The organism is Pseudomonas sp. Irchel 3H9 (genome assembly GCF_900187495.1).
GTDB classification, from domain to species: Bacteria; Pseudomonadota; Gammaproteobacteria; order Pseudomonadales; family Pseudomonadaceae; genus Aquipseudomonas; species Aquipseudomonas sivasensis.
The window spans coordinates 1-57,671 of the sequence record NZ_FYDK01000003.1; the positions used below are offsets into that span (position 1 = coordinate 1).

52 protein-coding genes, 1 tRNA gene and 1 pseudogene (1 of these 54 running past the window's edge) are annotated in these 57,671 nt (G+C 59.2%); 30 read left to right on the forward strand and 24 right to left on the reverse strand.

Translation table 11 applies throughout. The features are described from left to right. Positions 1-275: 275 nt before the first annotated feature. Complete coding sequence (gene tyrS, locus CKW32_RS11735; protein WP_017739632.1) at positions 276-1,475, reverse strand: tyrosine--tRNA ligase; 1,200 nt, start codon at positions 1,473-1,475, stop codon at positions 276-278. A 208-nt stretch (positions 1,476-1,683) separates the two neighbouring features. Here tyrS and CKW32_RS11740 point away from each other — a divergent pair, with 208 nt between their 5' ends. After that, a complete protein-coding gene (locus CKW32_RS11740) occupies positions 1,684-3,102 on the forward strand; it encodes a peptidoglycan DD-metalloendopeptidase family protein (protein WP_095185031.1) in 1,419 nt (472 codons plus the stop codon). Positions 3,103-3,105: 3 nt separating this feature from the next. Beyond that, positions 3,106-4,197: an anhydro-N-acetylmuramic acid kinase gene (locus tag CKW32_RS11745; RefSeq protein ID WP_095185032.1), complete on the forward strand. Its 1,092-nt coding sequence runs from the start codon at positions 3,106-3,108 to the stop codon at positions 4,195-4,197. 69 nt (positions 4,198-4,266) lie between these two features. On the opposite strand, the gene erpA is transcribed toward CKW32_RS11745, so the two are convergent. Beyond that, positions 4,267-4,617 carry an iron-sulfur cluster insertion protein ErpA gene (erpA, locus tag CKW32_RS11750; RefSeq protein ID WP_003176443.1) on the reverse strand — a complete coding sequence of 117 codons (351 nt, stop codon included), beginning with the start codon at positions 4,615-4,617 and terminating at the stop codon, positions 4,267-4,269. Between the two features lie 165 nt (positions 4,618-4,782). Further along, positions 4,783-5,817 carry an N-acetyl-gamma-glutamyl-phosphate reductase gene (argC, locus tag CKW32_RS11755; protein WP_010206935.1) on the reverse strand — a complete coding sequence of 345 codons (1,035 nt, stop codon included), beginning with the start codon at positions 5,815-5,817 and terminating at the stop codon, positions 4,783-4,785. Positions 5,818-5,951: 134 nt separating this feature from the next. On the opposite strand from argC, the gene hemJ reads away from it, so the two are divergent. From hemJ to coq7, 6 genes are all read left to right on the forward strand, one after another. Continuing rightward, a complete protein-coding gene (hemJ, locus tag CKW32_RS11760) occupies positions 5,952-6,380 on the forward strand; it encodes a protoporphyrinogen oxidase HemJ (protein ID WP_032883825.1) in 429 nt (142 codons plus the stop codon). A 24-nt stretch (positions 6,381-6,404) separates the two neighbouring features. Beyond that, entirely contained in the window at positions 6,405-7,367 is a 963-nt protein-coding gene (locus tag CKW32_RS11765) for a nitronate monooxygenase family protein (protein WP_095185033.1), read from the forward strand. Between the two features lie 68 nt (positions 7,368-7,435). Then, positions 7,436-8,401: a DUF805 domain-containing protein gene (locus CKW32_RS11770; RefSeq protein ID WP_032883827.1), complete on the forward strand. Its 966-nt coding sequence runs from the start codon at positions 7,436-7,438 to the stop codon at positions 8,399-8,401. 60 nt (positions 8,402-8,461) lie between these two features. Then, positions 8,462-9,250, forward strand: coding sequence for an SDR family oxidoreductase (locus tag CKW32_RS11775; protein WP_032883828.1), 789 nt, complete (start codon positions 8,462-8,464; stop codon positions 9,248-9,250). A gap of 47 nt (positions 9,251-9,297) precedes the next feature. Beyond that, positions 9,298-9,636, forward strand: coding sequence for a histidine triad nucleotide-binding protein (locus CKW32_RS11780; RefSeq protein WP_032883829.1), 339 nt, complete (start codon positions 9,298-9,300; stop codon positions 9,634-9,636). Positions 9,637-9,774: 138 nt separating this feature from the next. Continuing rightward, positions 9,775-10,422, forward strand: coding sequence for a 2-polyprenyl-3-methyl-6-methoxy-1,4-benzoquinone monooxygenase (gene coq7 / locus CKW32_RS11785; RefSeq protein WP_032883831.1), 648 nt, complete (start codon positions 9,775-9,777; stop codon positions 10,420-10,422). A 62-nt stretch (positions 10,423-10,484) separates the two neighbouring features. Here coq7 and CKW32_RS11790 read toward each other — a convergent pair whose 3' ends face one another. Further along, a complete protein-coding gene (locus tag CKW32_RS11790) occupies positions 10,485-10,907 on the reverse strand; it encodes an OsmC family protein (RefSeq protein WP_003176451.1) in 423 nt (140 codons plus the stop codon). A gap of 245 nt (positions 10,908-11,152) precedes the next feature. Here CKW32_RS11790 and crp point away from each other — a divergent pair, with 245 nt between their 5' ends. Next, the gene (gene crp, locus CKW32_RS11795; protein ID WP_095185034.1) at positions 11,153-11,797 is read left to right on the forward strand and encodes a cAMP-activated global transcriptional regulator CRP; all 645 of its coding nucleotides are present in this window, start codon (positions 11,153-11,155) and stop codon (positions 11,795-11,797) included. Here crp and CKW32_RS11800 read toward each other — a convergent pair. The 14 genes from CKW32_RS11800 to CKW32_RS11865 form a co-directional block, all read right to left on the reverse strand. Further along, a complete protein-coding gene (locus CKW32_RS11800; RefSeq protein ID WP_032883833.1) occupies positions 11,794-12,489 on the reverse strand; it encodes a lipoate--protein ligase family protein in 696 nt (231 codons plus the stop codon). The genes crp and CKW32_RS11800 overlap by 4 nt on opposite strands. A gap of 161 nt (positions 12,490-12,650) precedes the next feature. Continuing rightward, positions 12,651-13,487, reverse strand: coding sequence for an indole-3-glycerol phosphate synthase TrpC (trpC, locus tag CKW32_RS11805; protein WP_095185035.1), 837 nt, complete (start codon positions 13,485-13,487; stop codon positions 12,651-12,653). Next, positions 13,484-14,533, reverse strand: coding sequence for an anthranilate phosphoribosyltransferase (gene trpD / locus CKW32_RS11810; protein WP_032883837.1), 1,050 nt, complete (start codon positions 14,531-14,533; stop codon positions 13,484-13,486). The genes trpC and trpD overlap by 4 nt, the downstream gene beginning before the upstream one ends. A 9-nt stretch (positions 14,534-14,542) precedes the next feature. Further along, on the reverse strand, positions 14,543-15,136 hold the full coding sequence (locus tag CKW32_RS11815; protein WP_024077700.1) for an aminodeoxychorismate/anthranilate synthase component II: 594 nt from the start codon (positions 15,134-15,136) through the stop codon (positions 14,543-14,545). Between the two features lie 9 nt (positions 15,137-15,145). After that, positions 15,146-16,627, reverse strand: coding sequence for an anthranilate synthase component I (gene trpE, locus CKW32_RS11820; RefSeq protein WP_032883839.1), 1,482 nt, complete (start codon positions 16,625-16,627; stop codon positions 15,146-15,148). Positions 16,628-16,697: 70 nt separating this feature from the next. Beyond that, positions 16,698-17,516, reverse strand: a complete 819-nt coding sequence (locus CKW32_RS11825; RefSeq protein ID WP_095185036.1) for a phosphoglycolate phosphatase — start codon at positions 17,514-17,516, stop codon at positions 16,698-16,700. Then, positions 17,513-18,187 (reverse strand): ribulose-phosphate 3-epimerase, encoded by a 675-nt coding sequence (rpe, locus tag CKW32_RS11830; protein ID WP_032883842.1) that lies wholly within the window; start codon positions 18,185-18,187, stop codon positions 17,513-17,515. Before rpe ends, CKW32_RS11825 begins: the two co-directional genes overlap by 4 nt. Before the next feature lie 84 nt (positions 18,188-18,271). Then, positions 18,272-19,420: an iron-containing alcohol dehydrogenase gene (locus CKW32_RS11835; protein WP_032883843.1), complete on the reverse strand. Its 1,149-nt coding sequence runs from the start codon at positions 19,418-19,420 to the stop codon at positions 18,272-18,274. A 140-nt stretch (positions 19,421-19,560) separates the two neighbouring features. After that, positions 19,561-20,385, reverse strand: coding sequence for an ABC transporter permease (locus CKW32_RS11840; protein WP_017739612.1), 825 nt, complete (start codon positions 20,383-20,385; stop codon positions 19,561-19,563). Positions 20,386-20,397: 12 nt separating this feature from the next. Then, positions 20,398-21,645, reverse strand: a complete 1,248-nt coding sequence (locus CKW32_RS11845) for an ABC transporter permease (protein WP_032883844.1) — start codon at positions 21,643-21,645, stop codon at positions 20,398-20,400. 214 nt (positions 21,646-21,859) lie between these two features. Further along, positions 21,860-22,900 (reverse strand): ABC transporter substrate-binding protein, encoded by a 1,041-nt coding sequence (locus CKW32_RS11850; protein WP_032883845.1) that lies wholly within the window; start codon positions 22,898-22,900, stop codon positions 21,860-21,862. 43 nt (positions 22,901-22,943) lie between these two features. Beyond that, positions 22,944-24,056, reverse strand: a complete 1,113-nt coding sequence (locus CKW32_RS11855) for an ABC transporter ATP-binding protein (RefSeq protein ID WP_095185037.1) — start codon at positions 24,054-24,056, stop codon at positions 22,944-22,946. A 214-nt stretch (positions 24,057-24,270) separates the two neighbouring features. After that, a complete protein-coding gene (locus CKW32_RS11860; RefSeq protein ID WP_032883847.1) occupies positions 24,271-24,900 on the reverse strand; it encodes a response regulator transcription factor in 630 nt (209 codons plus the stop codon). An 18-nt stretch (positions 24,901-24,918) separates the two neighbouring features. Continuing rightward, positions 24,919-26,913, reverse strand: a complete 1,995-nt coding sequence (locus CKW32_RS11865) for a histidine kinase (RefSeq protein ID WP_032883848.1) — start codon at positions 26,911-26,913, stop codon at positions 24,919-24,921. 77 nt (positions 26,914-26,990) lie between these two features. Between CKW32_RS11865 and CKW32_RS11870 the strand changes: the two genes are divergently transcribed. Further along, entirely contained in the window at positions 26,991-27,965 is a 975-nt protein-coding gene (locus tag CKW32_RS11870; RefSeq protein WP_095185038.1) for an alpha/beta hydrolase family protein, read from the forward strand. A 78-nt stretch (positions 27,966-28,043) separates the two neighbouring features. Here CKW32_RS11870 and CKW32_RS11875 read toward each other — a convergent pair whose 3' ends face one another. The 3 genes from CKW32_RS11875 to CKW32_RS11885 are packed head-to-tail and all read right to left on the reverse strand — an operon-like array spanning position 28,044 to position 30,509. Beyond that, a complete protein-coding gene (locus CKW32_RS11875) occupies positions 28,044-28,811 on the reverse strand; it encodes a TerB family tellurite resistance protein (protein WP_032883850.1) in 768 nt (255 codons plus the stop codon). 1 nt (position 28,812) lies between these two features. Continuing rightward, the gene (gene murU / locus CKW32_RS11880) at positions 28,813-29,487 is read right to left on the reverse strand and encodes an N-acetylmuramate alpha-1-phosphate uridylyltransferase MurU (protein ID WP_032883851.1); all 675 of its coding nucleotides are present in this window, start codon (positions 29,485-29,487) and stop codon (positions 28,813-28,815) included. After that, positions 29,484-30,509 (reverse strand): aminoglycoside phosphotransferase family protein, encoded by a 1,026-nt coding sequence (locus tag CKW32_RS11885; protein WP_032883852.1) that lies wholly within the window; start codon positions 30,507-30,509, stop codon positions 29,484-29,486. The genes murU and CKW32_RS11885 overlap by 4 nt, the downstream gene beginning before the upstream one ends. Positions 30,510-30,639: 130 nt before the next feature. Here CKW32_RS11885 and CKW32_RS11890 point away from each other — a divergent pair, with 130 nt between their 5' ends. The 11 genes from CKW32_RS11890 (at position 30,640) to CKW32_RS11940 (ending at position 44,713) form a co-directional block, all read left to right on the forward strand. Then, entirely contained in the window at positions 30,640-33,453 is a 2,814-nt protein-coding gene (locus CKW32_RS11890) for an LPS-assembly protein LptD (protein WP_095185039.1), read from the forward strand. Beyond that, positions 33,428-34,768: a peptidylprolyl isomerase gene (locus CKW32_RS11895; RefSeq protein WP_032883854.1), complete on the forward strand. Its 1,341-nt coding sequence runs from the start codon at positions 33,428-33,430 to the stop codon at positions 34,766-34,768. The genes CKW32_RS11890 and CKW32_RS11895 overlap by 26 nt, the downstream gene beginning before the upstream one ends. Continuing rightward, positions 34,765-35,754: a 4-hydroxythreonine-4-phosphate dehydrogenase PdxA gene (pdxA, locus tag CKW32_RS11900; protein WP_095185040.1), complete on the forward strand. Its 990-nt coding sequence runs from the start codon at positions 34,765-34,767 to the stop codon at positions 35,752-35,754. The genes CKW32_RS11895 and pdxA overlap by 4 nt, the downstream gene beginning before the upstream one ends. After that, on the forward strand, positions 35,751-36,563 hold the full coding sequence (gene rsmA, locus CKW32_RS11905) for a 16S rRNA (adenine(1518)-N(6)/adenine(1519)-N(6))-dimethyltransferase RsmA (protein WP_095185041.1): 813 nt from the start codon (positions 35,751-35,753) through the stop codon (positions 36,561-36,563). Before pdxA ends, rsmA begins: the two co-directional genes overlap by 4 nt. A gap of 103 nt (positions 36,564-36,666) precedes the next feature. Continuing rightward, positions 36,667-37,047, forward strand: a complete 381-nt coding sequence (apaG, locus tag CKW32_RS11910; RefSeq protein WP_032883857.1) for a Co2+/Mg2+ efflux protein ApaG — start codon at positions 36,667-36,669, stop codon at positions 37,045-37,047. Beyond that, positions 37,047-37,898, forward strand: coding sequence for a symmetrical bis(5'-nucleosyl)-tetraphosphatase (locus CKW32_RS11915; RefSeq protein ID WP_095185042.1), 852 nt, complete (start codon positions 37,047-37,049; stop codon positions 37,896-37,898). The genes apaG and CKW32_RS11915 overlap by 1 nt, the downstream gene beginning before the upstream one ends. Before the next feature lie 32 nt (positions 37,899-37,930). Then, on the forward strand, positions 37,931-38,260 hold the full coding sequence (glpE, locus tag CKW32_RS11920) for a thiosulfate sulfurtransferase GlpE (protein WP_032883859.1): 330 nt from the start codon (positions 37,931-37,933) through the stop codon (positions 38,258-38,260). A gap of 284 nt (positions 38,261-38,544) precedes the next feature. Beyond that, positions 38,545-40,467: a PrkA family serine protein kinase gene (locus tag CKW32_RS11925; RefSeq protein WP_003194732.1), complete on the forward strand. Its 1,923-nt coding sequence runs from the start codon at positions 38,545-38,547 to the stop codon at positions 40,465-40,467. A 113-nt stretch (positions 40,468-40,580) separates the two neighbouring features. After that, positions 40,581-41,852 carry a YeaH/YhbH family protein gene (locus tag CKW32_RS11930; protein ID WP_016977872.1) on the forward strand — a complete coding sequence of 424 codons (1,272 nt, stop codon included), beginning with the start codon at positions 40,581-40,583 and terminating at the stop codon, positions 41,850-41,852. Next, a complete protein-coding gene (locus CKW32_RS11935) occupies positions 41,849-43,414 on the forward strand; it encodes a SpoVR family protein (protein ID WP_095185043.1) in 1,566 nt (521 codons plus the stop codon). The genes CKW32_RS11930 and CKW32_RS11935 overlap by 4 nt, the downstream gene beginning before the upstream one ends. Before the next feature lie 63 nt (positions 43,415-43,477). Then, positions 43,478-44,713 carry a multifunctional CCA addition/repair protein gene (locus CKW32_RS11940; RefSeq protein WP_095185044.1) on the forward strand — a complete coding sequence of 412 codons (1,236 nt, stop codon included), beginning with the start codon at positions 43,478-43,480 and terminating at the stop codon, positions 44,711-44,713. Here CKW32_RS11940 and folK read toward each other — a convergent pair. Continuing rightward, positions 44,702-45,226, reverse strand: a complete 525-nt coding sequence (folK, locus tag CKW32_RS11945) for a 2-amino-4-hydroxy-6-hydroxymethyldihydropteridine diphosphokinase (protein WP_095185045.1) — start codon at positions 45,224-45,226, stop codon at positions 44,702-44,704. The genes CKW32_RS11940 and folK overlap by 12 nt on opposite strands. Continuing rightward, positions 45,217-45,570 (reverse strand): dihydroneopterin aldolase, encoded by a 354-nt coding sequence (folB, locus tag CKW32_RS11950; RefSeq protein ID WP_032883867.1) that lies wholly within the window; start codon positions 45,568-45,570, stop codon positions 45,217-45,219. Before folB ends, folK begins: the two co-directional genes overlap by 10 nt. A gap of 72 nt (positions 45,571-45,642) precedes the next feature. Between folB and plsY the strand changes: the two genes are divergently transcribed. After that, the gene (gene plsY / locus CKW32_RS11955) at positions 45,643-46,212 is read left to right on the forward strand and encodes a glycerol-3-phosphate 1-O-acyltransferase PlsY (RefSeq protein ID WP_032883869.1); all 570 of its coding nucleotides are present in this window, start codon (positions 45,643-45,645) and stop codon (positions 46,210-46,212) included. Between the two features lie 43 nt (positions 46,213-46,255). On the opposite strand, the gene tsaD is transcribed toward plsY, so the two are convergent. Further along, positions 46,256-47,281, reverse strand: coding sequence for a tRNA (adenosine(37)-N6)-threonylcarbamoyltransferase complex transferase subunit TsaD (gene tsaD / locus CKW32_RS11960; RefSeq protein WP_095185046.1), 1,026 nt, complete (start codon positions 47,279-47,281; stop codon positions 46,256-46,258). 202 nt (positions 47,282-47,483) lie between these two features. Here tsaD and rpsU point away from each other — a divergent pair, with 202 nt between their 5' ends. The 8 genes and pseudogenes from rpsU to CKW32_RS12000 all read left to right on the forward strand — a co-directional run. After that, complete coding sequence (gene rpsU, locus CKW32_RS11965; protein ID WP_002551877.1) at positions 47,484-47,699, forward strand: 30S ribosomal protein S21; 216 nt, start codon at positions 47,484-47,486, stop codon at positions 47,697-47,699. A gap of 443 nt (positions 47,700-48,142) precedes the next feature. Next, on the forward strand, positions 48,143-50,110 hold the full coding sequence (gene dnaG, locus CKW32_RS11970) for a DNA primase (RefSeq protein ID WP_032883872.1): 1,968 nt from the start codon (positions 48,143-48,145) through the stop codon (positions 50,108-50,110). 67 nt (positions 50,111-50,177) lie between these two features. Then, complete coding sequence (rpoD, locus tag CKW32_RS11975) at positions 50,178-52,028, forward strand: RNA polymerase sigma factor RpoD (protein WP_095185047.1); 1,851 nt, start codon at positions 50,178-50,180, stop codon at positions 52,026-52,028. Between the two features lie 123 nt (positions 52,029-52,151). After that, positions 52,152-55,895 carry an EAL domain-containing protein gene (locus CKW32_RS11980; RefSeq protein ID WP_095185048.1) on the forward strand — a complete coding sequence of 1,248 codons (3,744 nt, stop codon included), beginning with the start codon at positions 52,152-52,154 and terminating at the stop codon, positions 55,893-55,895. Positions 55,896-55,910: 15 nt separating this feature from the next. Continuing rightward, positions 55,911-55,987, forward strand: a tRNA-Ile gene (locus tag CKW32_RS11985). 125 nt (positions 55,988-56,112) lie between these two features. Continuing rightward, positions 56,113-56,348, forward strand: a pseudogene (locus CKW32_RS28565) (site-specific integrase); the annotation flags it as partial. A 600-nt stretch (positions 56,349-56,948) separates the two neighbouring features. After that, positions 56,949-57,449, forward strand: coding sequence for a hypothetical protein (locus tag CKW32_RS11995; protein ID WP_177434271.1), 501 nt, complete (start codon positions 56,949-56,951; stop codon positions 57,447-57,449). A 10-nt stretch (positions 57,450-57,459) separates the two neighbouring features. Beyond that, a protein-coding gene (locus tag CKW32_RS12000; RefSeq protein ID WP_095185049.1) for a hypothetical protein crosses the window boundary here: on the forward strand, positions 57,460-57,671 show its 5' portion. The gene runs 31 nt beyond the window's last position; 212 of the gene's 243 nt are visible here — the first part of the coding sequence; it begins with the start codon at positions 57,460-57,462; its stop codon lies beyond the right edge, outside the window.

Here is a 57,671-nt window from a genome sequence, read left to right on the forward strand (position 1 = left end):
TCAAGTGATTATTTTCAGAAGCTTTCGAAGATTTCTTCAACAACTTCAACCACTTGCGCTTCTGATCTCTCATCAGCGGGAGGCGAATTCTACAGCGTTACACGCTGCTGTCAACACCTCTTTTTCAACTTCCTTCTGGCTTCGATGAACTGAAGCAACTTACTGCCGAAAACTGCGTAACTCATTGTTTACCAAGGAGTTTTCCGTTTCGACTGCGCCGGAAGTGGGGCGAATTATAGACAGATATAATTCGCCGTCAACACTTAATTTCAGCCTTATTCAGATTTCAGCGTAATGCGTGCAAAGGCCTTCTTCCCCGCCTGACAAACGTGGGTCGCTCCGAGCTCATATATAAAGGTGCGATCTACCACCTCGCCATCTATACGCACACCACCCGAACCCAGAAGGTCACGAGCCACGGCGGAGTTTTTCACCAAGCCCGCCTTATTAAGAACGGCCGCAATCGGCATCGCCTCAGCAGCAGTCAGCTCAACCTCAGGCAGATCATCCGGCAACTCGCCATCTTTCATGCGGTTGCCCGCCGCGCGGTGAGCACTGGCCGCAGCCTCTTCACCATGGAACCGAGCAACAATCTCTTCTGCCAGCTTGATTTTCACATCACGCGGGTTGGCACCCGCCTCGACATCAGCGCGCAACGCATTGATCTCGTCCATCGAGCGGAAGCTCAACAGCTCAAAGTAACGCCACATCAGCGCATCAGGAATGGAAACCAGCTTGCCGTACATCACGCCTGGCGCCTCTTGGATACCTACATAGTTACCCAGAGACTTGGACATCTTCTTGACGCCATCCAACCCTTCCAGCAATGGCATGGTCAGAATGCACTGAGCCTCTTGCCCATACGCACGCTGGAGCTCACGCCCCATCAGCAGGTTGAACTTCTGGTCGGTACCACCCAGCTCCACATCGGCACGCAGCGCCACCGAGTCATAACCCTGGACTAGCGGATACAGGAACTCATGAATAGCGATCGGCTGATTGGTGGAGTAGCGCTTATCGAAGTCGTCGCGCTCAAGCATTCGCGCAACGGTGTACTGAGATGTCAGACGAATAAAGTCGGCCGGCCCCATCTGATCCATCCAGGTGGAGTTGAACGCCACCTCGGTCTTAGCCGGATCAAGAATCTTGAATACTTGGGTCTTGTAGGTCTCGGCGTTGTCGAGAACCTGCTCGCGGGTTAGCGGCGGGCGCGTAGCGCTTTTGCCACTCGGGTCGCCGATCATCCCAGTGAAGTCACCTATAAGGAAGATGACCTGATGCCCCAGCTCCTGGAACTGACGTAGCTTATTAATAAGCACGGTGTGACCCAGGTGCAGGTCCGGCGCTGTCGGATCGAAACCAGCCTTAATACGCAGGGGTTGGCCACGCTTGAGCTTTTCGATCAGCTCGGCCTCAACCAACAGTTCTTCCGCACCACGTTTTATCAGCGCTAGCTGCTCTTCAACCGACTTCATAACAGACCCGCAAGGCTCAGATTCAAAAGGGAACCAACCATACAAGATCAGGGACTAATTACAAGTTTTGCCCTGCGCACGGACACCGTTCAGCAAGCCCAGCATTCGCGAGCTTGCGCCACAGATGATTTGGTTATATTTTATACAGTTATTTCATCTTCATCATGTCATTCATCTTTTCCATTTCATCTTCAAAGTCAAATTACCTATGACCACTGAACCGTCTAAAGCGCCGCCGCTTTACCCGAAGACCCACCTGCTCGCCGCAAGTGGTATCGCCGCCCTTCTTAGCCTGGCACTCCTGGTATTCCCTTCCAGTGACGTAGAAGCCAAACGAACATCCCTGAGCCTCGACTTGGAGAGTCCAGTTGAACAACTGACACAAGATCAAGACGCTTCCGACGCTCAACAAGCCACAAATGCCCCATCTGAATCGCCGTTTGCCCAGATAGAAAACACGCCCGAAGATACCCAGCAAGCGGCAAAGGAACTGCAAAAGCCAGTCGCAGACGCAGCTAAGAATCCTCAGCACCGCGAAGTGATCGTCGCAAAAGGCGATACGCTTTCGACCCTTTTCGAGAAGGTTGGCCTTCCTGCCGCCACCGTTAACGACGTGCTGGCCAGCGACAAACAAGCCAAGCAGTTCACCCAACTGAAACACGGCCAGAAGCTTGAGTTCGAATTGACGCCTGACGGCCAGTTGAACAACCTGCACAGCAACGTCAGCGACCTCGAAAGCATCTCCCTGACTAAGGGCGCTAAAGGTTTCGCGTTCAATCGCATCACCACCAAACCAGTGATGCGCTCCGCCTACGTTCACGGTGTGATCAACAGCTCGCTGTCGCAATCCGCTGCGCGCGCGGGGTTGTCGCATAGCATGACCATGGACATGGCCAGCGTATTTGGCTACGACATCGACTTCGCCCAAGACATCCGCCAAGGCGACGAATTCGACGTGATCTACGAGCAGAAAGTCGCCAACGGCAAAGTGGTCGGCACTGGCAATATTCTTTCTGCACGCTTCACCAACCGCGGCAAGACCTACACCGCTGTGCGCTACACCAACAAGCAAGGCAATAGCAGCTACTACACGGCTGATGGCAATAGCATGCGCAAAGCCTTCATCCGTACCCCAGTGGACTTCGCTCGCATCAGCTCGCGTTTCTCCATGGGGCGCAAGCATCCAATCCTGAACAAAATCCGCGCACACAAGGGCGTCGACTACGCAGCTCCTCGTGGTACGCCTATCAAGGCAGCGGGAGACGGCAAGGTCCTGCTGGCTGGCCGTCGCGGCGGTTACGGCAACACAGTGATCATTCAGCACGGCAACACCTACCGAACCTTGTATGGCCACATGCAAGGCTTCGCAAAGGGCGTGAAGACGGGCGGTAATGTGAAGCAGGGTCAGGTGATCGGCTATATCGGCACTACCGGCCTCTCCACCGGACCGCATTTGCACTACGAGTTCCAGGTCAATGGCGTACACGTTGATCCACTGGGCCAGAAACTGCCGATGGCCGACCCAATCGCCAAAGCAGAGCGCGCGCGCTTCATGCAACAAAGCCAGCCCCTGATGGCACGTATGGACCAGGAGCGTTCCACCCTTCTGGCTTCGGCGAAGCGTTAAGTCATGCCGCTCTATATAGGTGTGATGTCCGGAACCAGCCTCGACGGCCTGGATATCGCCCTGATCGAACAAAGTGCAGCGGTCAATCTGATCGCCACCCACTACACTCCGATGCCGGACACCCTGCGCGCAGAGCTGCTAAGCCTGTGCGCTAGCGGCCCGGATGAGATTGCCCGCTCGGCGATCGCCCAGCAGCATTGGGTTACCCTCGCCGCTCAAGGCATTCACACACTGCTCGACCAGCAAAACCTCAAGCCTCAAGATATCCGCGCGATCGGCAGCCATGGTCAGACTATCCGCCACGAACCCGCCCGAGGTTTTACGGTGCAGATCGGAAACCCGGCCTTGCTCACTGAGCTGACGGGCATCACCGTGGTCAGCGACTTTCGCAGCCGCGATGTAGCCGCCGGCGGCCAGGGTGCACCGCTCGTCCCTGCGTTTCATGAAGCATTGTTTGGCGAAAGCACCGGCAACCGTGCGGTGTTGAATATAGGCGGTTTCAGCAACCTCAGCCTGATTGAGACCGGCAAACCTGTAGCCGGCTTCGACTGCGGCCCGGGCAATGTCCTGTTGGATGCCTGGATTCATCTACAACGCGGCGAACACTTTGATCGCGACGGCCAGTGGGCAGCCAGCGGCAAAGTAGAACCTCAGTTGCTCAACGCTCTGCTCGGCGACCCGTTTTTCCTGACAAAAGGCCCAAAAAGCACCGGCCGAGAAGTGTTCAACCTGGGATGGTTGCAACAGCACCTTAGCCGCCTGCCAGCCTTCGAACCCCAGAACGTGCAGGCCAGCTTGCTGGAACTGACCGCACTGACCATCGCTGAGTCCCTGCAAACCGCACAATCGCAGACAGAAACGCTCTTGATCTGTGGCGGCGGCGCCCATAACACCGCAATGATGAAGCGACTGGCCGCCCTGCTGCCATCCACCCAGGTCAGCAGCACAGCCACTCACGGCGTAGACCCCGACTGGGTCGAAGCCATGGCCTTCGCCTGGCTGGCCCATTGCTGCCTGGAAGGCATTGCCGCCAACCGTCCCAGCGTCACTGGCGCGCGCGGACTGCGGTTACTGGGCGCAATCTACCCCGCCTGACTAATCCGCAGACAGCAAAACGCCGCTTGGCCCATGAAAGCCAAGCGGCGTTTTTGTATCCACTCTCGATCAGATCGAGAACGAAGACCCGCAACCACATGTAGTGGTGGCATTAGGGTTCTTGATCACGAAACGCGAACCCTCCAGACCTTCCTGATAATCCACCTCGGCGCCCGCCAAGTACTGGAAACTCATCGGGTCTACAACCAGGCTCACGCCCTCGCGCTCAACGATAGTGTCATCGTCAGCCACGTCTTCATCGAAGGTAAAGCCGTACTGAAACCCTGAACAACCGCCGCCCGTAACGAATACGCGCAGCTTCAAGCGATCATTACCCTCTTCATCGACCAGGCTCTTCACCTTGTGCGCAGCACCGTGGGTGAATTGCAAAGCCGTGGGGGTGAAGGATTCAACGCTCATGCTGATAATCTCCCGGCGTAGAGCCGCCATATGCGTAATGGCGGGCATTATCCGCTTCTCCTAGAAAATCGGTCAACTATTGTTACGGTATATCAATCTGCATCGCCGCCATTAGAAATACAAAAGGCCCGATCAACGGGCCTTTTGCGCAATCAACAAACCGCCTTAAGGCAGCATGCCGGCATGGGACAAGCCCAACTTCTCATCCAAGCCGAATAGGATGTTCATGTTCTGCACAGCCTGGCCCGACGCGCCCTTGACCAGGTTATCGATCACCGACAGCACGACCACCAGGTCACCGTCCTGCGGACGGTGCACAGCAATCCGGCACACGTTGGCGCCACGCACGCTACGGGTTTCCGGGTGGCTGCCCGCCGGCATTACGTCGACGAACGGCTCATTCGCGTAGCGCTTTTCAAACAACGCCTGCAGGTCTACCGAACGATCGACCACGGTTGCGTATAGCGTGGAGTGGATACCACGGATCATTGGCGTCAGGTGTGGCACAAAGGTCAAGCCCACATCCTTACCGGCAGCACGGCGCAGGCCCTGGCGGATTTCCGGCAGGTGGCGATGCCCTTTTACCGCATAGGCCTTCATGCTTTCCGAAGTCTCGGAGTACAGCGACCCTACCGCAGCACCACGGCCTGCACCGCTGACGCCAGACTTGCAGTCTGCAATCAAGCGCGACGCATCCGCCAACCCAGCTTCAAGCAACGGCAGAAAGCCCAACTGCGTAGCGGTTGGGTAGCAACCCGGCACCGCGATCAGGCGCGCCTGCTTGATTTGCTCACGATTGACTTCAGGCAGGCCATACACCGCCTCTTCCAACAACTCCGGCGCGCCGTGTGGCTGACCGTACCACTTGGCCCATTCATCGGCGTCCTGCAGACGGAAGTCCGCCGACAGATCAATGACCTTGGTGCCAGCTGCCAGCAACTCACCGGCCAGCGCATGGGCAACACCATGTGGCGTGGCGAAGAACACCACGTCGCAGGCGCCAAGGGTCTTGATGTCCGGAACGCTGAACGCCAAGCCGTCGTAGTGGCCTCGCAGGTTCGGATACATATCGGCCACGGCCAGGCCTGCCTCGGATCGAGAGGTGATGACCACCACCTCAGCTTGCGGATGCTGAGCCAACAGACGCAGCAATTCGACACCGGTGTAACCCGTGCCGCCGACGATACCGACCTTGACCATAAACCTGCCCTCAACGAACCACTGGAAAGCCGTCGATAATAGGGGCCGTATCGCCCTGCGACAACCGTCAACGTGACGTATGGGCGCATGAGCCACTACTATCTTCGCTACCGTGAACCTGGGAATAACTAAAAATGCTTTATCTATGGGTCAAAGCCTTCCACATCATCAGCATCGTCTGCTGGTTTGCCGGGCTGTTCTACCTGCCGCGCCTGTTCGTCTACCACGCCCAAAGCGAGGACACCGTCAGCAAGGAGCGCTTCAGCATCATGGAGCGCAAGTTGTACCGCGGCATCATGGGCCCGGCGATGATTGCCTCCCTGGCATTCGGCATCTGGCTGATTGCCCTCAACCCCGGCATCTTTCAGTCCGGCGGCTGGATCCACGCCAAGCTGACCCTCGTTGTACTGTTGATCGGCTATCACCACATGTGTGGCGCACAGGTAAAACGTTTCGCCCGTGGCGAAAACACCCGCAGCCATGTCTTTTATCGCTGGTTCAATGAAGTCCCGGTTCTGATATTGCTGGCTATCGTAATTTTGGTCGTAGTCAAACCGTTCTAACTTCAATTACTCGGGGTACCTCCAATGTCGCTGCCCGCTCTGCTTGAACAACGTCTGCGCCTGCCCGTGGTGGCTGCGCCGATGTTCCTGATTTCCAATCCACAACTGGTCCTGGCCTGCTGCCGCAATGGCGTGGTCGGGAGCTTTCCTGCGCTCAACCAGCGCGAGAGCAGTGGCTTCAAAGCCTGGCTGGAGGAAATCGAAGCGGGCCTTGCGCAGTTGGACAATCCAGCGCCGTACGCCGTCAACCTTATCGTGCACAACAGTAACCCTCGCCTGGAGGCGGATCTGGCGATCTGCGTTGAGCACAAGGTGCCGATCGTGATCACCAGTTTGGGCGCGGTGAAGGAGTTGGTAGATGCCGTGCACAGCTACGGCGGGCTGGTGTTCCACGATGTCACCACCCGGCGCCATGCCGAAAAAGCCGCTGAAGCCGGTGTAGATGGCCTGATTGCTGTGGCTGCCGGTGCCGGTGGCCATGCCGGCACCTGGAGCCCGTTCTCGCTGATTGCCGAGATTCGACAGTTCTTCGACAAAACCCTGCTGCTGGCCGGGTGCCTCAATCATGGACACGAAATCCTCGCCGCCCAGTTACTGGGCGCAGACCTGGCATATTTCGGCACGCGCTTTATCGGTACCACCGAAAGCCACGCCCCAGATGCCTATAAAGAGATGCTGCTCACATCGCGCGCCGCCGACATCGTGCACACTCCCGCAGTCTCCGGCGTTCCCGCTAGCTTTATGCGCCAAAGCCTGGAAAATGCCGGGTTCGACCTCGCCGCCCTGCAAGGCAAAGGCGAAGTCAACTTCGGTTCCAAGCTCAAACCGCTGAGCGACGAAGCCAAAGCATGGAAGACCGTATGGTCCGCCGGCCAAGGCGTCGGTGAGATTAATGATTTGCCCAGCGTCGATGAACTCGTTGCCCGCCTCGATGCCGAATACCGCAAGGCGCGCGAGCAGGCCGCACAATTGCGCTGGCCACGCTGACCCAACCGACAGGCCTGCCAATTGAGCAGGCCCGCACCCCCACCTGAATAAGTGACAAGGAAGCCCGCATGAGCGACAACCGCTTCAAGATTGTTTTTGATGGAGCCTTGCTCCCGGGTGTCGAAAGCACCACGGCCAAGCTGAACCTGGCTGAGCTGTTCAAAAGCACCGTCGAGGACATCGAGAAACTCTTCACCGGTCGCCCGGTTGCACTAAAACGCGACCTGTCACGCCCCGACGCCGAAACCTACCTCACCGCTCTGAAGAACGCTGGCGTCGACGCGCGCATCGAGGCCGAACAGCCCGTAGCCTTCAGCCTTGCCGAAACACACGAGACGAGCTCTGGTGCAACAGACTTCTCTCGCCCAGCCGCTTCACCGTACGCGCCTCCGCGTGCTGCCGTGGGTGACAGCCACCCTGAATACGCCGATCTCAAGATCTTCACGATCAATGGCCGTATTGGCCGTCTGCGGTATTTGGCATGGACGCTGGTACTGACCGTCGCAATGCTCGTCGCAGCAGGCATCCTTAGTACTGTAGGCTTCGCCATCGCGACCGCGTCACCGACGATAGCCATCATTGTTGGCTCGCTGCTCGGTTTAGCGCTGTTCGTTGCGGTTGTAGTCGTGAGTGTGCAAATCGGGGTCCAGCGCTTGCACGACCTGGGCTGGTCTGGCTGGCTGTACCTGCTGAACCTCGTGCCGCTGGTAAACAGCATTTTCCCGCTGTTGCTGCTGGTAGTCCCAGGTAACTCGGGTGCCAACCAATACGGCGCACCGCCACCGCGTAACTCCACTGCGGTAAAGGTTCTGGCCTCTCTGTGGCTGGCATTCATTCCTCTGATGCTCATCCTCGTCGTGTCGCTGGGCATGAACGGCTACCTGGACCAACTCGAATCCAACGTCGACAGCAGCTACGAAAGCAGCTCCATCACCTCCGATGAAGACGCCGATCAAAGCGTCATCGTTGATGAAGAAGACGCCCAAAGTGCTGACGAAGCGGCCGAACCTGTAGACTCTGCAGAAGAACAGTAAAGAAACGCCCCCATCCGTGATGCCTCCATCATTGATGGGGGCGTTGCGATGGAGAAAGGCATGACCCGTTACGCTCTGATCACCGGTGCCTCCAGCGGCATTGGCCTTGCCTTGGCAGAAGCCCTGGCACGTCGTGGCCGCAGCTTGATTCTGGTGGCCCGCCAGCGTGATCAGTTGGAAAGCATTGCAATCGAATTGACTCAGCGCTTCGGCGTCGAGGTGCTGTTTCGTGCCTGCGACTTGGGCGAGCCGCTGCGCTTGTCCGGATTCCTGTTGGAGCTTGAAGAAGGCGAGCGGCAGATTGATTTGCTGGTCAACTGCGCCGGCATAGGCACAAGCGGACCATTCCTGGCCCAGGACTGGATGACCGAGCAAGACCTTATTGAAGTCAACATCCTCGCCCTCACCCGCATGTGTCACGCCCTGGGCAATACCATGGCGCTGCAGGGCGGCGGACAAATTCTTAACGTTGCGTCGATTGCCGCGTTTCAACCCGGTCCGTGGATGAGCAGTTACTACGCCAGCAAGGCCTATGTGTTGCATTTCTCCGAGGGTTTGCGCGAAGAACTGAAGACCTGCGGCATCAAGGTATCGGTCCTTTGCCCTGGCCCGACACGCACCGCGTTCTTCGGTACCGCGCAAATGGACACCGCCAAGCTTGATCGCAGCGAACAACTGATGAGCCCGGAAGAGGTCGCGCTCTACACCGTACGCGCATTGGAAAAGAACAAAGCCATCATCATCCCCGGCCGCCGTAATCGCTGGCTGGCCTTCAGCCCACGTCTAAGCCCGCGCTGGCTGACGCGCAAAATAGCCGGTGCCATCAACAAGGCCTATTGCCCACGCTGACCGCGTGGGTACACTCCCCCCTGCACGCTCATAATGGAGAAACAGCTGTGGATACTCTGTTCACCAAGATCATCAACAGAGAAATACCCGCGAAGATCATCTACGAAGATGATCAAGTCCTCGCTTTTCACGATATTGCCCCGCAGGCACCAGTGCATTTTCTGGTGATCCCGAAGAAGCCTATCCGCACCCTCAATGACCTCACGGAAGATGACAAATCCCTGGCCGGGCACATTCTGTTTACCGCCCAGCGCCTCGCCGTGGAACAAGGCTGCGAGAAAGGGTTTCGCGTAGTAATGAACTGCAATGAGGATGGCGGACAGACTGTCTATCACATCCATATGCACGTGCTGGGTCAGCGCCAGATGAACTGGCCACCGGGCTGAGGATTATTGGGGAGTTTGCGATTGCGACGCAGCCGGACGACAGCAAGCTCCCCCGCTACAAAGGCAAATTGACTCAGGGCAAACGCTTGCCCATCTCTTGCGGTAAACTGGCCGCCGAGATTCTTCCCGGAGGTCAGCATGACTACCCAACGTCACTACTCGCCGATTGATCGCCTATTGCTGCAAGCCGACACGGCCATGCGCACACTCCTGCCCTTCAGTGGCCAACCGTACCGTCCGTCGCCCGCCATCGTGCAACCTGACGCGCAGATGAGCGAGACCGACACTCGTCATGTCGCCGGCCTGATGCGCATCAACCATACCGGCGAAGTCTGTGCCCAGGCGCTTTACCAAGGCCAGGCACTGACTGCCAAGCTGCCGCAGGTACGCGCCGCCATGGAGCACGCGGCCGAGGAAGAAATCGACCACCTGGCCTGGTGCGAGCAACGCATCCGTCAACTGGGTAGCCATCCCAGCGTGCTGAATCCACTGTTTTACGGTTTGTCGTTCGGCATCGGCGCTGCTGCCGGCTTGATCAGTGACAAGGTCAGCCTCGGTTTTGTCGCCGCGACTGAACATCAAGTGTGCAAGCACTTGGATGAACACCTGGAACAATTGCCGGCCGAAGACGAAAAATCCCGGGCCATTCTTGAGCAGATGCGTATCGATGAAGAACACCACGCTGAAAGCGCACTGGATGCAGGCGGCTTCCGCTTCCCGGCGCCAGTGCGTTTCGGCATGAGCCTACTTGCCAAGGTCATGACCAAAAGCACCTACCGCGTCTGAGCAAACCTGCAGCCGAAAAAAAGGGCGCTTTCAAAGCGCCCTTTTCTTTTGCCAATCGGCGATTAACCCAACTCGATAATCTCGTAGTCATGGGTAATGGCCACGCCGGCCGCACCGAGCATGATCGACGCCGAGCAGTACTTCTCTGCCGACAGCTCGATGGCGCGCTTGACCTGAGCCTCCTTCAGCCCTCGGCCCTTCACCACGAAGTGCATATGGATCTTGGTGAACACCTTGGGATCTTCAGTGGCGCGCTCGGCTTCCAGGAAGGCTTCACAGCTTTCCACGGCCTGTCGGGATTTTTTCAGGATGCTGACCACGTCGAAATTGCTGCAACCGCCCACGCCCAGCAGGAGCATTTCCATCGGACGTACGCCCAGGTTGCGGCCACCGGCTTCAGGCGGGCCATCCATGACCACTACATGGCCACTGCCCGACTCACCGAGGAACATGGCTTCGCCCGCCCATTGGATGCGTGCCTTCATCGCCCAGACTCCACTGCTAAAAAAGGGTCGCCAGCTTAGCACAGGGCCTGAGCGCGACAGCGTTTCCCATCTATGTGATCAATAACGGGGCTTGCTCGGTAAATTGGCTAATCGAGTCAGAATGTGTCTGTTAAGCTGACGCCAAATGAGTGGCGCATTGCCACCCTTTATAAAGCGTGTATCAATGCCGATACCGCCGAGTACAACAATTCCAACCACCTCGCGCTGCCTTTCGGGATACAACCATGGTTGCTCTGACGCCCATACCCAAGATCAAGAATCTCGACAAGCTGCTGATGCATTGCCAGCGCCGACGTTACCCGGCCAAGCACAACATCATCTGCGCCGGCGAGCGCTCCGAAACGTTGTTCTTCATTATCAAGGGCTCAGTCACCATTCTGATCGAGGATGAAGACGGCCGCGAGATGATCATCGCCTACCTGAACACGGGGGATTTCTTCGGGGAACTGGGGCTGTTTGAGCAAGCCGGCAAGGAACAGGAGCGTAGCGCCTGGGTGCGGGCCAAGGTCGAGTGCGAAGTGGCCGAGATCAGTTACACCAAATTTCGCGAGCTGGCTCAACACGATCCCGACATTCTCTACGCACTCAGCGGTCAGATCGCCCAGCGCCTGCGTGACACCACGCGCAAGGTCGGCGACTTGGCATTCTTCGACGTTACCGGTCGCGTGGCCCGTTGCCTGCTGGAGCTGTGCAAACAGCCCGATGCAATGACTCATCCCGACGGCATGCAAATCAAGATCACCCGTCAGGAAATCGGGCGAATTGTCGGCTGTTCACGAGAGATGGTCGGCCGCGTGCTCAAGGACCTGGAAGAGCGCAACCTGGTGCACGTCAGAGGCAAGACAATGGTGGTGTTCGGTACTCGCTAACCCGGCAGGAAGCTGGCCAGCATCTGACGGTACAAGGTATCCAATCGGCTGATGGCATCCGGCGCGGGGAATGCTTCGTGCAAGGCGATATGGCTGTCGGCACGAACCCGTTGCTCCAGACCGCAGGCTTCGTTGAAGCGATTGACCGCCGCGATCAGTTCTTCGCGATCGTTATCCAGCAACAACGCACCGTGCACCAACCCTACCGGGCGGCCACCGCTTTGCCGCCAGCGCTGGGCCGTGCCGACCATTTTGCGCCCGTTGAGGTTGACGTTGTAACGACCGTCGCAGAATGCACCTTCGATTTCCCCGACGGAGGCATCGCCGCCCAACTCGATGAGTAAATCGCAGATCGGCTGGCATAGGCGCTGGTAACCGGTTTCGATGCGGCCTTGATCGCCTTCACTGCGCGGCGGAGCGTAGACCAGGGCGATATTGACCGTAGCGCTGGACTGCGGCACCGGTTCGCCACCGGTCTCACGCAGCAACACCGGCCAACCGTAATCGGCCGAGACTTGGCTGGCGGCTTCGAATGCCGGCAACCGACTCAGACGACGCGGCATCACCAAGGCTTGATCACTGGGTTGCCAGAACAGCAGGCCGAACTCCTGGTCACCAGCACAAACGGCAGCCAACAAGGCTTGCTCGGCGGCAAGGCCTGCTTCGACGGTCATCTTTACTGGCTGAGTCATCTAACACCTACCTATCGGCATAACCACAGGACCCAATGTGGAAGGGGGCTTGCTCCCGATGGCATTCTGTCAGTTGATGAACAAGTCAACTGACACTCCGCTATCGGGAGCAAGCCCCCTCCCACATTTGACTGCATTTCAAATATTGACCGTGGGTCAAATCAATCGAGAGTTGAACCGCTGACCGCCACGCCACGCTCCGGGAAGAACAGACGCTGCAGTTCCGCCCCCGGGTTCTCGGCGCGCATGAAGGTCTCGCCCACCAGGAACGAGTACACGTTGCTGATTTCCATCAGCTCCACGTCGGCGCGGTTAACAATGCCGCTCTCAGTGATCACCAGGCGGTCGCGTGGAATACGCGGCAGCAGGTCGAGAGTGTTTTCCAGGCTGACTTCAAAGGTGTGCAGGTTACGGTTGTTGACCCCCACCAGCGGTGTGTCGAGGGTTTTGAGTGCGCGCTCCAGCTCATCGCCGTCGTGCACTTCCACCAGCACGTCCAGGCCGACGCTTTTGGCCACGGCCGCCAACTCGGCCATCTTCACGTCATCCAGAGCGGAGACGATCAGCAGAACGCAGTCGGCGCCCAAGGCACGGGCTTCGACGATCTGGTACGGGTCGACCATGAAATCCTTGCGGATCACCGGTAACTTGCACGCCGCACGGGCCTGCTGCAGGAACAGGTCGGAACCCTGGAAATAATCGATATCAGTCAATACGGACAGGCATGTCGCCCCGCCCTTTTCGTAGCTGACCGCGATTTCCGCTGGCACAAAGTGCTCGCGGATAACACCCTTGCTCGGCGAAGCCTTCTTGATCTCCGCGATCACCGCCGGATGCTTGAGCTTGGCCTGGGCGATCAGTGCATTGGCAAATCCACGCGGTGCGTCAGCGGCTTTCGCTTGGGCTTCCAGCTCGGCCAGGCTCACACGGGCACGGCGTTCGGCGACTTCTTCAGCCTTGCGGGCCAGGATCTTTTCCAGAACGGTCGGAACACTCATCCTTCATTCTCCATCTTGAATACAGCGGTGAATGCTCCCAGCTCTTCGAGCTTTTCACGAGCCAGACCGGTGTGCAGCGCATCGTGGGCCAATTCGACACCTTCCTTAAGACTATAGGCATGGTCGGCAGCGTAAAGTGCCGCGCCAGCATTCAGAACAATCATTTCCGCAGCTTTTTGACCGTTCTCAGTCTTACGCCGCCCCAAAGCATCGCGAATCAACTCCAGGGACGCCGCCGGGCTTTCTACCGCCAAGCCATGCAGGCTCTGGCTCTTCATGCCCAGGTCTTCTGGCTCGACCCAATACTCGGTGATCTGATCATTCTTCAGCTCCGCCACAAAGGTCGGCGCGGCCAGGCTGAATTCATCCAGGCCATCTTTGGAATGCACCACCAGCACATGCTTGCTGCCCAGGCGTTGCAGCACTTCAGCCAACGGTTTGCACAACGCCTGACTGAATACGCCCACCACCTGGTGCTTTACACCGGCCGGATTCGTAAGCGGGCCGAGCATGTTGAACAGCGTACGCAGGCCAAGGTCTTTGCGCGGACCGGCGGCGTGCTTCATTGCACCATGATGGGACTGGGCAAACATAAAGCCGATGCCGACGTTGTCGATGCAGCGCGCCACTTGTACCGGTGTCAGGTTCAAGTAGATACCGGCCGCTTCCAGCAGGTCGGCACTGCCGCTCTTACCGGACACCGCACGGTTACCATGCTTGGCCACGGTGCAGCCCGCCGCCGCGACCACAAAGGATGAAGCCGTCGACACGTTGAAAATATTCGCACCGTCGCCGCCGGTGCCAACCACATCGACCACACCGTCGAGGGTTTTAAGCTCGACCTTGTCGGCCAACTCACGCATCACCGAAACCGCGCCGACGATCTCGTCGATGCTCTCGCTCTTCATGCGCATTGCCATCATGAACGCGCCGATCTGCGCGTCAGTGCATTGGCCGGTCATGATCTCGCGCATCACATCGCTCATTTCAGCGGTGCTCAGGTCCAGATGGCCGACGATACGGCTCAGGGCAGTCTTGATATCCATGGAAAGTCCTTAGCGCGTGCCGCCGCTCTGCTTGAGAAAGTTGGCGAACAGCTCGTAGCCCTGCTCGGTCAGGATCGACTCGGGGTGAAATTGCACCCCTTCGATGTTCAGTGTCTTGTGACGCAGGCCCATGATCTCGTCGACCGAGCCGTCTTCCAGCTGTGTCCAGGCAGTCAGCTCCAGACATTCCGGCAGGGTTTCGCGCTTGACCACCAGCGAGTGGTAGCGAGTCACAGTCACCGGGTTGTTGAGTGCCTGGAATACGCCCAGGTCCTTATGGAACACCGGACTGGTCTTGCCGTGCATCACTTGGCGCGCACGCACCACGTCACCACCAAAGGCCTGGCCAATGGATTGGTGGCCCAGGCATACACCCAGGATTGGCAGCTTGCCGGCGAAGTACTTGATGGCTTCGAGAGAAATACCCGCCTCGGTCGGCGTGCACGGGCCCGGCGAAACCACGATGCGCTCGGGATTCAGCGCGGCGATCTCGGCCACGGTCAGCTCGTCGTTGCGCACCACCTTGACCTCGGCACCGAGTTCGCCCAGGTACTGCACAACGTTGTAGGTAAAGGAATCGTAGTTATCAATCATCAGCAACATGGGGAAACCTCAGGAATTGGGGGTCTGTTCAGCCAGCGCAACAGCGCGGAACATCGCGCGGCGCTTGTTCAGGGTTTCTTCCCATTCGAGGGCCGGTACCGAGTCGGCGACGATCCCGCCACCGGCCTGCACATGCAGCTCCCCGTCCTTGATCACTGCCGTGCGGATCGCAATAGCGGTGTCCATGTTGCCGTTCCAGGCGAAATACCCCACGGCGCCGCCGTAGACACCACGCTTGACCGGTTCCAACTCGTCGATGATTTCCATCGCGCGAATCTTCGGCGCGCCCGACAACGTGCCCGCCGGCAGAATCGCCCGCAGTGCGTCCATCGCCGTCAACCCGGCTTTCAGTTCACCGGTGACGTTGGACACGATGTGCATCACGTTGGAATAACGCTCGATGACCATCTTCTCGGTCAGCTTCACCGAGCCAATTTCCGAAACACGCCCGGTGTCGTTACGGCCCAGGTCGATCAGCATCAAGTGCTCGGCGATTTCCTTATCGTCACTGAGCAGGTCTTCTTCCAGCGCCAGATCCGCTTCTTCAGTCGCGCCACGCGGACGAGTGCCGGCGATCGGGCGCACGGTGATCAGGTTATCCTCGACACGCACCAGCACTTCCGGCGAGCTACCCACTACGTGGAAGTCACCAAAGTTGAAGAAGTACATGTACGGCGTCGGGTTGAAGCAGCGCAGCGCCCGGTACAGGTCGATAGGCGCGGCCTTGAAGTCGATGGACATACGTTGCGACGGCACCACCTGCATGCAGTCACCGGCGAGGATGTATTCCTTGATCGTATCGACGGCGCGCTCGTAGTCATCCTGGGTAAAGCTGGAGCGGAACACCGGATCGCTCGCCGGTGGACGGCTGAGGTCCAGGCCGCGACGCGGGGTGATCGGCTGGCGCAGTTTTTCCAGAAGGGCTTCCAGGCTGGCCAGGCCCTGTTCGAAGGCGTCAGCTTGGGATGGGTCAGCGAGCACAATCGCGTGCATCTTGCCGGCGAGGTTGTCGAAAACCACCACCGCGTCAGACACCATCAGCAGAATATCCGGCACGCCCAGCGGGTCCGGGTTCGGGCATTTGCCCAGGCGTTTTTCCACGTAACGCACGCAGTCGTAGCCGAAGTAACCCACCAGCCCGCCGTTAAAACGCGGCAGACCCGCAATGGTCGGCACGTTGTAGCGCGCCTTGAAGGCTTCGACGAAGGCAAGCGGGTCTTCAACGTCATGGCTTTCGATCTCGACGCCATCATGGGTAATGCTCACATGATGGTCGTGTACCCGCAGCACCGTGCGGCATGGCAGACCGATGATCGAGTAACGGCCCCACTTCTCGCCGCCCTGTACCGACTCCAGCAGATAGGAGTTGGGCTCGTCGGCCAGTTTCAGGTAGATCGACAGTGGCGTGTCGAAGTCGGCCAGGGTTTCGCAGGCCAGGGGGATACGGTTATAGCCGGCAGCGGCCAAACGCAGGAATTCTTCGCGGATCATGATGTGCCTCGTGGCGTGAGGGTCTAACAGTCAGGTATGCAAACGTGCCGCAGGGCGCGGCCAGGATCAGTCAGGCGCGCCAACGCCAGCGGGCCAGGGCCTTGATGACTTTCATCCAGAGTTTGCGAGTGACCACCACGATGGGATTTCCAGAAGGGGACTTATCGATGTCGGGCAACGTTATCTCAGCGCCCGCTCCCAAGCAACCGGGGATTAGCAGTCGCAGGTCATCAATGACCAGCGCCGGCGACTCTTCGGCAATCGGCCGGCCATGGTTATAACCGTAGCTTAGGGCTACACACTGAACACCCGCGGCTTTTGCCGCCTGCACATCACTGCGCGAGTCGCCGACAAACAGCGACTGGGACGCCGGGATATTGGCCATTTTCATCACGAAAAACAGCGCCGCCGGGTCGGGTTTCTTCTGTGGCAAGGTATCGCCACCGATGATCCAGCGGAAATACCGGCCGATTTTCATCTGGTCCAACAGCGGCGCTACGAAGCGCTCCGGCTTGTTGGTGATCAGGGCCATTTCCACGCCCTGTTTGTGCAGCCATTTGAGGGTGTCGCGCACGCCGGGGTAAACCACGGTCAGTTCGTGGCCGTCCTCATAAGCAGCATTGAATAACTCCAGCGCGTGCTCGGCTTCCACGTCATCGACGCCTTCAGCGTCGATATGGTTAGCCAGGGCCCGGCGCACCAGCATCTGCACACCATTGCCAACCCATTCGCGTACAGACTCGATCCCCGCCGGCTTGCGTCCCAGCTTGAGCAGCATTTGGTCCACCGCCGCCGCCAGGTCTGGCACCGAGTCGATCAGCGTACCGTCCAGATCGAACATCACCAACCGTGGCAGTTTGCCGGGAAACAGCTGCTCAAAGCCGCTCATGGACGTGCCAGCGCCAGTTCGGCACGCATCTTGTCGATGACTTCCTGGTAGTTCGGCGCGTTGAAGATCGCCGAACCGGCCACGAACGTATCGGCGCCAGCCGCTGCGATTTCACGGATATTGTTGACGTTGACCCCACCGTCGATTTCCAGGCGGATATCACGACCGGACGCATCGATCAGCGCGCGGGCTTCGCGCAGCTTGTCGAGGGTGCCGGGGATGAACTTCTGCCCGCCGAAACCTGGGTTGACGCTCATCAGCAACACCATGTCGACCTTGTCCATCACGTACTTGAGCACGTCCAACGGGGTAGCTGGGTTGAACACCAGGCCCGCCTTGCAGCCGCCTTCGCGGATCAGTTGCAAGGTACGGTCGACGTGCAGCGAGGCTTCCGGGTGGAAGGTGATGTAGGTTGCACCGGCTTCGATGAAGTCACCGATGATGCGGTCTACCGGGCTCACCATCAGGTGCGCATCGATCGGCGCGGTAACGCCGTATTTGCGCAACGCTGCGCAGACCATCGGACCGATGGTCAGGTTGGGCACGTAGTGGTTGTCCATGACATCGAAGTGCACGAAGTCGGCACCGGCGGCCAACACGTTGTCCACTTCCTCACCCAGGCGGGCAAAATCGGCGGAGAGAATCGATGGGGCAATGACGAAGGGCTGCATGACGCACCTTTTTTGAGCTAAATCACGATGGCGCGCATTGTATACCTCATGCTTTGCTGCGCGCACCGTGACCTGGCTCAATGGCTAGTAAGCGGCCCGGTAGATTTTCTCGATATCCGCCACGCTGAGCTTGCGCGGGTTGTTACGCATCAACCGTTCGATACCTGCCGCTTCGGCGGCCATGGTGGGAATTGCGCCTTCGGGAATCCCGAAACTGTGAAGCCCTTCCGGGATCTCCACTGCGGCGCAGAGTCGCGTCATCGCCTCGACCGCCTGGTCGGCCGCGTCATTGGCACTCAACCCCGTGATATTCACGCCCATGGCCTGAGCAATGTCCTGCATCCGCTCGACACACGCCAGCTTGTTCCAGTGCATCACATAGGGCAGTAACAGCGCGTTACTCACGCCATGGGCGATATTGAAACGCCCGCCCAGTGGATAAGCCAACGCGTGCACCGCACCCACCCCGGCATTCCCGAACGCCATGCCGGCCATCAGACTGGCGGTGGCCATGTCGTCGCGGGCCTGGAGGTTGGCGGGGTTGGCGTAGGCCTTGGGCAGCGCCTTGGCGATCAGCTTGATTGCGCCGATGGCCAAGGCGTCCGTGATCGGAGAGGCATTCAGCGACAGGTAGGACTCAATGGCATGCACCAGTGCATCTACACCACTGGCGGCGGTGACACTGCGTGGGCAGGTCAGGGTCATTTGCGGGCTGATCAGCGCCACATCCGGCAAAAGGTAGTCGCTGACGATGCCTTTTTTCAGCTGTGCGGCCTTGTCGGAGAGGATCGCCACATTGGTCACCTCCGAGCCGGTGCCGGCCGTAGTCGGGATGGCGATCAGCGGCGGGCCCTTGCGCGGTACCTGGTCGACACCAAACAAGTCGGCCAGGGCGCCATGGTAACCGGCGTAGGCGGCCACACTTTTAGCGATGTCGATGGCACTGCCGCCGCCCAGCCCAATCAGGCCGTCGTGCCCGCCGTCGCGGTAGGCCTGCATGCAGTCTTCGACGATGGCGATTTCCGGGTCGGGCAGCACGCGATCAAAAATTTCGTAGGGGCGTTCACCCAGGTGTTCAAGCGCCAGCGCCACGGTGCCGGATTTGACCAGCACGGCGTCGGTCACGATCAGCGGGTTATCCACATCCAGGCGCGTGAGTTCAAAGGCCAGTTGTTCGATGGCGCCAGCGCCGGTCAGCAATTTGTGGGCGATCTTGAATGAGGAAGTACTCATGTGCGCGGCCTCTTATTAGTCGATGGGCTGGCACAAGAGTAGCTGACCGAAACAGGTTGTCTTTCATTCAGCAGCTGAATGGTCACAGAACCCATGTGGGAGGAGGCTTGCCCCCTCCCACATGGGTTCTGTGCTGGGCTTTAGACTTGGGCAGTACGCAGTTTCTCGCTACGGCCGCGCAGCCATTCCAGGGTCAGCAACAGCAACACCGAGAAGGCAATCAGCAACGTCGCAGCCGCCGCAATAGTGGGGCTGAGGTTTTCGCGGATACCGCTGAACATCTGCCGTGGCAGGGTCGCTTGTTCAGGGCCGGCGAGGAACAGCGTCACCACCACCTCGTCGAACGAGGTCGCGAACGCAAACAGCGCCCCGGAAATCACCCCCGGCGCAATCAACGGCAAGGTCACCCGACGAAACGCAGTCAGTGGCGAAGCCCCCAGGCTGGCCGCAGCACGCACCAGATTGTGATTAAACCCCTGCAACGTCGCCGACACCGTGATGATCACAAAAGGTACACCCAACACCGCGTGCACCACGATCAGCGAGAAAAAGCTGTTACCCAAACCCAGCGGCGCGAAAAACAGGTAGCTGGCCACGCCGATGATCACCACCGGTACCACCATCGGCGAAATCACCAGCGCCATGACCAGTGCTTTGCCGGGGAAATTGCCACGGGTCAGGCCAATCGCCGCCAGCGTACCAAACACCATGGCCAGCACGGTGGCCGCCGGGGCGACGATGATGCTGTTCTTCAGCGCTCGCATCCATTCAGCTGAAGCGAAGAAGTCCTGGTACCAGTGCAGCGAGAAGCCCTGCAACGGGTACACCAGAAAACTGCCGCTGTTGAACGACAGCGGGATGATCACCAGCACGGGCAAGATCAGGAACAGCAGAATCAAGCCGCAGAGGATCCGCAAGCTGTAGAACCAAACCCGCTCAACGGGCGACATATAAGGGCTCAGCATCGCAAGGTCTCCTCAGCTCAGGCGCAGGCGGCTGGCGCCGACCAAACGGTTGTAGATCAGGTACAGCACCACGGTCGCCAGCAGCAGTAAGCCGCCCAACGCCGTCGCCATGCCCCAGTTGATGCTGGTGTTGGTGTAGAAGGCCACGAAGTAGCTGACCATCTGGTCGTTCGGGCTGCCCAACAGTGCCGGGGTGATGTAGTAACCAATCGCCAGGATGAACACCAACAGGCAACCAGCGCCAACGCCGGCGTAGGTCTGCGGGAAGTACACGCGCCAAAAACTGGCGAACGGGTGGCAGCCCAGGGAAATCGCCGCACGCATGTAGGTCGGCGAGATGCCTTTCATCACGCTGTAGATCGGCAGAATCATGAACGGCAGCAGGATGTGCACCATGGAGATGTAGACACCGGTGCGGTTGAACACCAACTCCAGGGGCTTATCGATCAGGCCCATGCCCATCAGCGCACTGTTGATCAGACCGCCGGATTGCAACAGCACGATCCACGCTGCCACTCGCACCAGGATCGAGGTCCAGAACGGCAGCAGCACGAGAATCATCAGCAGGTTGCTTTTACGCGCCGGCAGGTTGGCCAGCAGATACGCCAGGGGATAGGCCAACAACAGGCAGATCACGGTGATCACCAGGCCCATCCAGAAGGTACGGGCAAAGATATCCAGATAGATCGCCTGATCCGGGGTGGCCGGGGCCACTTCGCCGAGGTCGTCGATGCGGTGATCGACGGCCGCCAGCAGGTAGAACGGTGTCAGGCTGCTGGTATTACGCCGGATCGCTTGCCAGTACGCCGGGTCGCCCCAGCGTTCGTCGAGGGTTTCCAGCGCTTCTTTATAGGAGGCAGGCGCTTCGGTGAACGGCAGCGCCCGCGCGGTTTTGGTCAGCAGGCTGCGATAGCCGGCCAGCTCCATGTTCAAGCGTTTGGACAGATCGCCCAGGGTCTGGTTTTTGCGCGCCTCACCCAGGTCTTCACTGAGAGCCTGATACACCGGTTCACCCGGCAGACCACGGCCGTCCCAGGCAGTCACCGCCACCACGGTACGCGGCAGGCCGCCCACCACTTCCGGATTACCTACGCTCTTGAACAAAAGCGCGACGATCGGCACCAGAAACACCAGCAGCAAAAACAGCACCAGCGGTGCAATCAAGGCCTGGGCCTTCCAGCGATTGACCCGCTCGGCACGCGCCAGGCGCTGCTTGAGGGTGGGGCTGTTGACCTCGTTCGAGGGAACGGCGATGGCCATGGCTAACTCCGAAAATCTGAAAGTGACGACAAACCTGTGCCTGGGCTCAGACGCTGTGTTGAGCGGGCATGCCCCGCGCTGGGCGGCGAAGCGGCCCCTCTGACAGTCACCGCGTTCTTTCAGACAGAACACGGCGCCTGGTTTGGGACTGCTTGGCAGTCCAGCGCTGGGCAAGCCCGCTCACCACAAAAGCCCATTGAACACAGCAGGCGGGTTACTTGGCAGCCCAAGAATTGAAGCGCTGCTCAAGCTGCTCGCCGTTGTCCGCCCAGAAGCTCACGTCGATCTGCACCTGGTTGGCGATGTTCTCTGGCGTAGTCGGCATGTCCTTGAGGATGTCCTTGGCCAGCAACGGTACGGCTTGGGTGTTGGCCGGGCCGTAGGCGATGTTTTCCGAGTAGGTCTTCTGCTGCTGCGGTGCGACCGAGAAGGCGATGAATTTCTTCGCCGCTTCTGCGCGATCCTTGGCCAGGCCTTTTGGAATCGCCCATGCATCGAAGTCGTAGATGCCGCCGTTCCACACCACCTTCAGGTTGCTTTCTTTCTGCACGGCAGCGATTCGGCCGTTGTAAGCCGAGCTCATCACCACGTCACCCGATGCGAGGTACTGCGGCGGTTGTGCGCCAGCTTCCCACCATTGGATCGACGGCTTGAGTTCGTCGAGTTTCTTGAACGCTCGGTCTTGGCCATCTTTGCCGGCCAGCACTTTGTAAACGTCCTTCGGCGCTACGCCGTCGGCCATCAAGGCGAATTCCAGGGTGTACTTGGCACCTTTGCGCAGGCCGCGCTTGCCCGGGAATTTCTTGGTGTCCCAGAAATCCGCCCAACTGGTTGGCGCGGAAGCCAGTTTGTCGGCGTTGTACGCCAACACAGTCGACCATACGAAGAAACCCACGCCGCATGGCTGGATCGCACCCTTCACGTAGTTGGCGCTGTCGCCGAACAGTTTCGGGTCCAGCGGTTCGAACATGTCTTCGTCACAACCGCGGGACAGTTCCGGCGATTCCACTTCTACCAGGTCCCAGGACACGCTTTTGGTGTCGACCATGGCTTTGACCTTGGCCATCTCACCGTTGTACTCACCGGCGACGATCTTGCCGTTGCCCGCGCTTTCCCACGGTGCATAGAAGGCCTTGACCTGTGCAGCCTTGTTCGCGCCACCAAAGGACACGACGGTCAGGTCCGGGCCGGCCATGGCCTGTGTCGCGCCCATCAAGCTCAAGGCCAGGACGGAATACTTCAGGGATCTCAACATTGTTGTTCTCTCCACGTGCAGGGTTGGTGAAGCCATGGGGCGATCAATTCGCCTCTAGAAGTGGGTCGAGTGCGCGAACGTGCTCGACTTGCCAGCCAATCGGTACCACGTCGCCGACCGCCAGTGCTGGGTCCAGCTCGGCAATCGGTTGTTTCACAAAAAAATCGGTCTTGCCGCAGACTTCCAGGCGCACACGCACGTGGTCGCCCAGGTAGATAAATTCGGCCACCCGCCCGGAGAAGCGGTTGATGCAGCTTTCGCTGGAGCCATTGAGGCTGACCCGCTCCGGACGCACCGATAGCGTTACAGGGCCACCGATCTGGCCGACATTGATCGCCAGTGCTTCAACCTTCTCGCCCCGCGCCAGCTCGACCACGCAGCGGTCGCCAGTGTGGCTGTGCAAGCGGCCGTTGAGGCGGTTGTTCTCACCAATAAAGTTAGCGACGAAGGTGTTCTTCGGTTCTTCATACAGCTTGCGCGGCGGGGCGATCTGCTGGATCTCGCCCTGATGGAACACCGCCACGCGGTCGGACATGGTCAGGGCTTCACCCTGGTCATGGGTCACGTACACCACTGTCACGCCGAGACGTTGGTGCAGGTGCTTGATCTCCATCTGCATGTGTTCGCGCAATTGCTTGTCGAGAGCGCCGAGCGGTTCATCCATCAGTACCAGTTGCGGTTCGAACACCAACGCGCGGGCCAGGGCCACACGCTGTTGCTGGCCGCCGGACAGTTGCGCCGGGTAGCGCTGGGCGAACGCGTCGAGCTGGACCATGCTCAGTACGCGCTTGACCCGCTCACTGACATCGGTCTTGCTCAAACCGCGCACGGACAATGGAAACGCCAGGTTCTCGGCCACGGTCATGTGCGGGAACAGCGCGTAGTTCTGGAACACCATGCCAATGTCGCGCTTGTGCGGCGGCACGTTGTTGATGGAGCGCCCGGCCAGCTGGATTTCACCGGCAGTCGGCGTCTCAAACCCGGCGAGCATCATTAGGCTGGTGGTCTTGCCCGAACCGGAAGGCCCGAGCAAGGTGAGGAACTCGCCCTTGCGAATTTCCAGGTTGAGGTCTTTGACGATCAGGTTCTCGCCGTCGTAGCTCTTCTGCACGCCACGAAAGCTGACCAGCACATCATTTGAATCCACCTCGCTCATACCCGCACCTTTGTGTTTTGGACTGCTGTGGCACAAGCGTAGTCCAGGCGCGAGGCCCCGGAAATCGGGGGCCAGGAGAGAATTGCATCAGCAGGATGGAAGCTTGGGGGTAGGGATTGCCCTACACGGATGGCGGGGATGGAACAGTGCTGCAGTGCGAAGCGCCGGGAATGGCGTCAGCGGGGTTTGAAGCAGGTCGCAAACAGGCATGTCATCACAACAGCTTGTGTTCCATGGCGTACTTCACCAGCTCAGCCAGGGAGGTGATATTGAGCTTTTGCATCAATCGCGCCTTGTGAGTGCTGATGGTCTTGCTGCTCAGCGCCAGTTGCTGGGCGATGTCATTGACGTTGGCGCCCTGCGCCAAGCGTTCGAACACCGAGAACTCCCGTTCCGACAGCAACGAATGCAATGGCCGGGCGTCGGTCAGACCGACTTCAAACACCATACGGTCGGCCAGGTCCGGGTCTATATAACGCCCGCCGGCCGCGACTTTGCGGATCGCCGTCAGCAACAACGCCGGGTCGCTGTCCTTGGTGGCGTATCCGGCGGCACCGACCTTCAGGGCACGGGCTGCCATTTGCGCTTCGTCGTGCATCGACAGCACCAGGATCGCCGGTGGGTTGCTCAACGCACGGATGCGCGCAATCGCTTCCAGGCCGTTGACGCCGGGCATCGAGATGTCCAGCAACACCACCTCGCACGGCACGTGGCGCAACGTCTCCAGCAACTGCTCGCCATTGCTAGCCTCCCCCACCACCAGCAGGTCTTTGGCCAGGCCGATCAGTTGTTTGATGCCTTCACGAACGATGGTGTGGTCTTCGGCTACCAGTACACGGATCACAGGGACTTCCTCTTGGCGTTATGCATCCAGCGGCACCGTCACACTCAGGGTGGTGCCCTCCCCCAACTCGCTGTGCAGGCTCAATTGCCCGCCCATGATCAGCACCCGCTCGCGCATACCGACCAGGCCAAACGATACCGCACGCCCTTCAGGCTGGACGAAACCCACGCCGTCGTCGCTGATGGTCAACCGCAAATCCGAGCCTTCTATGGCCAGCGTCAGCTCCACAGTATGCGCCTGGGCATGGCGCATCACGTTGGTCAGCGCCTCCTGCAGGATACGAAACAGGCCGATGGCCTTGGCGTCGCTCAGGGTCGGCAGGTTATCCGGCACCTGAACCAGACAGGGAATCTGCGTGCGCGCTTCAAAACGACGGGCTTGCCATTCAACTGCGGAGGCAATGCCAGCATCGAGAATCGGTGGGCGCAGCGCCGTCGCGACGTCCCGCACCAGTTGGAACAGTTGAGCAATCAGGCGCTTCATGCTGTTCAAGCGCTCGTGCAGGCCAGGATCCAGTTGCGCATAAGCCAGCTCGCACATGGACGTTTCCAACTTGAGCACGGTGAGCATCTGACCGAGTTCGTCATGTACTTCCCGGGCGATGCGGGCTTTTTCTTCCTCGCGCACGGTTTCCAGGTGGGCCGACAGTTCGCGTAGTTGCGCTTCGCTTTGCATCAACGCGGCCAGCGTGCGGCGCAACTCGGTGACGTCGTTCAGGTAAACCACCAAGTACTCAGCCTCGGCAAACCGCAAAAAGCTCAACGACACGTTGGCCGGCAGGATGCTGCCGTCGGCGCGCAAACAATCGGTGGCGAAGTTCTGTGGTCCCTCTTCGCTGGCCCGTGCGCGCTTCCACAAATTGAGCCAGCGGTCCATGTCCAGGGTCGGGTCGAGGTCAACCAGCGGCCGCTCGATCAGTGCGCCAGGGGCATAACCGAGCATGCTTTCGGCGGCGTGGTTGGCGTAGCGCACATGACTGTCCCAGTTGACCCACAGGATGCCGACGGTGCTTTGGTCGATGGAAAACTGTGTCAACCGCAGCGCTTCGGCACCAGCAGCGCGGGCGGCGCTTTCTTCACGGGCGGCCAGCAGGCCATGCTCCAACACACGTTGCTGGCGGCGCTGCCAGAACACGGTCGCCAAACTGGCGAGCAGCAGCAGGCTCAGTAACAGGCTGAGGTTCTGCCACAACCCAGGCGACTCCGATAACCGTGGGTATTTGGGTTGCAGCCAGCGGCTATGCAGTTGGTCAAGGTCTCGGGCGGGGATAGCGCCCAAGGCACTTTCCATGATGCCCGCCAGTTCGGGCCAATCGCGCCGTGTGGCCACCCGCAACAATTGCGGCAGACCGATGTCCCCCACCACCGCCAAACCGGCGAACTCGGCCTCGCCGGATAATCGGCTTAATTGCGCTTCATCTACCACGGCATAACGCGCTTGCTGGCTGACCAATAACTGCAAGGCCTGGCGCTCGATGGGCACACCTTGCAGGTTGAGGTTGGGATAAGTGCTGCGCAAGTAATCGGCCACGGCGCTGGGCATGCGCACGGCGACGCGGGATTGATCGTCGAGTTTTTCCAGCTCCACCGCGCCGCCGCCCTCGCGGATGCCGACGATATGCTGGGGCACACGCATGTACGGGTCGCTGAATAACCACAGGCGCAAACCGGCTGGGGTTTGTTGCAGGCCGGGGGCAATGTCCACTTCGTCGTCGCGGACGGCGGCTTCCAGTTGCTCCTGGTTGGGGAAATTGCGCCAGGTCAGCTCGATATTCAGCGCCTTGGCCAGCCACTGCATCAACTCCACATTGGCCCCGGACAAGCGCTGCAAGCGACGGTCGTATTGCGCGTAAGGCAACTGCAGCACTACGCCCACCCGCAATTCCGGGTGCTGGGCCAGCCATTCGCGCTGCTGCGCATTGAGCTGCGCCTGCGGGGCGGCAGGCGTAGGGGAGGCGTTCGCCATCAAGGCGACGCACAAACAGCCGATAACCAGCAGACAGCGAAAACCCATGATCCACGTCTCACATCACTGACAAAAACTGACCAACCCATTAGGCTGCTGGAATCTCTTCTGGCCGGAAATCTACGATGCCCTATCGAAACCGTTCGGCACTGCCAGCATTGTGCCTGTCGCTGCTGTTTACCAGTGCCTTTTCTGTACAGGCCGCCGACGCCACCGCGCCGGCCGACGAAAAACCCGTCGAGCGCCAGCCTCTGCTTGAGCGCAGCCAGGAAGACGCCACCGCGCTGGAGCGCACCATCCCTCAGCAGGAACAGCAACAATTGCAGGCTGGCAGCGACTCATTCCTCGCCCTGTGGAAACCGGCCAACAGCGCCGAACCCGAAGGTGTGGTGATTATCGTACCGGGCAGCGGTGAAAGTGCTGACTGGCCGCAAGCAATCGGCCCGTTGCGGCGCAAATTTCCCGACGCCAATTGGGGCAGCCTCAGCCTGTCATTGCCGGATGTGAGCGTAGATACCCTGCCGCCGCGCGTTATGGAAGCACCCAAAGCCACTGTCGACACCAGCAGCAAAGAAGCGAGCACCGCCGACAAACCGATCGAACAAGCCGCCAGCGCCGAAGCCGAGGGCACCGATCCATCAGTGGTGCCGGGCGCCGACGAGCAGGACAAGACCGACGCCTCGCGCATCTTCGACCGCATCGACGCTGCCGTGGCCTTCGCCCAGACCCAGAACGCACGCAGTGTGGTGCTGCTGGGTCATGGCACAGGCGCCTGGTGGGCCGCGCGTTATCTCACCGAGAAACAACCGTCCCAGGTGCAGAAATTTGTGATGGTCGCGGCGCAGACGCCTAACGGACGCCATCCGGACGTGCAGCAACTGGCGCCCGGCCTGAAACTGCCGACTGCCGATGTCTTCTATCAAGACAACGCGCAGGCACGCAAAAACGCTCAGGCCCGTGCCCAGGCTGCCAAGCGATTGAAGAATGATGGCTATAAGCAGGTTTCATTGAAAACCGTGCCCGGCAATAGCGCAGCCGAGCAGGAGCAGTTGTATCGCAGAATTCGCGGGTGGTTGAGCCCGCAGGCCAGCGCCGACTGAAGAACAGCACAAAAACAATGTGGGAGGGGCTTGCCCCTCTCCCACATCGGAATGTGGTTATCCGTGAAAGAGCGGCATCTAGCGAAAATCCCGGCGCTCGCGAATCAACGAGTAAGCATTGTGTAATTCACGGGTTCGCTCGGTCGCCTCACGCACTTGCGCGAGACTGGCGCCACTACCGGCCACCTTGTCCGGATGGTGACGGCTCAGCAGGCGGCGATAGGCACGTTTGATGACCGACGGCTCGGTGGTAGCGGTGACGCCGAGCAGTCGCAACGCTTCCTGATAGGTCGTGCCTCGATTGACCAGCGGCTTGCGCTCAGGCGTGTAGTCCGCCGCCAAGGCCTGAAGCTGCTGCGGCGTCCAGCCCAACCACTTGCCCCACAGGTTGATCAAGTCGCGCTCGGCATCATCCGCCTTGCCGTCCGCCCAGACCATCCGCCAACAGGCGCGCAACACTCCCTCCGCCGCATGGGGCTGAGCCTTGAGCACGCGCAGATAACTGCGCATACGGTCGGAGCCCGACTTACCGCGATTGAACGCCGCAATCGCGCGGCGCTGGGCGGACTCGGTCATGTCCAGCGAGCGCATCTCCTGACGCGCCTGCTGGATATGCCCGTCCACCACGCGCCCGTTGCTTTTGGCCAGGCGCCCGAGCAATACAAACAACAACTCATCATTGCGCAGCACCGGGCGGCCGCCCATGCGCTCGCGCAACTGAGCCCAGCTGCGCAGTTGCATTCGGCGGTCCAACGCCTGCCCCAACAATGCACCCAACAAGGCCCCCGGAATACTGGCAATGGCAAAGCCAGCCCCGGCGCCGATCAGCGTCCCTGGCCACAACATGCTACTGCCCCGCTGTCAGCAGGGTTTCGACTTGCGCCAAGCGCTCCAGCGTGCCGACATCAATCCAGCGTCCCGCCATGTGTTCCCCCGTTACCTGACCCTTGGCCATCGCCGCACGCAGCAGCGGCGCCAGCTTGAAGGCACCGGCACTGCAACCCGCGAACAACTGGGGGTCGAGCACTGAAATGCCACTGAAGGTCAGGTTATCGGCACCGGGCGTCGCATCATGAAGCAGACCCTCATCAAGGAAGAAATCACCGCCCGAGGGATGATGCGCTGGGTTGTCGACCATCACTAGGTGAGCCAGGCCGCTGAGCGGTTGCTTGAGTTGGGTAAAGTCGTAGTCAGTCCAGATATCGCCATTGACCACCAGAAAAGGCTCGTCCCCCAGCAACGGCAACGCCTGGAAAATCCCACCGCCGGTTTCCAGCGGTTCGCCCTCCGGGGAGTAACGGATGCGTACGCCAAACTGCGCACCATCGCCCAAATAGCTCTCGATCTGCTGGCCGAGCCAGGCGTGGTTGATCACGATATCGGTGAAGCCGGCCTTGGCCAGCGCCTCCAGGTGGTATTCGATCAGACGCTTGCCGCCGGCCTGCACCAGCGGCTTGGGCGTGTGCAAGGTAAGCGGACGCATCCGCTCACCTTTGCCGGCGGCCAGGATCATGGCCTTCATACGCTGGCCTCAGCGGGCTGGCGCAGGCTGGTCAGCAGCTCAGCCAATTCGCTCAACTCCGGGCGATCGGCGAGCACTGCTTCTATATAAGCAAAGAAGCGCGGCACGTCGGCCAAGTAGCGCGGCTTGCCGTCGCGATGGCAAATACGCGCGAAGATGCCAATGACCTTGAGGTGGCGCTGCACACCCATCAGGTCGCTGGCACGCAGGAAGTCATCAAAATCCGGTTGCACCGGGATGCCCGCTTGGCCCGCACGTTCCCAATAACCGCGCTGCCAATCGCGTACGCGCGCCTGGGGCCAACTGAGGAAAGCGTCCTTGAACAGGCAGGTAATGTCATAAGTGACCGGGCCGTAGACCGCGTCCTGGAAATCCAGCACGCCGGGGTTCGGCTCGCTGATCATCAAGTTGCGCGGCATATAGTCGCGATGCACCAGCACTTTCGGCTGCGCCAAGGCGCTGTCGATCAGCCGGTCGCTGACACGCTGCCAGAGGGCTTGTTGTTCTGCATCCAACTCGACACCCAAATGGCGCCGTACGTACCACTCGGGAAAGAGTTCCAGCTCGCGGCGCAACAAGGCGACGTCATAACTGGGCAGTGGTGCGTCCATCGGCAACTGCTGGAATGCCAGCAAGGCGTCGATGGCGTCGGCAAACAGCTGATCGGCGTTTTGTTCGTCAATCACGTCCAGGTAGGTTTTTCTGCCCAGGTCATTGAGCAAAAGAAAGCCGCGCGACAGATCTTCTGCATAAATTTTTGGAACATTTATGCCCGACTTCGCCAGTAAATGGGCGATATCGACGAAGGGTTTGCAGTTTTCCTGGGGGGGTGGAGCGTCCATCACCACGAAAGTCCGGCCGCCACCCTCCCAACGGAAGTAACGCCTGAAACTCGCGTCGCTGCTGGCCGCAGTCAGTGTGGCCGGGGGTACGGAGCCCCAGTCTTGAGCGTTGAAAAGGATCGGCAACTGCTCATCCAGCCAGACTTCCAGCTGTTGTAAACGTAGATCTTGCTCAGGCATTACAAGGGTCTCCGACGGCGCTAGCCGTCAAGCGGGTCATGCTTTATTATCACGCATCTTTTTCAGACCATCGAGAGGCGTGCGGCCCAAACCGCGGGCAGATGGCACGCAGGAAGCCCGGACTAATAAGATGGCATTGAAATCCCCCGCGTTTCGTAGAAAATTTCCGTTGCTGGTAACCGGCAGTCTGCTGGCCATGCAACCCTTCGCCACCTCATTCGTGGTCGCCGCGGAACAGTATGACTGCTCAGTCTCTGCTTCGGGTGCCTGGGATTGCGCGCCGAAAACCGCCGCAGCCCCATTGCCACCGCGCCCGGTGCATGACGGCGCTGCCGTCAGCTCGGCCAACAGCACGGCGCAGGCCGAAGCTGGTGGCACTGCCGCGGCCGAACCCAAGACCGCACTGGTCACAGAATCCAAGGGCCGTGGCCTGCGCTCACGCAGCGCCGACTACAGCCACTTGGACTGGGTACCTCGCGAAAAGTTGACCGCAGCCCAGTTGGCCGAAACCGGTCCTTATTGCGGCGGTGCGTACATCGAGCCGACTCGTCCTGGCATGAACGACAAGACGAACAAGAGCGATGCGCCCACCTTCATCGGTGCTAAGGCCTCTCGTTACGAGCAGGAACAACAAGTCGCGACCCTGGCAGGTGACGTCGTCATGCGCCAGGGCAGCATGCAGCTTGAAGCCGAAGAAGCCAGCCTGTACCAGGCCGAAAGCCGCGGCGAGCTGAACGGCAACGTACGACTGCGTGACAACGGTGCACTGATCGTCGGCGACCACGCCCAGGTTCAGTTGGACACCGGCGCGGCCCAGATCGACAACGCTGAATACGTGCTGCACAAGTCGCGTATCCGCGGTAACGCGCTGTACGCCAAGCGCGCCGAAAACGCGATCATCCGTCTCAAGGACGGTACGTACACCACCTGCGAGCCGGACAGCAACGCCTGGCAGCTTCGAGGCAACAACATCACGTTGAACCCAGCCACCGGTTTCGGTACGGCCACCAACGCGACGTTGCGGATCAAGAACATCCCGATCCTGTACACCCCTTACATCTATTTCCCGATCGACGACCGTCGTCAGTCCGGCTTCCTGCCGCCGAGCTTCAGCACCGGCAGCGAAACCGGCTTCACCCTGGTTACGCCGTACTACTTCAACCTGGCGCCGAACTACGACGCCACGTTGTACCCGCAATACATGACCAAGCGCGGCATGATGATGGAAGGCGAATTCCGCTACCTCACCAAGTCCAGCGAAGGCCAGTTCGGCGGCGCGTACCTCAACGACGACAACGACGAACGCAAACTGCAGACCGATTACGAAAAAACCCGCTACATGCTCAATTGGCAGCATAAAGGCGGGTTGGATTCGCGTGTACTGACCCAGGTCGACTACACAAAAATCAGCGACCCTTATTACTTCCAGGACCTCAAGTCCTATCAGGAAGGTGTCGAGAGCCGGGACTACGTCAACCAGCAGGGCTCCGTGAGTTATCGCGGCGACTCCTACCAGGCGCGCTTGAATGTCCAGGCTTACCAGCTGGCCACGATCTCCCAGATCACACCGTATGACCGACTGCCACAGATCACCTTCAATGGTCAGTTGCCATACCACCCAGGTGGTTTGAACTTCAGCTACGAAACCGAAGCAGTTCGGTTTGAACGCAGCCTGGAAAGCGGCAACTTTATCAATGAAAACGGTGATTCCGAGCGTCGCCTGGACACTTACGTCAACGGTCTGACCCGTGCAAACGGTACTCGCCTGAACGTAGCGCCAGCCGTTTCATACCCGATGAACTGGACCTACGGCTTTGTGACGCCGAAGCTCAAGTACGTCTACACCAAGTACGATCTTGACCTGGACAACAAAGGCAAGAACGACATCATCGCTGCACAAGCTGCAGCCGCGACAGCTGGCACCCAATATGCCGGCGGCACGTTCAAAAGCTCTCAGGATCGCGCAATTCCTGTAGCCAGCGTCGACAGCGGCCTGTACTTCGATCGCAATACCAACTGGTTCGGCAAAGACTATCGCCAGACCCTTGAACCGCGCGCGTTCTACCTGTACGTGCCGAACAAGGACCAGGCCGATATTCCGGTGTTCGACACCAGCGAGTACTCGTTCAGCTACGCGTCATTGTTCCGCGACAACCGCTTCAGCGGCTCCGACCGTATCGGCGACGAAAACAAGCTGTCTCTTGGCTTGACCAGCCGCTGGATCGAAGAAAACGGCTTCGAGCGTCAACGCGTGTCCGTGGGCCAAGCTGTGTACTTCAAGGATCGTGAAGTTCAACTGCCGGGTATCCTGGCCGCCGACCGTGCCGATGCACAGTCCGACGTGTCCCCGGTTGCCCTGGACTACGAGTTCCGCTTCAACCGCGACTGGCGCGCCACGGCCGACTACAACTGGGACACCGAAGAGCACAGCCCTCGCTCCGGCAGCGCGATGCTTCACTACCAGCCGGAAGACAACCCGAACAAGATCATCAACGTTGGTTACCGCTATCGTAACGACCAGGTTGTCTACAACCAGTTGACCGGTAAGTGGCAGTTCGGTGGCGACTACGGTCAGCCAGGCGACCAGAACTACGTGAAGGATTACTACAAAATCCAACAACACGACTTCTCGATGATGTGGCCGATCATTCCCCAGTGGAACCTGATCACCCGCTGGCAGTATGACTACGCACGCAACCGTACCCTGGAAGCCTTTGGTGGTTTCGAGTACGACAACTGCTGCTGGAAACTGCGCGTCATCAACCGTTACTGGGTTTCCAACGACGAATACAGCCAGATCGCCCCGCTGAACGAAAAGGGTGACCACGGGCTCTTCCTGCAGATCGTCCTCAAAGGACTCGGCGGCCTGACCGGCGCCAAGGTAGAGAGCTTCCTCGACAAAGGCATTGAAGGTTATCGTGAACGTGAAGACCAAGCTTTCTGATTGTCTGCGCCCGCTAGTGCTGGGCGCACTGTTCCTGGGGACCGCATCGGCACACGCTGCGGTTCAACAGCTGGATAAGGTAGTGGCCATCGTCGATAACGACGTGATCATGCAGAGCCAACTGGACCAACGGGTCAAGGAAGTTCAGCAAACCATCGCCAAGCGTGGCGGTGGTGTACCGCCTACCAGCGTCCTGGACCAACAGGTACTTGAACGCTTGATCGTCGAAAACCTGCAACTGCAGATCGGTGATCGTTCCGGTATTCGTATTTCGGACGAAGAGCTGAACCAGGCCGTCGGCACCATCGCTCAACGCAATAACATGAGCATCGACCAGTTCCGCTCAGCCCTGGCCCGCGACGGTCTTTCGTACGAAGACGCCCGCGACCAGATCCGCCGCGAGATGATCATCAGCCGTGTGCGTCAGCGTCGTGTTGCCGAGCGAGTGCAGGTGTCCGAGCAGGAAGTGAAGAACTTCCTGGCCTCCGACCTGGGCAAGATGCAGCTTTCCGAAGAACTGCACCTGGCCAATATCCTGATCCCGACCCCGGACAGTGCCAACTCCGAGCAACTGAATGCGGCGGCGGCGAAAACCCAAGCTATCTATGATCGCCTGAAAGGCGGTGCTGACTTTGCTCAGATGGCCATTGCCCAGTCCGGCAGCGACAACGCCCTTGAAGGCGGCGATATGGGCTGGCGTAAAGCCGCTCAACTGCCACCTCCGTTCGACCGTGAACTGAGTGCCATGGAAGTGGGCGGTATCACCCAGCCAGCCCGCACCCCAGGTGGCTTCATTATCCTGAAGTTGCTGGAACGTCGCGGTGGCGAGACCTCGCTGAAAGACGAGGTTCATGTTCGTCATATCCTGGTCAAACCAAGCGAAATCCGTACCGAGGCGCAAACCAAGGAGCTGGCCCAGAAGATCTATGACCGCATCGAAAGCGGTGAAGACTTCGCCACCTTGGCCAAGAGCTTTTCGGAAGACCCAGGTTCAGCCCTCAACGGCGGCGACCTGAATTGGATCGACCCGAAAGCACTGGTACCCGAGTTCCAACAGGTAATGGCCGATACTCCGCAAGGCGTACTGTCCAAGCCGTTCAAGACCCAATATGGCTGGCATGTACTGGAAGTCCTTGGCCGCCGCGCCACTGACAACACCAGCCAGGCCCGCGAGCAACAAGCGCTGAACGTACTGCGTAACCGCAAGTACGACGAAGAGCTGCAAACCTGGTTGCGTCAGATCCGTGACGAAGCCTACGTGGAAAACAAGCTGCCAGGCGCCGAGCAAACAGGCACCGACCAGGCAGCCCAGTGAAACCAAAGCGTTTCGCGGTAACACCCGGCGAGCCGGCCGGCATTGGTCCAGACCTTTGCCTGCTGCTCGCCTCGCAGCCTCAGCCATACCCTCTGATTGCCATTACCAGCCGCGACCTGCTCCTTGAGCGGGCCGCGCAACTGAGTGTGGCTATCAACCTGCTGGACGTGGCGCCGGGCAACTGGCCTGACCTGCCGGCGCCCGCGGGCAGCCTCTATGTGTGGGACACCCCGCTGCAGGCCAAGGTGGTTGCAGGGCGACTGGACAAGGCCAATGCGGCGTTTGTGCTCGAAACCCTGACTCGTGCGGGGCAAGGCTGCATCGACGGTGATTTCGCCGGCATGATCACCGCACCGGTCCACAAGGGCGTGATCAACGAATCCGGCATCGCCTTTTCCGGCCACACCGAATTCCTCGCCGAACTGACACACACTGAACAAGTCGTGATGATGTTGGCCACACGCGGCCTGCGTGTCGCCCTGGTGACTACGCACCTGCCGCTGCGTGACGTCGCAGACGCCATCACCGCCGAACGCGTGGAGCGCGTCACGCGCATCCTGCACGCCGACCTGCAGCAAAAATTCGGCATCGCTCAACCGCGTATCCTGGTCTGTGGGCTCAACCCCCATGCAGGTGAAGGCGGGCACTTGGGCCATGAAGAAATCGACATCATCGAACCAACCCTGGAGCGTCTGCGCCAAGAAGGCATGGACCTGCGTGGCCCACTGCCAGCGGACACTCTGTTTACCCCCAAATATCTGGAGCACTGCGACGCAGTGTTGGCGATGTACCATGACCAGGGGCTGCCGGTGCTGAAATACAAAGGCTTCGGCGCCGCCGTCAACGTGACACTGGGCCTGCCGATCATCCGCACCTCCGTCGACCATGGCACTGCCCTGGACTTGGCGGGCAGCGGCAAGATCGATACCGGCAGCCTGCACGTGGCCCTGGAAACCGCCTATCAGATGGCCGAGACCCGTATATGACTGAGCATTACCAACACCGGGCGCGCAAGCGCTTCGGGCAAAACTTCCTGCACGACGCTGGCGTGATCGACCGCATCCTGCGCTCCATCCATGCCAAGCCCGAAGACCGCCTGCTGGAAATCGGCCCAGGCCAGGGCGCATTGACCCAAGGCCTGCTGGCCAGCGGTGGCCAGCTGGACGTGGTTGAACTGGACAAGGATCTGATCCCTATCCTCAACCAGCAGTTCGCCGGAAAATCCAACTTCAACCTGCACCAAGGCGATGCACTGAAGTTCGACTTCAACTCCCTCAACGCCGCGCCTAATAGCCTGCGCGTGGTCGGTAACCTGCCGTACAACATCTCCACACCGCTGATTTTCCACCTGCTGAACAACGCCGGGATCATCCGCGACATGCACTTCATGCTGCAGAAAGAAGTGGTGGAACGCCTGGCCGCAGGCCCAGGTGGTGGTGATTGGGGCCGTCTGTCGATCATGGTTCAGTACCACTGCCGCGTTGAACACCTGTTCAACGTGGGTCCGGGTGCATTCAACCCGCCGCCAAAGGTCGACTCGGCCATTGTGCGCCTGGTACCGCATGCCGTTCTGCCCCACCCGGCCAAGGACCACAAGTTGCTGGAACGTGTCGTGCGCGAAGCGTTCAACCAACGCCGCAAGACCCTTCGCAACACGCTCAAGGCCCTATTGAGCCAAGCTGAAATCGAAGCCGCCGGCGTCGACGGTAGCCTGCGTCCCGAGCAACTGGACCTGGCCGCGTTCGTGCGCCTGGCAGACCAGCTTGCCATCCAGCCTGCTCCAGCAGTCGACTGAAGCACCCAGGCATGGCCAGACACATGTCTGGCCTAGTGCCCACCTCTTGGCCTAGACTGATCCGCATCTGCTGTCCTCCGCTTTTGCTTTTAAGGCCTCTTGCATGTCCGATCCTCGCTACCAGATCGACGTCAGCGTCGTGACCCGCTTCCTGGCGGACCAATCGCAACCTGAACAGAACCGCTTTGCCTTTGCCTACACCATCACGGTGAAGAACAACGGGCAGGTGCCGGCCAAGTTGCTATCACGCCATTGGGTAATCACCGACGGTGACGGCCAAGTGGAAGAAGTGCGCGGCGCAGGCGTGGTTGGCCAGCAACCGCTGATCGACATTGGCGCCAGCCACACCTACAGCAGCGGCACGGTGATGACCTCCAAGGTCGGCACCATGCAAGGCTCGTATCAGATGAAAGCCACCGATGGCCAACTGTTCGACGCCATCATCAAGCCATTTCGCCTTGCCGTACCGGGAGCCCTGCACTGATGGCGACCTACGCAGTCGGCGACCTGCAAGGCTGCCTGGAGCCGCTCAAGTGCCTGCTTGAGCGCGTGAGCTTCGACCCGGCCAATGATCGGCTTTGGCTGGTCGGTGATCTGGTCAATCGCGGCCCTGAGTCCCTGGAAACCCTGCGCTACTTATATAGCCTGCGTGATTCCCTGGTGTGCGTGCTGGGCAACCATGACCTGCACTTGTTGGCGGCCGGCAATAATATCGAGCGCCTGAAAAAGGGCGACACCCTGCGGGAAATTCTCGAAGCGCCCGACCGAGCCGAGCTGCTCGACTGGCTGCGCCGGCAAAAGATCGTGCATTACGACGAAGGCCGCAACATGGCCCTCGTGCATGCGGGTATCCCGCCGCAATGGACGCTGAAGAAAGCCCTTAAGTGCGCAGCCGAAGTCGAAAGTGCCTTGGCCGATGACAGCCTGTACACCACCTACCTGGACGGCATGTACGGCAACGAACCGGTGAAGTGGGATAACGACCTGACGGGCGTCGCCCGCCTGCGGGTGATCACCAACTACTTCACACGCATGCGCTTCTGTACCGCCGAGGGCAAGCTGGACCTCAAGAGCAAAGAAGGTGCCGACACCGCCCTGCCCGGCTACAAGCCGTGGTTTGCCCATAAGGAACGCAAGACCCGTGATACGAAGATCATCTTCGGCCACTGGGCCGCCCTGGAAGGCAAGTGCAACGAACCCGGCGTATTCGCCCTCGACACCGGTTGCGTGTGGGGCGGCGCCATGACCCTGATGAACATCGACACTGGCGAGCGCCACAGCTGCCAGTGTGAATCTCCCCTTCCCATTACACTGCCGGCTGCCGCCAAGCGCTAGACGCTAAGCGCCGCCAAGACAAGGAGCCCGCCATGAGCGAATTCAAACGTATCCCTCCCGAACAAGCCCAAGCCCTGCGCGAGCAAGGCGCGGTGGTGGTTGATATCCGCGACCAGCCTACTTACTCGGCAGCCCATATCACCGGCGCCCAGCATCTGGATAACGTTAACATCGCCGACTTCATCCGCGCCGCCGACCTCGACGCGCCACTGATCGTGGCCTGCTACCACGGCAACTCCAGCCAAAGCGCCGCCGCCTACCTGATCAGCCAAGGCTTCTCCGACGTCTACAGCCTGGACGGTGGTTTTGAGCTGTGGCGTACGACCTATCCTGCAGAAATTTCTTCGGGCGATTCGCAATAAATATTTTCAAACCCCGCTACCCCGCGTGACGCTTGGGCTCGCGCCGTTTCTGACGAACGGCGCAGGCAAACTAATTGCGTATCACGCCTTGACCTCCCAGATTCCGAACTATCCTTAAGCGCAGGCCATCCGAATCAGGGGAGAGCCGGTACACCGGCGTGCGGGTCATCGGTAGCGTTTAGGGTGTTCTGGGGGGAAAACGGCCATTGGCGATCGTCAATGACTGCCAGCATCGACTGATAGATCCGGCGTCGGCTCCACGTATCGAGCGAGGTGACGACGTCATGAGTATCTTTAGCCACTTCCAACAACGCTTCGCGTCCACACAGCAGGAAGAACTCACGCTGCAAGAGTATCTTGAGCTGTGCAAGCAGGACCGCAGCACCTACGCATCTGCCGCCGAGCGCCTGCTATTGGCGATTGGTGAGCCGGAGCTGGTGGAAACCGCCAATAATTCGCGCCTGTCGCGAATATTCTCCAACAAGGTGATCCGCCGCTACCCGGCCTTTGAAGACTTCCACGGAATGGAAGAATGCATTGATCAGATCGTCTCCTACTTCCGCCATGCCGCCCAAGGCCTGGAAGAGAAGAAACAGATCCTCTATCTGCTCGGCCCTGTCGGCGGCGGTAAATCGTCCCTGGCCGAAAAGCTCAAACAGCTGATCGAGAAAGTGCCCTTCTACGCGATCAAGGGCTCGCCGGTCTTCGAGTCGCCACTGGGCCTGTTCAACGCCACGGAAGATGGCGCGATCCTCGAAGAAGACTTCGGCATCCCACGCCGCTACCTCAACACCATCATGTCGCCCTGGGCCACCAAGCGCCTGGCCGAGTTTGGCGGTGACATCAGCCAGTTCCGCGTGGTGAAACTCTACCCCTCGATCCTCAACCAGATCGGCGTTGCCAAGACCGAGCCGGGCGATGAGAACAACCAGGATATTTCGGCGCTGGTGGGTAAGGTCGATATCCGCAAACTCGAAGAATTCCCGCAAAACGACGCCGACGCCTACAGCTACTCGGGCGCACTGTGCCGGGCCAACCAAGGCCTGATGGAATTCGTGGAAATGTTCAAGGCACCGATCAAAGTGCTGCACCCACTGCTTACCGCGACCCAGGAAGGTAACTACAACAGCACCGAAGGCTTGGGCGCGATTCCGTTCACCGGGATCCTGCTGGCCCACTCCAACGAATCGGAATGGCACACCTTCCGTAACAACAAGAACAACGAAGCCTTCATCGACCGGATCTACATCGTCAAGGTGCCTTACTGCCTGCGAGTCAGCGATGAGATCAAGATCTACGACAAGCTACTGTTCAACAGCTCCCTGGCGAAGGCCCATTGCGCACCCGACACCCTGAAGATGCTCGCCCAGTTCACCGTGCTGTCGCGCCTCAAGGAGCCGGAGAACTCGAACATCTACTCGAAGATGCGCGTGTACGACGGTGAAAACCTCAAGGACACCGACCCTAAAGCCAAGTCAATCCAGGAATACCGCGACACGGCAGGCGTGGATGAAGGCATGAACGGCCTATCGACGCGCTTTGCGTTCAAGATCCTGTCCAAAGTCTTCAACTTCGACCCGCACGAGATCGCCGCCAACCCCGTGCACCTGCTCTATGTGCTGGAGCAGCAGATCGAACAGGAACAGTTCCAGGCGGAAACCCGTGAACGCTACCTGCGCTTCCTCAAGGAGTACCTCGCGCCGCGCTACATCGAGTTTATTGGCAAGGAAATCCAGACCGCGTACCTGGAGTCCTACAGCGAGTACGGCCAGAACATTTTCGACCGCTACGTGCTGTATGCGGACTTCTGGATCCAGGACCAGGAATACCGCGACCCGGAAACCGGCGAGATCCTCAACCGCGTAGCCCTCAACGAGGAATTGGAAAAGATCGAGAAACCCGCTGGCATCAGCAATCCGAAGGATTTCCGCAACGAGATCGTCAACTTCGTACTGCGTGCCCGCGCCAACAACAACGGCAAGAACCCTACCTGGCTCAGCTACGAGAAGCTGCGGGTGGTCATCGAGAAGAAAATGTTCTCCAACACCGAGGATCTGCTACCGGTCATCAGCTTCAATGCCAAGGCCAGCAAGGAGGACCAGCAAAAACACAACGACTTCGTCACACGAATGGTCGAGCGTGGCTACACCGACAAACAGGTACGACTGCTCTCCGAGTGGTATCTGCGGGTTCGCAAATCGCAGTAAGGCAGCGATAGGCGTGCACTGCCAGGTCATGGGCCTGGCAGTTGACCGCTTGTCTCTAAGCTTACAGCTCGCCGCTTGAAGCTTGTAACGTGAAGCTGCCCGGAGGGCTCCTCATGAGCTATGTGATCGACCGACGCCTCAATGGCAAGAACAAGAGCACGGTAAACCGCCAGCGTTTCCTGCGGCGTTACCGTGACCACATCAAAAAGGCCGTTGAAGAGGCCGTCAGCCGCCGCTCCATTACCGACATGGAGCATGGTGAGCAAATCAGCATTCCCGGACGGGATATCGACGAACCGGTCCTGCACCATGGCCGCGGCGGCAAACAGACCGTCGTGCACCCTGGTAACAAGGAGTTCACCACCGGCGAACATATCCAGCGACCTCAAGGCGGTGGTGGCGGCAAAGGTCCAGGCAAAGCCGGCAATTCTGGCGAAGGCATGGACGAGTTTGTGTTCCAGATTACCCAGGAGGAATTCCTCGAGTTCATGTTCGAGGACTTGGAATTGCCCAACCTCGTCAAACGAAACCTGACCGGTACCGACACCTTCAAGACCGTGCGGGCAGGTATCAGTAACGAGGGCAACCCGTCACGGATCAATATCATCCGTACCCTGCGCTCGGCCCATGCACGGCGTATCGCCCTGTCGGGCAGCAGCCGCGCAAAATTGAAAGAGGCCAAGGAAGAGTTGGCGCGCTTGAAGCGCGAAGAACCCGATAACTTCGGCGATATCCAGGAAATCGAGGCGGAAATCGAGAAACTCAGTGCGCGCATCCATCGTGTGCCGTTCCTCGACACCTTCGACTTGAAATACAACCTGCTCGTCAAACAACCGAACCCCAGTTCCAAGGCGGTGATGTTTTGCCTGATGGACGTTTCCGGCTCCATGACCCAGGCCACCAAGGACATCGCCAAACGGTTCTTCATCCTGCTCTACCTGTTCCTGAAGCGAAACTACGACAAGATAGACGTAGTGTTCATCCGCCATCACACCAGCGCCCGGGAAGTCGACGAAGAAGAGTTCTTCTACTCGCGGGAAACCGGCGGCACCATCGTGTCCAGCGCCCTGAAGCTGATGCAGGAGATCATGGCCGAGCGCTACCCGGCCAACGAATGGAATATCTACGCCGCTCAAGCCTCTGACGGCGACAACTGGAATGATGATTCGCCCATCTGCCGCGACATCCTGATCAACCAGATCATGCCGTTCGTGCAGTACTACACTTACGTTGAAATTACCCCCCGTGAGCACCAGGCCCTGTGGTTCGAATATGAGCGCATCGGCGAAGCTTTTGCCGACACGTTCGCCCAGCAGCAACTGGTCTCGGCCGGCGATATCTATCCGGTCTTCCGTGAACTCTTCCAGCGCAGGTTAGTGACATGACCGCCAAAAAAGAGACTAAGCGCCAACCCATTTCCACCGGCTCCGAGTGGACCTTTGAGCTGATCCAAGCCTATGACAAGGAAATCAGTCGGATCGCGGCGGGTTATGCCCTGGACACATACCCCAACCAGATCGAAGTGATCACCGCTGAGCAGATGATGGATGCCTACGCGTCTGTTGGTATGCCGCTGGGTTATCACCATTGGTCCTACGGTAAACACTTCCTCAGCACCGAGAAGTCCTACACCCGTGGCCAGATGGGGCTGGCCTACGAGATCGTGATCAACTCCGACCCATGCATCGCCTACTTGATGGAAGAAAACACCATCTGCATGCAGGCATTGGTGGTGGCCCACGCTTGCTATGGGCATAACAGCTTTTTCAAAGGCAACTACCTGTTCCGCACCTGGACCGATGCGAGTTCGATCATCGATTACCTGGTGTTCGCCAAGCAGTACATCATGCAGTGTGAGGAGCGCCACGGGATCGACGCAGTGGAGGACTTGCTCGACTCTTGTCATGCCCTGATGAACTACGGGGTCGACCGCTACAAGCGCCCGTACCCGATTTCTGCCGAGGAAGAACGCCTGCGTCAGAAGGAGCGTGAAGAGCACCTGCAGAAGCAAATCAACGACCTGTGGCGCACTATTCCTAAACGCGCCGACAAAAACAGCGACAAGGACAACGCTCGCTTCCCCGCCGAACCTCAGGAAAACATCCTATATTTCCTGGAAAAACACGCCCCACTGCTGGAACCATGGCAAAGGGAAATCGTGCGCATCGTGCGCAAGATCGCCCAGTACTTTTATCCACAGCGCCAAACCCAAGTGATGAACGAAGGCTGGGCGACGTTCTGGCACTACACGCTCATGAACGACCTGTACGACGAGGGCTTGGTCACCGACGGCTTCATGATGGAGTTTCTCACCTCCCACACCAGTGTGGTATTTCAGCCTGGCTTTGACAGCCCGTATTACAGCGGCATCAACCCTTACGCTCTGGGTTTTGCCATGTACCGCGACATCCGGCGCATGTGCGAACACCCGACCGAAGAGGACCGCCGCTGGTTTCCGGAAATCGCCGGCAGCGACTGGCTGTCCACCATCAAGTTCGCCATGAGCAGCTTCAAGGACGAGAGCTTTATCCTGCAGTACCTGTCACCCCAGGTGATCCGCGACCTCAAACTGTTCAGCATCCTCGATGACGACCTCAAGGACGATTTGGTGGTGCCGGCCATCCACGATGAGCCCGGCTACCGCATCATCCGTGAAACCTTGGCCGCGCAGTACAACCTGGGCAACCGGGAGCCCAACGTACAGATCTACAGCATCGACGTCCGCGGCGACCGCTCGCTGACCTTGCGTCACCAGCAACATGACCGCAAACCCCTGGGCGAATCCACCGAGCAAGTACTCAAGCATCTGCACCGACTGTGGGGTTTTGACATCCATCTGGAAACCCTGCAAGGCGATCAGGTGATGAAAACTCACCATGTACCACCGCGCAGTGATCACAACGATAACGACTATGGTCGCCTGGACATGGCCGTCGTTCACCTCTGAAACAGCAAAGCCTCCATTGGTCAGGCACAGGCGGTATCCTGTGCCGCTAATGGAGGCTTTTTCATGAAAATCTACAAAGTCGGCGGCGCCGTGCGTGACCGCCTGCTGGGCATCAAGGTCACTGATATCGACCGCGTCGTTGTCGGTGCGACCACCGAGGAGATGCTTGCGAAGGGCTTCAAGCCGGTAGGCGCTGACTTCCCGGTGTTCCTGGACCCGAAGAACGGCGACGAATATGCTTTGGCCCGCACTGAGCGCAAGAGCGGCCGGGGCTATGGCGGTTTTGTCTTTCACGCCAGCCCCGAGGTCACGCTGGAAGAAGACCTGATCCGTCGCGACCTGACCATCAACGCAATGGCTGAAGACGATGACGGCAACCTGACCGACCCCTACAACGGCCAGCGTGACCTCGAAGCCCGCGTTCTGCGCCATGTTTCCCCCGCTTTCGCCGAAGATCCCCTGCGAGTTCTGCGCGTCGCACGTTTTGCCGCTCGCTATGCAAATCTTGGTTTTACAGTGGCACCGCAGACTCTGGAACTGATGCGTCAACTCAGCGAGTCAGGCGAATTGGAAGCCCTGACGCCGGAGCGCAGCTGGAAGGAAATCTCCCGAGCGCTGATGGAAGATCAGCCTCAGGTGTTTATTCAGGTCCTGCGCGACTGCGACGCACTGAAAACCTTGATGCCGGAAGTGAATGCACTCTTCGGCGTCCCCCAACCCGAGGCCCACCACCCCGAGATAGACACTGGCGTGCATACCTTGAGCGTGCTGGAGCAGGCCGCCTTGCACAAACAGCCACTGACCGTGCGCTGGGCCTGCCTGCTGCATGACCTGGGCAAGGGTCTAACGCCTGTGGATAAGTTGCCGCAGCATATCGCCCATGAGCATCGGGGCTTGAAGCTGATCAAGGCAGTCAATGAACGTTTCAAAGTGCCAAGGGATTGCCAGGAGCTGGCGCTGCTGGTGGGTCAATATCACACCCACGGCCATCGAGCGCTGGAGCTGAAAGCCTCGACGCTGCTGGAGTTACTGCAAAGTTTTGACGTATATCGCCGACCGCAGCGCTTTGAGGAGTTTGTGGTCGCCTGTGAAATGGATGCCCGGGGCCGCAAGGGCTTCGAGCAACGCAGTTATCCACAGGCAGATTATTTGCGCGGTGCGGCGCAGACAGCACGCGAGGTGGCGGTGGCGCCATTGGTGGAGAAGGGTTTCAAAGGCCCTGAGCTGGGCGAAGCCTTGAAGCGCGAACGGCTCAAGGCGTTGCAGGCCTACAAGGAACAACGCGCCCTATCGAATTAGAAGCGCATTCGGCGTCAGGTGCTGGCCCTGCCACTCAAAGGCGACAGGCGCCAGCAACTGATCGATCTGCGCATCCCGCCACAGATCAGCCATCGTTTTACCCACCTCAGGATGCACGCGGTCCGGCGCCATCAACGACAGCGGCCACAAAACAAAGGCGTTTTTCAGGATTTCTGCACGGGGCAGAATCAAACCGTCGAAATCCCCCACCAACTCGCCGTACAGCAGCACATCGATGTCCAATGGCAGGCCTTTGCGGTCCGGCGCGTAGCGGCCGTTTTCAGCTTCGATGGTCTTAAGACGGCGGTCCAATTCTGTCAACGACAGGTCGGTATAGGCCGACACCACCAGATTGAAGAACGGCCCGCTTTTGATGCCCACCGGCTGGCTTTCAAACACCGCCGAGCAGCGCATATCCGTCAGAAAGCTCGCTAACGCGTCGAGCCCGGCGCACAGATGGAGCTCGCGCTCGATATTGCTACCGAGGCCAAGGTAAACCTGAGTTAGCGACATCCGCGCTCAATCTCCACGCCCACACCTTTGGCGGCCGGTACTGCGCCGGGCTTGGTCAGTTTGAGGTGCAGCCAGGGAATCTGGAACTCACTCATCAACACTTGGGCCAAGCGCTCAGCAAAGGTTTCCACCAGTTGGTACTGGGACTGTTCGGCAAACGCCTGGATACGCGCCGAAACGCTGGCGTAATCCAGCGCCAAGGTCAGGTCGTCACCTGCGGCGGCCGGGCGGTTATCCCACGCGAAGCTCAGGTCCAGACGCAGGCATTGGCGGATCCCGCGCTCCCAGTCGTAGGCCCCGATCACGGTGTCGACTTCCAGGCCTTCGATAAACACTCTGTCCAAGCTCTTCTCCGCAGCACGACAAGGGCGCGATGCCCCGTTAGAATCAGGGCGTCCTCGCCCGGAATAGTTAGCATGTTTTGGTCACTGGCGATTCTCGCCTACCTGCTCGGCTCGCTGTCCTTCGCCATTTTGCTCAGCCGCCTGACGGGAAACCCCGACCCGCGAATGAGTGGTTCCGGCAATGCTGGCGCCACCAACATGTTGCGCCTGGCCGGCAAGAAGCTCGCCGTGCTGACGCTGCTGGGCGATCTGTGCAAGGGCTTGCTGCCCGTGCTGATCGCCAGCACCGCCGGCCTTACCCTGCAACAGCAGGCCTGGGTGGGCGTGTGCGCCGTCCTGGGCCATCTGTTTCCACTGTACTTCCGATTTCGCGGCGGCAAAGGTGTCGCCACGGCGGCCGGTATGCTGCTGGGGATCTACCCACCGGCGGCACTACTGGCCGTGCTTGCCTGGCTGCTGACGTTCTACCTGACCCGCACCAGCTCACTGGCGGCGCTGATCGCCACGCCGCTCACCCTGCCATTGCTGGCCTGGCAGGAACCGGCGGCGCTGCTGCCGATGAGCGTGCTGACATTGCTGATCGTCTGGCGCCATCGGGGCAATTTACGCGACCTGTTTGCCGGGCGCGAACGGCATTTTTAAATCCCCCAGATGAGCCTGGCTCACGTCGCGCCCAAATAACGGCCTACAACGGCGGCAGCTGCTCCATCGGCCAACGTGCCTGCACGCTGATCGCCAGGCTTTCGTGCTGCCCCGCCAGCAGACGCTGGCAACCGGCATAGGCGATCATGGCGCCATTGTCGGTGCAAAACTCAGGGCGGGCGTAGAACACATCCCCCTTCATATCACCGAGCATTTTTTCCAATGAACTGCGCAGCGCCTTGTTGGCGCTGACGCCGCCAGCAATCACCAGACGCTTCATGCCAGCCTGTTTCAGGGCACGCTTGCACTTAATGGTCAAAGTCTCCACCACGGCCTGCTGGAACGCCAGAGCGATGTCGCAACGGGCTTGATCACTGTCGTCCCCGGCGCTGACGCTGTGCTGCCAGGTATTCAGTGCGGAGGTTTTCAACCCGCTGAAGCTGAACATCAAACCGGGGCGATCGCACATCGGACGCGGGAATGTGTAGCGACCAGCAACGCCCTTTTCGGCGAGACGGGCGATTTCCGGCCCGCCGGGGTAATTGAGGCCCATCATCTTCGCAGTCTTGTCGAAAGCTTCGCCGGCGGCGTCGTCCAGCGACTCGCCCAAAAGCGTGTATTGACCGATTCCGTCGACCTGAACCAGCTGCGTATGCCCCCCCGAAACCAACAAAGCGACGAACGGGAACTGCGGCGGGTTTTCTTCCAGCATCGGCGCCAGTAAATGGCCTTCCATATGGTGCACACCCAGGGCTGGAATACCCCAGGCGAAAGCCAGCGCCTGTGCGCAAGAGGCCCCAACCAGAAGGGCTCCGACCAATCCAGGGCCCGCCGTGTAGGCAATCGCGTCGATCTCGGTCGGCACACAACCGGCCTCGTCCAGCACCTGGCGAATCAAGGGCAGCATGCGCTTGACGTGATCACGGCTGGCCAGCTCCGGCACCACGCCGCCATAAGCGCGGTGCAGGTCGATCTGACTGAACAGTGCATCGGCCAAAAGCCCGCGTTCACTGTCGTAAAGTGCGACACCGGTTTCGTCGCAGGAGGTTTCAAGTCCCAGTACTAGCATGGGTTTGCGCCTTGTAGAGGCTAAATTCGAAGGCGCGCATAATAGTCGCCACTCCCCCTCCCGACTAGCGGTTTTCGATCAGAGGCTTTGCATTCCGGTCAATGAGGGGTTAACATCCGCAACCCTTAAAAACCGACGACCTCAGCCGCGAATTTTTTGCGACGAGAACGTTGATCCCGGTAATGAAAGAAGGTAGCTCTGGATGCCAGCCGTCAAAGTTAAAGAGAACGAACCCTTCGACGTAGCTCTGCGTCGTTTCAAGCGCTCCTGCGAAAAAGCCGGTGTACTGGCCGAAGTTCGTAGCCGCGAATTTTACGAGAAGCCAACTTCTGAGCGTAAGCGTAAAGCAGCAGCCGCTGTTAAGCGTCACGCCAAGAAAGTTCAGCGCGAGCAGCGCCGCGCCGTTCGTCTGTACTAATACACAGACGTTCGTAGCAAGCTTCTGCCAAGCCCGGCCCTTCAGCCGGGCTATTGGCATTTGCAGATATCGCTTGATGCTTCATCGTCGAAGCCGCACATGCGACTGAGACAACTGCTTCACACGTCAGGACTGGCTCTTTTGCCAGCGGTGCACGTCTCTTCTGACGAGCCTAACAAGGCTACTGACGAGCACACTTATTCTGTAAACAGGCGATCAACGGTCGGCTGTGCCCATCGATGAGCTTCCGAGGCCGCCAGCGGCCAAGACCGGAGCCAGGGGCAACATTTCTTCGCCGAAGACTGATAGAAATTAACGTCAGTGAATGCTCGGCAGATACACTTCCATACAGCCCAAGCAGACGATTGATGGTCAAGCCACTCGACTCAAGCGCTTGAGCACTTCACGGGCCCTCATTTACACGCAGTGATGACGAGAACGCCATGGCCGGGCTAATTCCCCAGAGCTTTATTGACGACCTTCTGAACCGCACCGACATCGTCGATGTTGTCAGCTCGCGCGTGCAATTGAAGAAAGCCGGCAAGAATTACACCGCCTGCTGCCCGTTCCACAAAGAAAAAACCCCGTCGTTCAGCGTCAGCCCAGACAAGCAGTTCTATTACTGCTTTGGCTGCGGCGCAGGCGGTAACGCCCTCGGCTTCTTGATGGACCACGACAACCTGGACTTCCCCCAGGCAATCGAGGACCTGGCGAAAGCCGCCGGCATGGAAGTCCCTCGCGAAGAAAGTGGCCGCCCGCATAAACCACGGCAACCCACCGATTCGCCGCTATACCCGCTGCTCACTGCCGCCGCCGACTTTTACCGGCAGGCACTGAAGAGCCATCCTCAGCGCAAGGCGGCCGTCGATTACCTCAAGGGCCGCGGCCTTACCGGTGAAATCGCTCGCGACTTTGGTCTCGGCTTCGCGCCACCCGGCTGGGACAACCTGTACAAACATTTGAGCAGCGACACTCTGCAGCAAAAAGCGATGATCGACGCAGGCCTCCTGGTGGAAAACGCCGAGACCGGCAAGCGCTACGACCGCTTCCGCGACCGCGTGATGTTCCCTATCCGTGACAGCCGCGGCCGTATCATCGCGTTCGGTGGCCGCGTACTGGGCGACGACAAGCCCAAGTACCTGAACTCCCCGGAAACCCCGGTGTTCCACAAAGGCCAGGAACTCTACGGCCTGTTCGAAGCGCGCAAGAACAATCGCAACCTCGATGAAATCATCGTGGTTGAAGGCTATATGGACGTGATCGCCCTGGCCCAGCAAGGCTTGCGCAACGCCGTCGCCACCCTTGGCACCGCCACCAGCGAAGAACATCTGAAGCGCCTGTTTCGCGTCGTGCCCAGCGTGCTGTTCTGCTTCGACGGCGACCAGGCTGGCCGCAACGCCGCTTGGCGCGCACTCGAAGCCACGCTGTCGAGCCTGCAGGATGGGCGCCGCGCGCGCTTCCTGTTCTTGCCCGAGGGAGAGGACCCGGACACCCTGGTGCGCTCCGAAGGCACTGACGCATTCCGTGCACGCATCAACCAACATGCGCAGCCGCTGGCCGATTATTTTTTCCAGCAACTGACTGAGGAAGCCGATCCGCGCTCCCTTGAAGGCAAGGCCCATATGGCCACCCTCGCAGCGCCGCTGATCGACAAGGTGCCTGGCGCCAACCTGCGCACCCTGATGCGCCAACGCCTGCTGGAAATTACCGGGCTAAGCGGCGAAGCCGTCAGTCAGCTGGTGCACAGCGCACCGCAGGATGCTCCGCCCGCCTACGACCCGGGCATGGATTACGACGCCATGCCGGACTATGCCGACTTCCAGCCGCAGGAGGCCTACGCGCCCCAGCAGGAATGGACGCCGAAGAAGCCCGGTGCCGGCGGCAAGAAATGGGACAAGAAACCGTGGAGCAAGAACGGCAAGCGTGGCGATCGCGATGAGGCCTACGCCCCACGCACGCCAGTTGCCGTAGAAGCGCCCACGCTGATCGCCCTGCGCACGCTCATTCACCACCCGCAACTGGCGGGCAAGGTCGAAAGTGCCGACCATTTTGCCAATGCGAGCAATACCTACGCTCAGGTGCTGATCGCGCTGATCGAAGCCGTGCAGAAAAATCCTAAGCTAAACTCAATTCAGCTGATGGCACGCTGGCACGGCACAGAACAAGGGCGCTTGTTGAAAGCACTTGCGGAAAAGGAGTGGCTAATTGACGGCGATAACCTTGAACAACAGTTTTTAGACACCATTACTAGGTTATCTGCGGGTCAGCATACGCAAACCCTCGATGAACTCATCAAGAGAGCAAGACAGCCAGGATTATCGGCTGAAGAGCAAATTCAGATAGCAAAACAGATGCGCGACCTCTTAAAACAGAATGTTTCCGCATCAAACCCGACCTCAGCTGGCGTGTGAGGTCATAGCTCGGGTATAATCCTCGGCTTGTTTTTTGCCCGCCAAGACCTTCAGTGGATAGGGTGTTATGTCCGGAAAAGCGCAACAGCAGTCTCGTATCAAAGAGTTGATCACCCTTGGTCGTGAGCAGAAGTATCTGACTTACGCAGAGGTCAACGACCACCTGCCTGAGGATATTTCAGATCCTGAGCAGGTGGAAGACATCATCCGCATGATTAATGACATGGGGATCCCCGTACACGAGAGTGCTCCGGATGCGGACGCCCTTATGTTGGCCGACGCCGATACCGACGAGGCAGCCGCTGAAGAAGCCGCTGCTGCGTTGGCCGCGGTGGAGACCGACATCGGTCGCACGACTGACCCTGTGCGCATGTATATGCGTGAAATGGGTACCGTCGAGTTGCTGACACGCGAAGGCGAGATCGAAATCGCCAAGCGTATCGAAGAGGGCATCCGTGAAGTGATGGGCGCAATCGCGCACTTCCCTGGCACGGTTGACCACATTCTCTCCGAGTACACTCGCGTCACCACCGAAGGTGGCCGCCTGTCCGACGTCCTGAGCGGTTATATCGACCCGGACGACGGTATTGCGCCGCCTGCTGCCGAAGTACCGCCGCCTGTCGATGCGAAAGCCGCGAAAGCGGACGACGACTCCGAAGACGACGAGGCTGAAGCCAGCACCGACGACGAAGAAGAAGTCGAAAGCGGTCCAGACCCGATCATCGCCGCCCAGCGTTTCGGTGCGGTTTCCGATCAAATGGAAGTCACCCGCAAGGCCCTGAAAAAGCACGGTCGCTCCAACAAGCTGGCAATTGCCGAGCTGCTGGCGCTGGCTGAGCTGTTCATGCCAATCAAGCTGGTTCCGAAGCAATTCGAAGGCCTGGTTGAACGCGTTCGCAGCGCCCTTGAGCGTCTGCGCGCACAAGAGCGTGCGATTATGCAGCTCTGTGTTCGTGATGCTCGCATGCCGCGTACTGACTTCCTGCGCCAGTTCCCGGGCAACGAAGTTGACGAAAGCTGGAGCGACGCTCTGGCCAAAGGCAAGGCGAAGTATGCTGAAGCCATTGGTCGCCTGCAGCCGGATATCATCCGCTGCCAGCAGAAGCTGACTGCACTTGAGACCGAAACCGGTCTGACGATTGCCGAGATCAAGGACATCAACCGTCGCATGTCGATCGGTGAGGCTAAAGCCCGCCGCGCGAAGAAAGAGATGGTAGAAGCGAACTTGCGTCTGGTGATCTCCATCGCCAAGAAGTACACCAACCGTGGCCTGCAATTCCTCGATCTGATCCAGGAAGGCAACATCGGTTTGATGAAGGCTGTGGACAAGTTCGAATACCGTCGCGGCTACAAGTTCTCGACTTATGCCACCTGGTGGATCCGTCAAGCGATCACTCGCTCGATCGCCGACCAGGCCCGCACCATTCGTATTCCGGTGCACATGATCGAGACGATCAACAAGCTCAACCGTATTTCCCGGCAGATGTTGCAGGAAATGGGTCGCGAACCGACCCCGGAAGAGCTGGGCGAACGCATGGAAATGCCTGAGGATAAAATCCGCAAGGTATTGAAGATCGCTAAAGAGCCGATCTCCATGGAAACCCCGATCGGTGATGACGAAGACTCCCACCTGGGTGACTTCATCGAAGACTCGACTATGCAGTCGCCAATCGATGTCGCCACTGTTGAGAGCTTGAAAGAAGCGACTCGCGACGTACTGTCCGGCCTCACTGCCCGTGAAGCCAAGGTACTGCGCATGCGTTTCGGCATCGACATGAATACCGACCACACCCTTGAGGAAGTCGGTAAGCAGTTTGACGTGACCCGTGAACGGATCCGTCAGATCGAAGCCAAGGCGCTGCGCAAGTTGCGCCACCCGACGCGAAGCGAGCATCTGCGCTCCTTCCTCGACGAGTGATACCAGAACCCCCGGCCCATGCCGGGGGTTTTGTTTTGCATAGATAAAATCCCGTACTGCCCCACTCCCTCCGCAATGCCCGTCTACACTCGACACATTCCCCCGTGCCATAACGAGACCGTTATGCCCAGATTGCCGACCGTGATACTGCTGTCGCTGCTGAACTGGACCGCAACGGCTGGCGCGTTGACTCTTACTGATGATGAGCGTGGCTGGCTGGCGGACCATCAGGAGCTGAGACTGGGAGTGGACCCCTCGTGGCCACCCTTCGAATACCGTGATGAAAATGGTCGATACCAAGGCTTATCGGCGGATTACGTGCGCCTGATCCAGGATCGCCTGGGCGTCAGGGTCAAGATAATCGAGCCGCCGAGCTGGGGTGCCGTATTGGAGATGGCTCGAAGCAATCAGCTCGACCTTATCCCCAGCATCATGTCGACACCGGAGCGCCAGAATTATCTGGCCTTCACCCGGCCTTACATCGACTTCCCGATGGTGATTCTTGCCCACGAAGGCGGGGCACGGCCGCGTAATCTCAAGGACCTTTACGGATTGAAGGTTGCCGTGGTGGAGAACTACGCCCCTCACGAGTTGCTGCGCACCCACCATCCTGACCTCAACCTGGTCGCGATGCCCAACGTCAGTTCCACGCTGCAGGCCTTGGCGACCGGCGAAGTCGATACCGTGGTCAGCGACCTGGCGTCCAGCGTCTGGAGCCTACGCGAACTAAAACTCGATGGTCTATACGTCAGCGGCGATACCCCTTACCGCTATCAATTGGCGATGGGAGTGCCACGGGACGACAAAATACTGGTGGGCATCCTGGATAAAGTCCTGGCCGACCTCAGCCCCGATGAAACCAATGCCATCCAACAGCACTGGGTAGGCAACTTCACGGATAACCGCACGTTCTGGCGCGACCTGCTGATGTACGGCCTGCCCGCCGTGCTGCTGCTAATCGCCGTATTGGCCGTCGTGATTCGGATCAATCGCCGGCTGAGTTCGGAAATTTCCCGCCGCGTCGCGCTTGAACAAGAATTGCGCAGCAGCGAGTACCACTATCGCGGCCTGGTAGAAAGCTTGTCCGCTATTGCCTGGGAAGCCAGCATCACCGATTTCACCTACAGTTACGTGTCGCCCCACGCCGAGGACCTGCTGGGTTACCCACGAGCCCATTGGCTGATTCCGGGCTTCTGGCGCAACATCATTCACCCCGCCGACCTGATCCGCACCGAAGCCTATTGCTATCGCGAAACCCGCGCCAACCGCGACCACAGCATTGATTACCGAGTGATCACCGCCGACGGCCGCTGTTTGTGGGTACGCGATATTGTCAGCCTGATCGAACACGGCCATGAGCCGGTGCTGCGCGGCTTGATGATTGATATCAGCGAGGCCAAGCGCACCGAGGAGGCGCTGCAGCTGTCCGAGCAGAAGTTTGCCTCGGTCTTCCAGCAATGCCCCGACATCCTTGTGATCGCGCGGCTTTCCGATGGCTGTCTGCTGGAGGTCAATAAAGCGTTCGAAGATCAAATCGGCCTGACCGCCGAGGAAGTGATCGGCAGAACCGGCACGGAACTGGAAATATGGGGCATCCCGGGCATCGGTCCGGAGTTGTTGCAACGCGTCCAGACAACCAGTATTCGCAACCTTGAAATGCCGTTTTTGCGCAGCAACGGCCAAGCCTTCACCGGGCTTATCTCCGCGGAGCCCTTCCAGCTCGACGCGATTGAAGCCATCGTGGTGGTGGTGCGCGATATCACCCAACTCAAGGAAACCCAGCAACTGCTGCAAACCTCCGAAGAGAAGTTCGCCAAAGCCTTCCATGCTTCGCCCGACGGCTTGCTGCTGAGCCGCCAACGCGACGGCCTGCTGATTGAAGTCAACGAAGGTTTCAGCCGCCTGACCGGTTACACCAGCGCCACCTCTCTCGACCAATCAACCCTGGAACTGGGCATCTGGGTCGATCTCAACGAACGCAAACACATGCTGGAACTGATGCAGCGAGATGGCTTTGTGCGTGATTTCATCTGCCACATACGCCGTAGCGACGGTGAAATTCGGATGTGTGAAGTGTCCAGTCGCCCGCTGCCGATCGCCGGGGAAGACTGCATGCTGACCATCGCCCGCGACATCACCGAACGTCAATTGATGCAGGAAAAACTGCAACAGGCCGCGACGGTATTCGAGAGTACCGCCGAAGGCGTGTTGATCACCGACACCCGGCAGAACATCAGCGCCGTCAACCGCGCCTTCAGCGAAATCACTGGCTACAGCGAAGCCGAAGCCCTCGGCCAAACACCCCGCCTCCTCGCCTCTGGCCTGCATGACAGCGCGTTTTACGCCGCGATGTGGCACCAATTGACGGCCCAAGGTCATTGGCAGGGCGAGATTTCCAACCGTCGAAAGAACGGCGAACTGTACCCCAGTTGGCTGACCATCAGCGCTGTGCGCAACCGGGATCAATTGATCACTCACTTTGTGGCGGTGTTTGCAGACATCTCCAGCCTCAAACTGGCCCAGGCGCGCCTCGATTATCAGGCGCACCACGATCCACTGACCGGGCTGCCCAACCGCACTCTATTTGAAAACCGGTTGCAGGCAGCCCTAAACGGCCATCAAGAGACTGGCAAACAGGGCGCGGTGTTGTTCCTCGACCTGGACCGCTTCAAACACATCAACGACAGCCTCGGCCACCCGATCGGCGATCTGCTGCTCAAAGACATTGCCGTGCGCCTCAAGGACCAACTGCGAGACATCGATACCGTAGCGCGCCTGGGCGGCGATGAATTCATCATCCTGCTACCCGGCCTGCAACACGCCAATGACGCCGAGCAATTGGCCAACAAGTTACTGACCTGCTTCACCCCGCCATTCCAGGCTGGCGAGCACGAGTTCTTCATCAGCGCCAGCATCGGCACCAGCCTTTACCCGCAGGACGGTACGGATGTCGCCACCTTGGTCAAGAATGCCGACGCTGCGATGTATCGATCCAAAGCCAAGGGACGTAACCGGGTCGAAAGCTACACCCGCGACCTGACGGCTCAGGCCAACGAGCGTGTGGCACTGGAGCATGAACTGCGGCGAGCCATCGAACGTAAAGAGCTGAGCCTGTATTACCAGCCGAAACTGAGCCTGGTAACACAAGAACTGATCGGTGCCGAAGCCCTGATCCGCTGGCATCACCCCACCTTTGGCGACGTACCGCCAGAACACTTTATTGCCCTGGCCGAAGAGAACGGCACGATCCTGCAAATTGGCGATTGGGTCTTGGAACAGGCCTGCCGACAACTGCACGCGTGGCAGGGCACCTACGAAGATTTCGGCCCGCTGTCGGTCAACCTCGCCGGTGCGCAGCTACGCCATCCCGGCTTGCTGAGTCGAATAGAACAACTGTTGCGCGACTACCACCTCGACCCAGGTCACCTGCAACTGGAGATCACTGAAAATTTCATCATGAGCCAGGCCGAAGAAGCACTTGAGGTGCTACACCAACTCAAACAACTGGGCGTGCAGCTGGCAATTGATGACTTCGGCACTGGCTACTCGTCCCTCAGCTACCTCAAACGGCTACCGCTGGATTTCCTGAAGATCGACCAATCCTTCGTCCGCGGCCTGCCGGACGACCCCCACGACGCCGCCATCGTGCGCGCTATCATCGCCCTGGGCCACAGCATGCAATTCACCATCATCGCCGAAGGCGTGGAGAACCCCGCGCAGCAAGCCTTCCTGGCCGCTGAGGGCTGCGAACAGATGCAAGGCTACATCGTCAGCTTGCCACTGCCGCCGGAGCTTTTTGTCGCTACCTTCCTTCGTATGAGCATTGAGGATTTTTCGGATAGCACACAGAAGAAACCATCGTTATAATCCGCGACCTGTTAAGGGCCTATAGCTCAGTTGGTCAGAGCAGAGGACTCATAATCCTTTGGTCCACGGTTCAAGTCCGTGTGGGCCCACCAACTCCAAAGCCGCGCATTGCGCGGCTTTCGCGTTTCTGGCTGGTCCACCACAGATACAGTCCTATGGTCCAAGGGTACAACTTAGGTACAGTGCTGGTTCGCCAGCCGCCTAGGAGCACCCTCTCATGGCTACTCTCGTCAAAACTCCTTCCGGCACCTGAAGGCGCTCATTCGTAAAAATGGCTGGCCCACAGTCGCCAAAACCTTCCGCACAAAGCGTGATGCGGATGACTGGTCGAGGCGTACCGAAGAAGAAATGGTGCGTGGTGTGTACATCCGATGTAGCGGCTCGGAGAAAATGACGCTAGAGGCTGCACTCAAGCGCTATCTGAGCGACATAACCCCCACCAAGAAACCCACCATTTGTTATCGCGGATGCAGAATTAACCCAGATACCGACTTAAAGCTGCTCCATCAGTGATCAGCTCAAAGTCAGACCTGCTAATACTTACAACGCCAAGGCTTGGGTCAGCCAAATTCCGGTAGCCGGGTCAATTGGGCATCAGCGACAACAGAGTTTGGTTCAAGGTCTGGGCTTAGACCTATCGGAAGTCACCGACGTCTACAAGCATCACGCGAAATACTTTTGGGCCTCTGCACGCGGTGAGCGCACCGAGGGGCATGCCGATTATCATCCGCCGCCTTCAGGCTCGTGAGAGAGGTGCGGCGGGATTCCGCGATTGCAGTTTGATTGCACGCCCTTAACCCTCAGCGCAATGCAGAAGTTGTCGACGGGGCTTTACACGGTCACAGCATACCCCGGCCAGTGCCTCGTGCGGAGGCGCCTCGGCCTAACGTCTCCAAAACCGACGAGCTCGATGTGTTGTTACCCGGGAGTTGGCTTACTGGCGATGAGACCCGTGCAGACGTCAAATTCCCCGGGGCCTCACATCAAAGACCGTTTGCATCTTAGTCACCGCTTGTAGAAGATCATCGTCTTTTTGCACGAATGGATACGCGCATGAAGTTCGAGAAAACCACGCAGTACAGGTCCGAGGAAGGAATCGTCTTCAATCTGTCTCAAATCACCCTCATGGAAAGCGACCGAGGTCGCCTGCGCGAGCTGCACTTTGGCGAAGCGAAACGCGCCCATTACCAAGTCAACAGCATCGTTGTCGATATGTACGACCGAATGCAGGCTCGAAACCTGCCATGCCTGCTGACAGTCTGCATTTCCAATCCCCTGACCCGGCAGCAGGCCGACGCGATCACTACTATGCGCGGCAACGTCGCCAAGGGAATTGCTGCGGCCTCAGGTGGCGTTGCCGGGAAGGTAGGTGCGTTGGGCGGGCCGCTCATTGGTTGGGCTTCAGGTGCAGTTGTGACGACAGGTGTCAACTGGTACCTCAAAGGGGCCCTACCGAACCTTCATGCAGGTGACGTGCTGGTCAGCATCGAGGGAGAGGTACATGGCGGGATTGGCCCACAGCGCTCTGTCGTGACGCTGGTCATCAAGGTCTGAGGAACTGCACATGCCCTACATCATGCAAACTGTCGTCCTTCTGGTACTGGGCGCGATCCTCGTTCAGTTTCTGAAACCATACCCGCTGCGCAAGTGGCTTGGTTTGGCGCTGCTGGCAACGGGCTTGGTCAGCATCTTCAAGGTTGGTGAGCAGCAGGTGCTGGGCTTTGACCTGGAGCTGCTAGCACTGCTGGCCGTGCCGCTGGGCGTGGTGCTTTTCCT

Bases quoted from the DNA above. Each gene is read 5' to 3' on its own strand.
- CKW32_RS11850 (WP_032883845.1), bottom strand. From the start codon at position 22,900: ATGTTGAGATCCCTGAAGTATTCCGTCCTGGCCTTGAGCTTGATGGGC.
- CKW32_RS11790 (WP_003176451.1), bottom strand. From the start codon at position 10,907: ATGAAGGCACGCATCCAATGGGCGGGCGAAGCCATGTTCCTCGGTGAG.
- CKW32_RS11995 (WP_177434271.1), top strand. From the start codon at position 56,949: ATGAAGTTCGAGAAAACCACGCAGTACAGGTCCGAGGAAGGAATCGTC.
- CKW32_RS11800 (WP_032883833.1), bottom strand. From the start codon at position 12,489: ATGACTCAGCCAGTAAAGATGACCGTCGAAGCAGGCCTTGCCGCCGAG.
- CKW32_RS11855 (WP_095185037.1), bottom strand. From the start codon at position 24,056: ATGAGCGAGGTGGATTCAAATGATGTGCTGGTCAGCTTTCGTGGCGTG.
- CKW32_RS11740 (WP_095185031.1), top strand. From the start codon at position 1,684: ATGACCACTGAACCGTCTAAAGCGCCGCCGCTTTACCCGAAGACCCAC.
- crp (WP_095185034.1), top strand. From the start codon at position 11,153: ATGGTTGCTCTGACGCCCATACCCAAGATCAAGAATCTCGACAAGCTG.
- CKW32_RS11840 (WP_017739612.1), bottom strand. From the start codon at position 20,385: ATGCTGAGCCCTTATATGTCGCCCGTTGAGCGGGTTTGGTTCTACAGC.
- glpE (WP_032883859.1), top strand. From the start codon at position 37,931: ATGAGCGAATTCAAACGTATCCCTCCCGAACAAGCCCAAGCCCTGCGC.
- trpD (WP_032883837.1), bottom strand. From the start codon at position 14,533: ATGGATATCAAGACTGCCCTGAGCCGTATCGTCGGCCATCTGGACCTG.
- tyrS (WP_017739632.1), bottom strand. From the start codon at position 1,475: ATGAAGTCGGTTGAAGAGCAGCTAGCGCTGATAAAACGTGGTGCGGAA.
- CKW32_RS11885 (WP_032883852.1), bottom strand. From the start codon at position 30,509: ATGCCTGAGCAAGATCTACGTTTACAACAGCTGGAAGTCTGGCTGGAT.
- CKW32_RS11815 (WP_024077700.1), bottom strand. From the start codon at position 15,136: ATGTTGCTGATGATTGATAACTACGATTCCTTTACCTACAACGTTGTG.
- rpe (WP_032883842.1), bottom strand. From the start codon at position 18,187: ATGCAGCCCTTCGTCATTGCCCCATCGATTCTCTCCGCCGATTTTGCC.
- trpE (WP_032883839.1), bottom strand. From the start codon at position 16,627: ATGATCCGCGAAGAATTCCTGCGTTTGGCCGCTGCCGGCTATAACCGT.
- dnaG (WP_032883872.1), top strand. From the start codon at position 48,143: ATGGCCGGGCTAATTCCCCAGAGCTTTATTGACGACCTTCTGAACCGC.
- CKW32_RS11925 (WP_003194732.1), top strand. From the start codon at position 38,545: ATGAGTATCTTTAGCCACTTCCAACAACGCTTCGCGTCCACACAGCAG.
- CKW32_RS11890 (WP_095185039.1), top strand. From the start codon at position 30,640: ATGGCATTGAAATCCCCCGCGTTTCGTAGAAAATTTCCGTTGCTGGTA.
- CKW32_RS11930 (WP_016977872.1), top strand. From the start codon at position 40,581: ATGAGCTATGTGATCGACCGACGCCTCAATGGCAAGAACAAGAGCACG.
- folK (WP_095185045.1), bottom strand. From the start codon at position 45,226: ATGTCGCTAACTCAGGTTTACCTTGGCCTCGGTAGCAATATCGAGCGC.
- CKW32_RS11865 (WP_032883848.1), bottom strand. From the start codon at position 26,913: ATGGGTTTTCGCTGTCTGCTGGTTATCGGCTGTTTGTGCGTCGCCTTG.
- rpsU (WP_002551877.1), top strand. From the start codon at position 47,484: ATGCCAGCCGTCAAAGTTAAAGAGAACGAACCCTTCGACGTAGCTCTG.
- apaG (WP_032883857.1), top strand. From the start codon at position 36,667: ATGTCCGATCCTCGCTACCAGATCGACGTCAGCGTCGTGACCCGCTTC.
- erpA (WP_003176443.1), bottom strand. From the start codon at position 4,617: ATGAGCGTTGAATCCTTCACCCCCACGGCTTTGCAATTCACCCACGGT.
- argC (WP_010206935.1), bottom strand. From the start codon at position 5,817: ATGGTCAAGGTCGGTATCGTCGGCGGCACGGGTTACACCGGTGTCGAA.
- CKW32_RS11845 (WP_032883844.1), bottom strand. From the start codon at position 21,645: ATGGCCATCGCCGTTCCCTCGAACGAGGTCAACAGCCCCACCCTCAAG.
- CKW32_RS11765 (WP_095185033.1), top strand. From the start codon at position 6,405: ATGTCGCTGCCCGCTCTGCTTGAACAACGTCTGCGCCTGCCCGTGGTG.
- rpoD (WP_095185047.1), top strand. From the start codon at position 50,178: ATGTCCGGAAAAGCGCAACAGCAGTCTCGTATCAAAGAGTTGATCACC.
- CKW32_RS11825 (WP_095185036.1), bottom strand. From the start codon at position 17,516: ATGAGCGGCTTTGAGCAGCTGTTTCCCGGCAAACTGCCACGGTTGGTG.
- murU (WP_032883851.1), bottom strand. From the start codon at position 29,487: ATGAAGGCCATGATCCTGGCCGCCGGCAAAGGTGAGCGGATGCGTCCG.
- CKW32_RS11875 (WP_032883850.1), bottom strand. From the start codon at position 28,811: ATGTTGTGGCCAGGGACGCTGATCGGCGCCGGGGCTGGCTTTGCCATT.
- CKW32_RS11745 (WP_095185032.1), top strand. From the start codon at position 3,106: ATGCCGCTCTATATAGGTGTGATGTCCGGAACCAGCCTCGACGGCCTG.
- CKW32_RS11770 (WP_032883827.1), top strand. From the start codon at position 7,436: ATGAGCGACAACCGCTTCAAGATTGTTTTTGATGGAGCCTTGCTCCCG.
- coq7 (WP_032883831.1), top strand. From the start codon at position 9,775: ATGACTACCCAACGTCACTACTCGCCGATTGATCGCCTATTGCTGCAA.
- CKW32_RS11940 (WP_095185044.1), top strand. From the start codon at position 43,478: ATGAAAATCTACAAAGTCGGCGGCGCCGTGCGTGACCGCCTGCTGGGC.
- CKW32_RS11775 (WP_032883828.1), top strand. From the start codon at position 8,462: ATGACCCGTTACGCTCTGATCACCGGTGCCTCCAGCGGCATTGGCCTT.
- CKW32_RS11915 (WP_095185042.1), top strand. From the start codon at position 37,047: ATGGCGACCTACGCAGTCGGCGACCTGCAAGGCTGCCTGGAGCCGCTC.
- hemJ (WP_032883825.1), top strand. From the start codon at position 5,952: ATGCTTTATCTATGGGTCAAAGCCTTCCACATCATCAGCATCGTCTGC.
- tsaD (WP_095185046.1), bottom strand. From the start codon at position 47,281: ATGCTAGTACTGGGACTTGAAACCTCCTGCGACGAAACCGGTGTCGCA.
- plsY (WP_032883869.1), top strand. From the start codon at position 45,643: ATGTTTTGGTCACTGGCGATTCTCGCCTACCTGCTCGGCTCGCTGTCC.
- CKW32_RS11935 (WP_095185043.1), top strand. From the start codon at position 41,849: ATGACCGCCAAAAAAGAGACTAAGCGCCAACCCATTTCCACCGGCTCC.
- CKW32_RS11870 (WP_095185038.1), top strand. From the start codon at position 26,991: ATGCCCTATCGAAACCGTTCGGCACTGCCAGCATTGTGCCTGTCGCTG.
- trpC (WP_095185035.1), bottom strand. From the start codon at position 13,487: ATGAGTGTTCCGACCGTTCTGGAAAAGATCCTGGCCCGCAAGGCTGAA.
- rsmA (WP_095185041.1), top strand. From the start codon at position 35,751: ATGACTGAGCATTACCAACACCGGGCGCGCAAGCGCTTCGGGCAAAAC.
- CKW32_RS11835 (WP_032883843.1), bottom strand. From the start codon at position 19,420: ATGAGTACTTCCTCATTCAAGATCGCCCACAAATTGCTGACCGGCGCT.
- CKW32_RS11980 (WP_095185048.1), top strand. From the start codon at position 52,152: ATGCCCAGATTGCCGACCGTGATACTGCTGTCGCTGCTGAACTGGACC.